The sequence below is a fragment of the Mycolicibacterium sp. XJ1819 genome, from assembly GCF_053483675.1.
The window spans coordinates 111,843-167,662 of sequence record NZ_JBEFST010000007.1; the positions used below are offsets into that span (position 1 = coordinate 111,843).

Genomic DNA, 55,820 nt, shown 5'->3' on the forward strand with positions numbered 1-55,820 from the left:
GTCGGTCAATGCTGACCGTCGACTTCGACCGGCTCGGCATCGGGCCGGGGTCCAAGGTCATCGACGTGGGCTGCGGTGCGGGCAGGCACACCTTCGAGGCGTATCGCCGCGGCGCCGATGTCATCGGCTTCGATCAGAACGCCGCCGACCTCAACGACGTCGACGAGATCCTGCAGGCGATGAAGAAGGAGGGCGAGGCGCCGGCCTCGGCGAAGGCCGAGGCGGTCAAGGGCGATGCACTCGAGCTGCCGTACGCCGACCACACCTTCGACTGCGTCATCGCCTCGGAGATCCTCGAGCATGTCCCGGAGGACGACCGCGCCATCTCGGAGTTGGTGCGCGTGCTCAAACCCGGTGGCTCGCTGGCGATCACGGTGCCACGGTGGCTACCCGAGAAGGTGTGCTGGATGCTCTCCGACGAGTATCACGCCAACGAGGGCGGTCACATCCGCATCTACAAGGCCGACGAGTTGCGCGCCAAGGTGCTCGCGCGTGGACTGCGGCTGACGCACACGCACCATGCGCATGCCCTGCACTCCCCGTACTGGTGGCTCAAATGCCTTGTCGGGACTGAAAATCCGGAACATCCGGCGGTCAAGGCCTACCACAAGTTGCTGGTCTGGGACATGATGAGCCGGCCGTGGGCCACGCGCACCGCGGAGTCCGCCCTCAATCCGCTGATCGGCAAGAGCGTTGCCCTCTACTTCAGGAAGCCGGAGGTGCCTGTTGCCGCGGGATGACCTGATCGACGTGCCCGGGGTGCCCGGTGTGCTGACGCCGGCGCAGTGCCGACAGACCGCACAGTCGATCGCCGCGACGCAGGAATCCTCCGGTGCCATCCCGTGGTTCGAAGGCGGCCACACCGATCCGTGGGACCACGTGGAGAACGCGATGGCGCTCACCGTCGCCGGGTTGTGGGAACCAGCCCGGGCCGCGTTCCAGTGGTGCCGCGACACGCAGCGCGACGACGGGTCGTGGCCCATCCAGTTCCGCCGGGGTGTCATCGAAGATGCCAACAGCGACAGCAACTTCTGTGCCTACATCGCCACCGGGGTCTGGCATCACGTGCTCGCCACCGGTGACCGGCGATTCGCCGAGGCGATGTGGCCGGTGGTCTCCAAGGCCGTCGACTTCGTGCTGGACATGCAACTCGAGCACGGCGAGATCGCCTGGGCCCGAAGCGACAACGGGCTGGAGCCCGATGCGCTGCTGACCGGTTGCGCAAGTGTGTACCACAGCATCCGGTGCGCGCTGGCGCTCGCCGATTACTTCGACGACCCGCAACCGGAGTGGGAGGTCGCGGTCGGTCGGCTCGGCCACGCGATCGCCGATCATCCGGAGAAGTTCGTCGTCAAGGACCGCTGGTCGATGGAGTGGTACTACCCGGTGCTCGGCGGCGCCCTGCGCGGTCATCGCGCGGCCGAACGCATCGACGAGCGCTGGGACGACTTCGTGGTGCCCGGACTCGGTATCCGCTGTGTGGACGACCGGCCGTGGGTGACCGGCGCCGAAACCTGTGAACTGGTCCTGGCGTTGGACGCGATCGGGGATACGGTGCGCGCCCGCGAACAGTTCGCGGCCATGCACCATCTGCGGGAAGAGGACGGCTCCTACTGGACCGGTCTGGTCTACGCCGACGGCAAGCGCTGGCCGGTGGAACGCACCACCTGGACCGGTGCGGCGATGATCCTGGCCGCCGACGCGCTGTCGCGGACCACCCCGGCCAGTGGCATCTTCCGGGGTGCGGACCTGCCGCGCGGGCTCGAGCGCGAGTACGAATGCGAGTGCGCCACCAGCGATCGCTGAGCCGCTACAGCGCCTCGCCGACCGTGCCGGAGGTCCGCTCCAGCACCCGCATCGAACCGGTGGCCGACACCTCCGCGAAGTCGCCGGTGTCCAGCGCGCGCCGGTAGACGTGATACGGCGCCTGCCCACCGTCGTCGGGGTTCGGGTAGACGTCGTGGATGACCAGCGCACCGCCGACGTCCACCCAGCGCGCCCACCCGTCGAAGTCGCGCTGTGCGGCCTCCTCGGTGTGGCCACCGTCGATGAACAACAACCGCAACGGCATTCGCCAACCGCGGGCGACCACCGGGGACTTACCGACGACGGCCACCACGTGGTCGTCGAGGCCCGCCGCGTCGAGCGTGTGGCGCAGTGTCGGCAACGTGTCGAACAGTCCGGTGACCGGGTCGACCATCGACGCGTCGTGGTACTCCCACCCCGGTTGGTGTTCCTCGGAGCCGTGATGGTGGTCGACGGTGTAGACCACCCCGCCGGTCTGCGCAGCGGCCGCCCCGAGCAGCACCGTGGATTTGCCGCAGTACGTGCCGATCTCGACGCCGACGCCGTCGCCGAGGTAGCGCGTCGCCGCGTCGTAGAGAGCGCGACCCTCGTCGGCGGGCATGAATCCGGTGACTTCGTCGGCGAGTGCGAACAGGCGCGCGGTCTGGCTCATGGGCGTCAACTTACCGTTGCTGGTGATAGGCGGTTGTAGTAGCGTCCGGACACGTGTCCGATCCGGCGCTCGAGTCCACTCGCCGCCGACTCACGGCCAAGCAGGCCGACACCGTGGACCGCCTGGGCAGGGCCGCGGTCGAGCTTCTCAACCGGGAGGGCTTCGCCGGGCTGACGGTGCGCCGGGTGGCCGCAGAGGCCGGGGTGGGCGCGGCCACCGCCTACACCTACTTCTCGTCCAAGGAACATCTGGTGGCCGAGGTGTTCTGGCGGCGGCTGGCCGCGTCACCGGCCGCCGCGCACGCCTCGGATGACCCGGCGGGCCGCGTCGTCGAGGTGCTGCGTCACATCGCGCTGTTGGTCGCCGACGAACCCGAGTTCGCCGGCGCGGTGACGAGCGCGCTGTTGGGCCGCGACCCCGACGTCGAGGTGCTGCGCCTGCGCATCGGCCGCGACATCCGCGACCGGTTGGCGGCCGCGCTGGAACCCGGTACCGACTCCGCCGTCGTTGACTCACTGGAGATGCTGTACTCCGGCGCGTTGGTGCGCGCCGGGATGGGATATGCGTCCTACACCGAGATCGCCGAGCGGCTGGAGAAGTCCGCGCGGCTGCTGTTGAGTTAGCCTCGCGCCCCGAGCATCGCGGTCCCCGCCGCGATCGCGGGCTCAACGATTCCCCGGATGTCGTCGCCGGCCTCGACGAAAAGCGCTGTCAGTTCCCGTAATCCACCGAGCAGGATGAGTGCGAGCGGGCGGGAGACCGGCGTCAGGCCGGCACGCCGGAAGCCGGGGCTGTCGGTGAGACCGACGACCATGTCGGTGAGATGGTCCATGGCCTGCCGGTGAAGCGGCAGGGCCACCGCGCCCAGCGCCGGCGCCTCGCGGATCCAGCTCAGCGTGATCGCGGGCCGCGACTCGATATGGCTGACGTAAGCGGCGACGGCCTGGCGGATCTGTTGCTGCCAGTCCGCCTCGGGGTCCACCCCGGCGCGGATGTTGGCCACCAAATCGTCGTTGTTCCGGCGCAGCAACTCGACGAAGCAGTCCTGCTTGCTGGAGAACCGGTCGTAGAAGGTGCGTTTGGAAGTGCGCGCGTGCCGGACGATGTCGGCGACCGTGGTGTCGCGGTAGCCCCGCTCCCCGATGGAGGCGGTCATGCCGTCGAGCAACCGGTCGCGGAAGCTGTCGTTTTCGTCGGGTGACTGTGGGTCGCGCGCCCCCTCGGGGCGGGCACCTTCGACTGCAGTGGTCATGCCGCCTCCCGAGAACCCTTGCGCCGCGTTGGTACGAACCGGTACCGTGCTATGGACACCTCCGGTACATGGTAGTACCGGAATACGGCTGGGAGTGATGTTCCTGTGACGAACGCGGCGATGGTCAAGGCTCCTTCGACTCCGGGCAAGCCGCCACCGGCAGTCCGCCTGCCAAAACCGGTGCAGATGGTCCTGATGGCGGGGTTTCGCCGCCGGTTTCTCAAGACCGCGGTGAACAAATACGGTCCCGTCTTCTCCATCAACGTACCGTTCTTCGGTCGCAGTGTCGTGGTCTCTGACCCGGCGTTGGCCCGCCGTGTCTTCCTGGCCAGCACCGACGACCTGATCAACGTGCAACCGAACCTCAGCCGGATCTTCGGGCCCGGTTCGGTGTTCGCGCTCGACGGCAAGGAACACCGCGCCCGGCGCAAGCTGTTGGCGCCGCCGTTCCACGGCCAGAGCATCAAGAACTACGAGAAGATCATCGAAGAGGAGACCCTGCGCGAGACGGCCACTTGGCCGCAGGGACGCGAGTTCGCGACGCTGGAACCGATGAACCGGATCACGCTGAACGTCATCCTGCGAACGGTTTTCGGCGCCGACGGCCTCGAACTGGACTACCTGCGCGAGATCATCCCGCCGTGGGCCAAGCTGGGTTCGCGGATGGCCACCCTGCCCGAACCGCCGTTTCGCACCGGCCGCTACAGCCCGTGGGGCCGGCTCGAGGAATTCCGGCGCAACTTCGACCGCACCGTCTTCGAGCTGATCGACAAGGCCGAGGCGGACCCGCGCCTCGAGGAGCGCACCGACATCCTGGCGTTGCTGCTGCGCAGCACCTACGAGGACGGCACCCCGATGTCGCGCCAGGACGTCTCCGACGAACTGCTGACGCTGCTCGGCGCCGGGCACGAGACCACCGCGTCGACGCTGGGCTGGGCCTTCGAGCGGCTACGCCGCCATCCGGACGTGCTGGCTCGACTGGTCGACGAGAACGAGGACGACGCCAGCGAGTTCCGCCAGGCCACCCTCAAGGAACTGCAGCGCAATCGGACGGTGATCGACTTCTCGGGTCGCCATGTGCTCGCGCCGCACTTCGACCTCGGGGACTGGCGGATACCGCACGGCTACACCGTGATGATCGCGATCGCCAACATCCACGACAACCCCGAGGTCTTCGAGAACCCCGAGCGCTTCGACCCCTACCGGTTCCTCGACGTCAGGACGCCCACGGCGTGGATACCGTTCGGCGGCGGAACCCGCCGCTGCATCGGGGCCGCGTTCGCCAACGTCGAGATGGACGTGGTGCTGCGAACGATCCTGCGGCACTTCGTGATCGAGACCGACAACGCCCCCGACGAGAAGGTGCACTTCCGCGGCATCGCGTTCACGCCGCGAAACGGCGGGCGCATCGTGGTGCGACGCCGCTAGATTGCGCCGAGCGTACGGTTGCTGACGGATCCCGGCCGATACGCGTCAGTAACCGTCCTCTCGGCGGCCGCCTAGCGTTGCTGGGCCTTTTCCCGCCTCGGCAACTTCCAGTCGGGGCGCGGGAAGTGGCACGTGTAGCCGTTCGGGTAGCGCTCCAGGTAGTCCTGGTGCTCCGGTTCGGCCTCCCAGAACTCGACGGCCGGGGAGACCTCGGTGACGACCTTGCCCGGCCACAGCCCGGAGGCGTTGACGTCGGCGATGGTGTCCAGCGCGACGCTCTTCTGTTCGTCGTCGACGTAGAAGATCTCCGACCGGTAGCTGGTGCCGACGTCGTTGCCCTGCCGGTTCTTGGTGGTCGGGTCGTGAATCTGGAAGAAGAACTCCAACAGCGCGCGGTAGTCGGTCTGCGCCGGGTCGTAGACGATCTCGATGGCCTCGGCGTGGCCCGGATGGTTGCGGTAGGTCGGGTTGGCGTTCTCGCCACCGGTGTAGCCGACCCTCGTCGACACCACGCCGGGCTGCTTGCGGATCAGATCCTGCATCCCCCAGAAGCAGCCGCCGGCCAGGATGGCCTTCTTGTGCTCACTCATGCGTCTTGTATACGCCGCCGGTGACGGGCGCGGCTACCGTCGAGGTATGCGCACATGCATCCTTGCCATCGCCGGTCTGGCCTTCGTCCTGAGCGGCGCACCGGCGGCGGCGCAGACCGTGCTGCCGGAGCGACCCGACGTCTCCGGTGTCGCGTTCACCGACCACCCCGCGCTCGTCGATGCGCATCCGATGCGGGCCGAGTCCTACAGCAAGCTCGGCCACGACGATCATGCGGTCGCGGTGCATTTCACCACCGGCACCCCGCACTGCTACGGCGTGCACGCCGAGGTGCAGGAGACCCCCGACACCGTCACCGTCGAACTGCACAGCGGCACGCTGCCCGAGGCCGTCGGCAGGGCCTGCATCGCGATCGCCGTGGTGGGCACCCTGGAGGTGCCCCTGCAGGCTCCGCTCGGTGAGCGGCGCGTCGTCAGCGTGTCCTGACCCTCGACAAAGCGGTTAGAACGTGTTCTAGTTTTGGGGTGGCGAGCAGTGATTTCACCCGAGCCGAACTGGCCGCGGCGTTCGAGGATTTCGAGGCGACGGTCGACCGCGCCGCCCAGACCCGCGACTGGGACCCCTGGGTCGCGCAGTACACCTCCGACGTCGAATACGTCGAACACGCCGCGGGCACGATGCGCGGCCGCGACCAGGTGCGCTCGTGGATCTGGAAGACGATGGAGTCCTTCCCCGGCAGTCACATGACGTCGTTCCCGTCGGTGTGGCACGTGATCGACGAGGCGACCGGCCGCATCATCTGCGAGTTGGACAACCCCATGCGCGACCCCGGCGACGGCTCGGTGATCAGCGCGACCAACATCTCGATCCTCACCTACGCCGGCGACGGCCTGTGGTGCCGGCAGGAGGACGTCTACAACCCGCTGCGGTTCGTCAAAGCCACGCTGAAGTGGTGCCGCAAGGCGCAGGAGTTCGGCACGCTGCCCGACGAGGCGGCCGTGTGGCTGGAGCAGTACGGAGGTGGTAGGTGAAGCCCAAACTCGTCATCGGGGCCAACGGCTTCCTGGGCTCGCACGTGACCAGGCTGCTGGTCGGCGACGGCCACGACGTGCGGATCATGGTGCGCCCCAACGCCAACACCGTCGGCATCGACGACCTCGACGTGACGCGGTTCGTCGGCGACATCTGGTCCGACGACACGTTGCGCGAGGCGATGGCCGGCGTCGACGACGTGTACTACTGCGTGGTCGACACCCGCGGTTGGCTGCGCGACCCCGCACCGTTGTTCCGCACCAACGTCGACGGCACCCGCAACGTGCTGGACATCGCGAAGGACGCGGGCCTGCGGCGGTTCGTCTACACCAGCAGCTACGCCACGGTGGGCCGGCGCCGCGGCCGCGTCGCCACCGAGGACGACATCGCCCCCGAACGCGGCCTGCCGCCGTATGTGCAGTCGCGGGTGCAGGCCGAGAAGCTCGTGCTGGGCTACGCCAGACAGCACGGCCTGCCCGCGGTCGCGATGTGTGTGTCCACCACCTACGGCGCGGGCGACTGGGGTCGCACCCCGCACGGCGCGATCATCGCGGGTGCGGCGTTCGGCAAGCTGCCGTTCGTGATGGACAAGATCGAACTGGAGGCGGTCGGGGTCACCGACGCGGCGCGGGCGATGATCCTGGCCGCCGAGCACGGCCGCATCGGCGAGCGCTACCTGATCTCGGAGAAGATGATCAGCAACGCCGAGGTGGTGCGCATCGCCGCGCAGGCCGCGGGCGTCCCGCCACCGGCCAGGACCATTCCGCTGCCGGTGTCGTACGCGCTGGCCGTGGCGGGCAGCATCAAGGCGCGGCTGCGCGGCACCGACGAGCAGCTGTCGATGAGCTCGCTGCGGCTGATGCGCGCCGAGGCCCCGGTGGATCACGGCAAGGCGGTTCGCGAACTGGGCTGGCAGCCTCGCCCCGTCGAGGAGTCCATCCGCGAGGCCGCGAGGTTCTGGGTCGAACTGCGCGAGGCGCGGCGCAGAAGTAAGTCGGCGGAGGGCGCCACCGGCTAGCCTCAGAGCGGCCCTTCAAGATCAGACGGCGGTGCGCATGGTGGACAACACATCCGCAACGTCCGCACAGCCGCTGCGCGGGCGAACCGACGAGTGCGCACGGCTGGACCAGTTGATCGCGGCCGCCCGCACCGGCGAGAGCCAGGTGCTCGTCGTGCACGGTGAGGCCGGCGTCGGCAAGACCGCGGTGATCGAGTACGCGATCGAGCGCGCCTCGGACTTCCGGATCGCGCGCGCCTCGGGGGTGGAGGCCGAGGTCGAACTCGCCTTCGCCGGGTTGCACCAGTTGTGCGCGCCGCTGCTGGATGGGCTCGAGCAGCTGCCCGAGCCCCAGCGCGACGCGTTGGCGACCGCGTTCGGGCGCAGCGCCGGGGCACCGCCGGACCGCTTCCTGGTCGGCCTGTCGGTGCTCAGCCTGTTGGCTGCCGCGGCCACCGAGGCCACCCCGCTGATGTGTGTGGTCGACGATGCGCAGTGGCTCGACCGGGTCTCGGCGCAGACCCTGGCCTTCGTCGCGCGCCGACTGCTGGCCGAACCGGTGGCGGTGGTCTTCGGCGTCCGCGACAGCCGCGACACCGAAGCCCGCGAGTTGGCGGGGCTGCCCGAGTTGGCGCTGCACGGGCTGTCCGACCACGACGCCCGAATCCTGCTGGAGTCGGTGATCCGGGGCCGCATGGACGAGCGGGTGCGCGACAGGATCATTGCCGAGGCGCGCGGTAACCCGTTGGCGCTGCTGGAGTTGCCCCGCGACCCGGCGGCGACCGAGGGCGGCTATGGGCGCCCGGAGTCGCGCCCCCCGGCCGGCCACATCGAGCACAGCTTCGTGCGGCGGGTGCAGTCGCTGCCGGTGCCGACCCGGCGGCTGCTGCTGGCCGCCGCGGCGGACCCCGTCGGCGACACCGCGCTGTTGAGCCGCGCCGTCGACCGGCTGGGAATCTCGGTCGACGTGGCCGCACCCGCCGAGGCCGCGGGGCTCATCGAGATCGGGGCGCGGGTGCGTTTCCGGCATCCGTTGATGCGCTCGGCGGCCTACCTGGCGGGCGACCTCGACGAACGCAGGCAGGTGCACCGCGCGCTCGCCGAGGTCACCGACCCACAGGCCGACCCGGACCGGCGCGCCTGGCACGGGGCCAACGCCACCACCGGCACCGACGACGCGGTGGCCGCCGAACTGGAGCGTTCCGCGGACCGCGCGCAGGCCAGGGGCGGGGTGGCCGCCGCGGCGGCGTTCCTGGAGCGCGCCGCCGAACTGACCGCCGACCCGGTGCGCCGCGGGGCCAGGGCGCTGGCCGCCGCGCAGGCCAAGTACGCCGCGACCTCCCCCGACTCCGCACGCGAGCTGCTGGCGATGGCGGAGATGACGCCGCTGGACCGACACCAGCGCGCCCAGGCGGCGCGGCTGCGCGCCGAGATCGCGTTCGTGCAGAGCCGCGGGGGCGACGACACCGCACCCACGGTCGCCGAGGCCGCCCTGGGACTGCTCGACTCCGCGCGGGGGCTGGAGGACCTCGACGCCGCCCAGGCCCGCGAGACCTACCTGGAGGCGCTTGGGGCAGCGATGTACGGCGGCCGGTTGTGTCCCTACGGCGGCGCGGTGGTGGTGGCCGAACCGGCGCGTCGGGCGCCGCCGGGGCCGACCCCCGCCCGGCCCCACGATCTGATGCTCGACGGGCTGGCGCGGCGGATCATCGACGGCCCGGCCCCCGGGCTGCCGACCCTGCGCGACGCGCTGACCCGGATCGTCGACGCGGCCCAGTCGACCGCGGGTGACGTCATGGGCTGGTTCTGGCAGGCGTTCCCCATCGCGCAGGAATCGGTGGCCGGCGAACTGTGGGACGACGAGCTCTACCACCGGCTGGCCACCGCGGCGGTCCGGTTGGCACGCGACACCGGGGCGTTGGCGGTGCTGCCGCTGGCGCTGGTGACCCGCGCGGGCGTGCACGTGTTCGCCGGCGAGTTGGACGCCGCGTCGGCGTTGATCGAGGAAGCCGACGCGATCACCGCCGCGACCGGCTACGTCCCGCTGCGCTATCACGCTGTGTCGGTGGCGGCCTGGCGCGGCGTCGAAGCCGAGGCGGTCGGGCTGATCGCGGCGTCTGCCGAGCGCGCGGCCGCGCGCGGCGAGGGCCGGGTCATCGGCCTGACCGGGTATGTCACCGCGGTGCTCAACAACGGTCTGGGCCACTACCGGCAGGCGCTCACCGCGGCTCAACAAGCCTGCGAACACGAGGATCTGGGCTTCTTCGGCTGGACTTTGACCGAGCTCGTCGAGGCCGCCGCGCGATGCGGTGAACGGACGCTCGCGGCCGACGCGCTGGCCCGGCTCGCCGCGTTGACCGAACCGGCGGGCACGGACTGGGCACTCGGTGTGCTGGCCCGCTCCCGCGCGCTGCTCGAGGACCAGGACGCCGGCCGGGACGCCGACACCGCCGAGGCCCACTACCGTGAGGCCATCGACCGGCTCGGGCGCACCCGGATCGTGGTACACCTCGCGCGCGCCCGCCTGGTGTACGGGGAGTGGCTGCGGCGCGCGCACCGGCGGGTGGACGCCCGCGAACAGTTGGGCATCGCGCACGAGATGTTCACCCAGATGGGGGCGGAGGCGTTCGCCGAACGGGCCCGGCGCGAGCTGCTGGCCACCGGTGAGAAAACCCGCAAACGCCCCATCTCCCGGGGTGACGGGCTGACCGCACAGGAGGCCCAGATCGCCCAACTGGCCGGGTCGGGGCTGACCAATCAGGAGATCGGCGCGCAGTTGTTCATCAGCACCCACACCGTGGAATGGCATCTGCGCAAGGTGTTCGCCAAGCTCGGCATCAAATCGCGCAGACAACTGCGCGGCCGGACAGACACCGCATAACCACCACCGGACTACGGGTTTCCAAGGGTCCCATCACCTACCGCACCGGACAGTCTGGGTGCATGGAACTGAGCGAGCACACCGCCCTGATCACCGGGGGCACCGCCGGCATCGGCTGGGAGGCTGCACGTTTGATGGCCGCCGAAGGTGCCGAGGTCGTCATCTCGGGCCGGAACCGCCGGCGCGGTGAGCAGGCGGCCGCGACCATCGGCGGCAAGACCCGCTTTTTGCAGTCCGATCTTTCGGATCTGGATTCGGTGCAGGCGCTGGTGGCGCAGTGCGGCAGCGTCGACATCGTCGTCAACAACGCCGCGAGCTTTCCCGGCGGGTTCACCGTCGACCAGGACGTGGCGTCCTTCGACTCGATCTTCGACACCAATGTCCGCGGCGCCTACTTTCTGGTCGCGGGCCTGGTGCCGGGGATGTTGGAACGCGGCCGCGGCAGCATCGTCAACGTCACCTCGCTGGTCGCGTTCAAAGGCGTTCCCGGGGCGGCCGGATACAGCGCGTCCAAGGCGGCGCTGGAGTCGTTGACCCGAACCTGGGCCGCCGAGTTCGGCCAGTACGGCGTGCGGGTCAACAGCGTGGCGCCGGGGCCGACGCGCACCGAGGGGGTGGCGGCGGAGTGGGGCGAGACCAACGAGGAACTCGGCAGGGCGTTGCCACTGGGCCGGACGGCGTACGCGGCGGAGATCGCCGAGGCGGTGTTGTTTCTCGCCTCGCCGCGGGCCAGTTTCATCACGGGGTCGACCTTGCACGCCGACGGTGGCGGCATCGCCGTCTGAAGCCCGATGTCACCCAGTTCGCTCGACCATGCCGCCACGACGTTCCTTGCCGTGCGTCATCGCCTGTTCGGCATCGCCTTTCGGATGCTGAACAACTACGCCGAGGCCGAAGACATCGTGCAGGACACCTGGCTGCGCTGGCAGTCCTGCGATCGTGCGGCGGTACTCGATCCGGCCGCGTTTCTGGCCACCACCACCAAACGGCTGTGCATCAACGCGATGCAGTCGGCGCGGGCGCGACGCGAAACACCGTCGGGCTCATGGCTTCCCGAGCGGGCCGACCCGGGCGCGGATCCACAGGCGGGGGTGGAACGCGCAGTGACCTTGGAAACCACGGTGCACACGCTGCTCGAGCGGCTCTCACCGCGAGAACGCACCGCCTACGTGCTGCGTGAGGCCTTCGATTTCCCGCACGCCGACATCGCCGCGATCGTCTGTGTCAGCGAGACGAACGCGCGCCAACTCGTCAGCCGCGCCCGACGGCAGCTGGCCGCGCGCGGCTAGCCTCGGATGTCGTGACGGCGAAACTGCGCGTCGACCTGTCGGGCGCGCCGCAGACCATGCTGGCGAGCCTCTACGCCAAGGCACTCGACGCGGATCTGGACAAACCCGTCCTCTCCGACCGGTGGGCGAAACAGGCCCAGTACCACCGCTACGCGTTCTAACTGACCTTCAGTTCGGCGATCATCTCGGCGTACAGCCGCGCCTTGATCGCGCCGAACACCGGACCCGCCTTCGCGGCACGCTCCTCCGCGAGGGCGACGGCGGCCCCGAGCAGCTCGCCCTCGGCGGCGGTGGCGGCGACGATGCCCGCCGCCAAGGCGTCCTGCCCGCCGTATCGCCGCGCGGTCGTCATCGCCTCGTGAGCCGTGCCGATCGGCAACCGGCCGCGGATCAGCGCGTTCATTCCGGCGGTGAACGGTATCCCGAGATCGACCTCCGGCAGGCAGAAGTAGCCACGGTCGGCGCGCATCACGATCAGGTCGTGAGCCAGCGCCAGCATGGCCCCGGCGGCGAACGCGTGGCCCTGCACCGCGGCGACGACCGGGGCCGGGAACGCCAACACCCGCGCGAACAGGGCGTGCACGTCGGCGAGGTTCGCCTCGGCCGCGGCGGGGTTGGCCGCCATGTAGTCCAGGTCAAGGCCGTTGGAATAGAACTTCCCGCCGCCTGTGGTCACGACGGCCTTGGGCGCCTCGGCCGCCTCCACCTCGTCGAGTGCGGTGTTGATGGCCGCCAGGTTGTCCGGATGGAATCTGTTCTCGTCGTCACCGAATGTCAACACGAATACCGCGCCGCGGCGCTCGAGGTCGGCCATCAGCCGATTACACCACCGCAGGCACTGCCGGAATCGGAAAGTGCCCGCAGCAGGACCGGTCAACGGCAAAGTCTCCGGATGGTTCACCGCCGCACCGGCCCCGCGCCCGCCCCTGACCGGTGACTGCGATGCCGACGTCTGCATCGTCGGCGCCGGATACACCGGGTTGTGGACGGCCTACTACCTCAAGCGCGCCGACCCGTCGCTGCGGATCATTGTGTTGGAGGCGCGCTTCGCGGGCTTCGGCGCGTCGGGCCGCAACGGCGGCTGGCTGTCCGGGCTGGTGCCCGGTGACCGCGACCGGATGGCGAGGCGCCACGGTCGCGATCGCGTGCTGGCATGGCAGCGGGCCCTCAACGACGCGGTCGACGAGGTCATCGAGGTGGCCGGCCGCGAGGGTATCGACGCGGGCATCGTCAAGGGCGGCAACGGGTTTGGGCGGTGCCGGGGGATACGTCGGCCACGGGGTGACCGCCGCCAACCTGGCCGGGCGCACACTGGCCGATCTGGTGCTGGATCGCCGGACACCGCCGACCGAGCTGCCGTGGGTGCAGCACCGGTCACGCGACTGGGAACCCGAACCGCTGCGTTGGCTGGGTGTGCGCGGCATGTATCTGGCGTACAAGGCCGCCGACTGGCACGAGTCGCGGTTCGCGCGGTCGACGACCTCACCGATCGCGGTCGTCGCCGATCGGATCGCGGGCCGGCCCTAACCGGCCTCGGCGCGCTGCTTGAGCCGTTGCAGCGTGAGCGTGATGTGCTCGGTGTTGGCCGCATCGCGGTCCTTCACGCCGGTCGCCCAGCCCGCCGGTATCCGAAACCAGCCCGGCCGCCGATCCCAGGTGCTCTCGGTGACCCGGCATGTCGCGTCGCCGGTCGAGACGATGTCATAGCGCCAGTGCGCGACGGGGATCATCGCGCTGCGCACGTCGAACGCGAAGGTCCTGCCCGGTTCGGCGGCGGTGACGGTGCACGTCGTGGTCCACGTCCGCGACCCGCTGCGGTTGTGGCCCCGAAATACCGCGCCCGGTTCGGCGGTGTCACCCTTGCGCCATTCCATTGCGTGCGCCTCTTCGGCGAATGAGGCCAGCGTGGGCAGGTCGGTGATGAGCCGGTACACCGTGTCGGCGTCGGCGTCGACGGTGACTTCCGCACTCGCGGATGCCGGAGCTTGATCAGTCATCCGCCGATCGTAGCGACGTAGTCTGAGGCGATGCACCGCTCGGTCAGCGTCGTGTTCACCGGGCCCGCCAGCCCGAGCCTGACGCTGTCGCCGCTGCGCCGCGGGCGCGGCGATCCGTGCTATCACGACGCCCCCGACGGAGCGATCTGGCGCACCAGCCTGATGCGCAGCGGACCGGTCACCGCGCGGATCACCAAGTCGGCGCCCGACACCGTCGACTGCGAGGCGTGGGGCCGGGGCGCGGCCGAGTTCACCGAAACCCTGCCCGCACAGCTGGGGGTCGACGACGACGTGTCGGGTTTCGATCCGGACGAACCGACCGTCGCCGCCGCGCACCGACGCGTGCCGCATCTGCGGCTGGGCCGCACCGAACGCGTGCTGGAGGCCCTCGTGCCCGCGGTGCTCGAGCAGCGGGTGTACGGCACCGACGCCCGTCGAGCCTGGCGGATCCTGGTGACCAGGTTCGGGTCGCCGGCCCCGGGACCGGCCCCGCCGCACATGCGGGTGCCGCCGCCCGGTGAGGTGTGGCGGCGGGTGCCGTCGTGGGAGTTCCACCGCGCCAACGTCGACCCGGGCCGCGCCCGCACCGTCGTCGGATGCGCGCAGCGGGCCGACTCGCTCGAACGGCTGGCCAGCTGGCCCGCCGACCGGGCGCGCGCCGCGCTGATGTCGCTGCCCGGTGTCGGCGAGTGGACCGCCGCGGAGACGGCCCAGCGGGCCCTCGGTGACGCCGATGCGTTGTCGGTGGGCGACTTTCATCTCGCGAAGGCGGTCGGGTGGCGGCTGCTCGGCGGGCCGATCGACGACGCGGCGATGGTGGCGCTGCTCGGGCCGCTGCGTCCGCACCGGCATCGCGCGGTGCGGCTGCTGGAGGCCACCGGCCCCATGCTTCCGGACCGCCGGGCGCCACGGCAGGCGATACCGAACCTGCGCGCGATCTGACCGACGCCCGCGGTTATCCACCTCGGTGCGTGGGTACCCGTCGCGGGACGTCAGACGAACGCGAAGGAGCTTTCCCATGTCCCGATCCGGATACACGGTGCCCGGTATGTCGACCGCCGACGGCAACAAGGTCGCCGGCCTGCTGCAGAAGCAGTTGAGCACGTACAACGATCTGCACCTCACGCTCAAGCATGTGCACTGGAACGTGATCGGCCCCAACTTCATCGGCGTGCACGAGATGATCGACCCGCAGGTGATGCTGGTCCGCGGTTACGCCGACGAGGTCGCCGAGCGCATCGCGACCCTGGGCGGGTCACCGCTGGGCACGCCGGGTGCGATCATCAAGGACCGCACGTGGGACGACTACTCGGTCGAGCGGGACACCGTGCAGGCGCACCTGGCGGCCCTGGATCTGGTGTACACCGGCGTCATCGAGGACACCCGCGAGTGCATCGAAACCCTTGAGGACCTCGATCTGGTGTCTCAGGACATGCTCATCGCGCACACCGCTGAACTGGAGAAGTTCCAGTGGTTCGTGCGCGCCCACCTGGAGAACTCCGGCGGTGAGCTGGCCAACGCGGGGGCCAAGACCGAGAAGGCGGCCGCCAGCCGGGCGAAGAAGAAGTAGGACGTCAGCCGACGGGGGACTGCTCGAGCGCATCGTCGCGGACGGGGCGCTCGGCGAGTTCCTCATCCCTGCCGAACAGGACCGGGTAGGCGATTCCGGCGACCGCCGCACCGACCAGAGGGGCCAGCCAGAACACCCACAGTTGCATCGGTGCGCCGTCGCCGTTGAAGAACGCGACCCCGGTCGAGCGCGCCGGGTTGACCGAGGTGTTCGAGATCGGGATCGAGATCAGGTGAATCAACGTCAGGCTCAACCCGATTGACAAGCCCGCGAAGCCTTTCGGGGAGCGGTCGTCGGTGGAGCCCAAAATCACCAGCAGGAAGATGCCGGTGAGGACGACCTCGGTGATGATCACCGCCCACATCGAGAAGCCGCCGGGAGAGTTGTCGCCGAAGCCGTTGGCGGCCATGTTTCCGGTGGCCGTCCAGCCGTCCCGGCCGCTGGCGATGACGTAGATGACCGCGCCCGCGGCCAGGCCGCCGACGACCTGGATGATCCAGTAGCCCGGCACGGCCTTCCATTCGACGCGCCGGGCCAGCGCCGCCCCGAGGGTGACGGCCGGGTTGAAATGCCCGCCGGAGATCGTGCCGAACGCGTACACGCCGGTGAGCACCGTCAGACCGAAGGCCAGCGCGACGCCGAGGAACCCGATTCCCAGCGAGGTGCCGTCCGAGGTGAACTTCGCTGCGAACACCGCGCTGCCGCAGCCGCCGAGCACCAGCCAGAAGGTTCCGATGAATTCCGCTGCCAGTCGGTGCAGCATCGTCGGCTCGCGCATGCGTGGCTCCTTCGTTGGACCTGACGCCCGGTGCAACGAGCGTCGCATGCGCACCGCCGTTCGCTCAGCGCCGTATCCGAATCGTGGTGCGACCGAAATATGCGAAGGACAAAACAGAAGCGGCCGGGACGAAATCGTCCCGGCCGCTGTCTGTCTACCTAGCGGTCAGTCACCGTCGGAGCCGGGGCTGCTGCTGCCGCCGCCGGCCGCGGCACCGCCGGTGCCGCCGGTGCCCGATCCGCCGTTGAGCCCCGGGTTACCGCCGTCGCCGCCGTCACCGCCGGTCGCGTCGTCGCCCGCCAACGCGGCCCCGCCGTTGCCGCCGTCGCCGCCGCCGTCGCCGAAGCCGACGAGCCCGCTGCCTGCGCCGTCGCCGCCGTCGCCGCCGTCGGCGTCCACGCCGCCGATCGCGATACCGCCGTCGCCGCCGTTACCGCCTTCACCGCTGACGATGCTGCCGGGGCCGCCGTCGCCGCCGTTACCGCCAGTCGCGTCGCCCGCACTGAGCGCTCCGCCGCCGTCGCCGCCGTCGCCGCCGTCACTGACGCCACCGATCAGGATGGGATGGCCGCCGTCGCCGCCGTCGCCGCCATAGGCGTCGTTCTCGACGTCGGTTCCGAACACGCTGCCGTCGCCGCCGTCGCCGCCGTTGCCGGATTCGCTGATGACGCCGGTGTTGCCGCCGGCGCCGCCGTCGCCGCCGGTCGCGTCGCCGTTGCCCGCGGTGACCGCGTCGCCGCCGTCGCCGCCGTCGTCACCGCCACCGAGGACCAGGCCGCCGTGGCCGCCGTCGCCGCCATTGCCTGCGGTGCTGTCGCCGTCACCGAACACCGTGGCGTCGCCGCCTTCGCCGCCTGCGCCGCCGGGGCCGACCAGGATGGTGTCGCCGCCGTCGCCGCCGCTACCGCCGGTCGCGTCCTGGCCGCCGCCGGTGTTCGCCGCGTCGCCACCGGCGCCGCCGTCACCGGCGGTGCCGATCAGCAGTGAACCCTGGCCGCCGTCGCCGCCGTTGCCGCCGGTCGCGTCGTCGTTTCCGGCGATCGCGCCGCCGCCGGCGCCACCATTGCCGGCGATGCCGATCAGCAGGCCGCCGTTGCCGCCGTCGCCGCCGTCACCGCCGGTCGCCTCTCCGCCGAGTAGAGCGGCCGCGGCGCCGCCGGCACCGCCGCTGCCCCCGTTGCCGAGCAGGCCGGCGCTGCCGCCGTTTCCGCCGTCCTGGCCGGTGTTGAGGTCGTTGGCACCCGCGGCGCCGTTACCGCCGTCGCCGAGCACCAGGCCGCCGCTTCCGCCGCTCTGGCCTGCGGCCGTGGCGTCCGCACCGTTGCCGATCAGCAGGCCGCCGTTGCCGCCGGTACCCGCCTCAGCGTCGCTGATCAACGGGGTGACGACCGGATCCAGCACCGGCACCGCGGTGGTCACGCTCTTGGTGACGGTGGTGAGCACCTTGGTGAGGCTTCCGAACAGGCCCACCAGTTGCACGTCGTCCTGCTGCTGGACGATCAACGGGTTCGGCTTGGCCACCGGGGCTGTCGCCGGTTCGATGACATACGCGGCCGCGCCCGCCACTGCCAACGCGCCCATCGCTAATGTCGCGGTCGCTACTTTCTTTTGCTTGGCAACCTTCATTGCCGGGTCCTTTCTCAGTGGAGGCCGCCCCACGGCCTCTTAGCTGGCCCACAACACACACGGGTGTGACAAATATATTTAGCACACAACGGCAACGATGAATAGCTAATTGTTAGATCTAATTCTTATTTACCGTCGTGACAATAACTTGGCGCGATATACCGCGGGAACTCGGCAGATACCAATTCGAATAAACTTAGATCGGCAAACTCTGCAAACACCGGCACTTTTGTTCAGCAATCTTCGCGTGCGTCAATTCACGATTGGCTTTTTGAGAAGCTGACGGCTATGGGGCGGGCGTCGGGGCTGTTGGAAAGAGCAAACGGAACTACTCGGTACCACGGCGCTCGGCCGCCGCGGTTTCGCGGTTGAGTCGCTGGGCCGAGTAGATCGAAATGTCGGATCGAATGATCAGCAGGTAGGCGATCCCGACAGCCACCATGGCGCACGGAAGCACCGCGAAGGATCCGGTCATCTCGGCCACCATGATCATCACCGCCAGCGGCGCATGCGCGACGCTGCCGAAGCACGCCATCATGCCGACGACCACGAAGACCGCGGGTCCGTCGGGGATTCCGGGCAGGCCCAGATCGTGCGCCAATCGCCAGATCGCTGCGCCGGCGAATGCGCCGACCACGACACCTGGTCCGAAGATTCCGCCCGAACCGCCCGTTCCGATGGACAGCGACGTCGCGACGATCTTGGCCAGCGGCAGTATCAGCACAATCCACAGCGGGATGGCCATCAGCGATTCGGTGGCGCCCGCCTTCTGCGCCCAGCCGTAACCGCTGGCCAGGATCTGCGGTATCACCAGCGCCAGCAGGCCGACGGCCAGCCCGCCCACCGCGGGCTTGATCACCTTGTTGCCGGGCAGCTTCGCGGTCAACGCGACGGTGCCGTAGAACATTCGCGCGTACAGATATCCGAAGAAGGCCGCGACGATGCCGAGCACCACGAACCACGTCAGGTCCAGCGGATGGTCGAACCGGTAGTCGGCGGCCATGAAGCCGAACAATGGCTCGAAGCCCAGGATCGAGCCAAGCACCGCGTAGGCGGTGGCCGAGGTGATGAATCCCGGTATCAGCGCTTTGTACTCGAAATCTTCGCGGTAGACGATCGAGGCGGCCAGTACCGCACCGCCCAGCGGGGCCCCGAAGATCGCACCGATACCCGAACCGATTCCGAGCGCGACCGCAATGCGCCCGTCCTCGTCGGACAGGTCGAGCCGACGGGACATGATCGACCCGAAGCCGGCCGAGATCTGGGCCGCCGGACCTTCGCGTCCACCCGAGCCGCCCGATCCGATGGTCAACGCGCTGGCGATCGTCTTGACCACGATGGCCCGGGTGCGGATGGAGCGCGGGTCGGTGTGCACCGCCTCGATCGCACTGTCGGTGCCGTGTCCCTCGGCCTCGGGGGCGAACGTGGCGACCAGGAGCGCGGAGACCAGCGCGCCGCCGAAGGCCACCAACGGAATTGCCCACGGCCGGTCGAATCCGGTCGAGCCCGGGTTGCCGCCGTCGCCGATCGGCTTGGGGATGTCGTAGCCGGCGAGATAACCGAGTAGGAATTGGCCCGCGTAATCGAGAGCCAGGTAGAACACCACCGCGCCGAGACCGGCGATGATGCCGATCGCGATGCCGAGAATCAACCACTTGCGCAGATATCCCGAGCGCTTGATGAATCCGCCTATCCCGCCGCCGGTCACGGGGGTTTCTGGCATGGTGGCTGATGCTATCGCGAAACGGCGCCGTAGGCGGTGAGTCGGGCGATGACGGCCGCCTCGCCGTCCGGGCCGACGGCCTGTGCCTCGCCGATTCCGCTGCCGCGTCCGGCGCGTAAAGTTGTTCCGGCATAACGGGATTCGCGGCTGCTGCGGAACGGCCGAATGAAATTCACCCGAAGGGACGCGGTGTGCAGCGGCGAACCGTCGCGGTCGGCGTTGACCGCCGCTGACGCGACCATCTCCAGCGCCATAGCCGAGACGCCGCCGTGCACGATGCCCATGAGGTTGTTGAGCACCGGATCTTCGAGCTGCATCAGCACTTTCGACGACCCGCCGCTTTCGGCCACCCGAACCGCCATCCGGTCGGCCAGCGAACCCGGTGGCGGAGGACCGCTCGGACCGTCGGGAAACGGGGCCAGCGCATCGGGCGCGCCGATGTAGAACGAGCGCACGGTGGCCGTGGCCAGCGGGGTGTCGCGATGGGTGAACTCGCAGACCCCCAGCGCCGCCGAACCCTTCGGACCGAACGGGCGGGCGGTCGCGACCACCGGCACCTCAGGCGCGGCGGCGATCACTTCCAGCGCGCCGAGGCCGACCTCCAGCGACAGCTCACTGGTCACCGTCCACTCCTGCGGGGCGCGGCGGTGGTGGTTGACCAGACCGCCCGCATGGTCGGCCAGCATCGCCAGCGGCGCGATGGTCGGTGCGCCGGTCAGCGGATTGGCCATGTCGCCGGCCGGAATGGAGGCCACGCAGCGCTCGGGGCCGTCCTCGGACGTCACGATGCCGAATCGGCCGAGCGGGGTGTTCAGGGGATGGGACATCGCGCTCCAGCCTGAGCCAAAGCCGCCCCGCATATACCCCATAGGGGTATGGTTGGCCGATGGCTCACACCGAGCACACTGCGCACCAGGCCGCCGCCGAACACGGGCAGCACGGGGACCACTCCGGCCACGTGGCCATGTTCCGGCGCCTGTTCTGGATCATGCTCGCGCTCGCCGTCCCGACCGTGGCGATGTCGAGCATGTTCGCGATGATCCTGGGCTACTCGGTACCCGACATTCCCGCCGCGCGCTGGATCTCACCGGTGTTGGGCACCGTGATGTATCTCTGGGGCGGCCGGCCGTTCTTGACCGGAGCGATCAGCGAAATACGTTCCCGCGCACCGGGAATGATGCTGCTGGTCGGCCTGGCGCTGACGGTGGCGTTCATCTCGTCGTGGGGCGCGAATCTGGGCCTGCTGCACCACGAACTGGAGTTCTGGTGGGAATTGGCGCTGCTGGTGGTGATCATGCTGCTCGGTCACTGGATCGAGATGCGGTCACTGGCGCAGACCACTTCGGCACTGGACTCGCTTGCCGCGCTGCTGCCCGACCGGGCCGAGCGGGTGGTCGGCGACGGCACCGAGTCGGTGGCGCCCGCGGACCTACGCGTGGGCGACGTGGTCCTGGTGCGTCCGGGCGGTGCCGTGCCCGCCGACGGGCAGGTCGTCGACGGCACCGCGGATCTCGACGAGTCGATGGTGACCGGTGAGTCCCGCCCGGTGCGCCGAACCGTCGGCGACCACGTCGTCGCGGGCACCGTCGCCACCGACTCCGGACTGCGCGTGGCGGTCACCGCCGTCGGCGATCAGACCGCCCTGGCCGGCATCGCGCGGTTGGTGGCCGACGCGCAGAACTCGTCCTCGCGGGCGCAACGGTTGGCGGACATGGCCGCGGGCTGGCTGTTCTGGTTCGCCCTGGGCGCCGCGGTCGTCACCGCGGTGGTGTGGGGCTTTCTCGGACTGCCCCAGGACGCCGTCATCCGCACCATCACGGTGTTGGTGATCGCCTGCCCGCACGCCCTCGGCCTGGCGATACCGCTGGTGGTCTCGATCGCGACCGAGCGCGCGGCCAGAGGCGGGGTGCTGATCAAGGACCGGTTGGCGCTGGAGAGCATGCGCACCGTCGATGCGGTGCTGTTCGACAAGACCGGCACGTTGACCAGGGGCGAGCCGACCGTGACCGCGGTCGTGGCCGGTCCGGCCCCGGGCGGGCCGCCCGACGCGGCCGGCGTGCTGGCCATGGCCGCCGCGGCCGAATCCGACTCCGAGCACCCGCTGGCCAGGGCCATCGTCGAGGCCGCAGACAGGCGCGGGGTCTCGATCCCGTCGTCGGCGGACTTCAGCTCGTCGCCGGCCGTCGGGGTCAGCGCCGTCGTCAACGGCCGCCGGGTGCGTGTCGGCGGACCGCGGATGCTGGAAGAGGCGGGACGTGCGGAGCTGGCCGCCGTCGGTCCCTGGCACGACGAGGGCGCGATCGTGCTGCACGTCCTCGTCGACGGTGAGGTGGCCGGCGCGTTGAAGCTGGCCGACGAGGTGCGGCCGGAATCGCGGTCGGCGGTCGACGCACTGCACAAACTGGGCATCGAGGTGGTCATGGTCACCGGCGACGCGCGACCGGTGGCCAGGGCGGTGGCCGACGATCTGGGGATCGACCGGGTCTTCGCCGGGGTGCGGCCCGAAGACAAGGCGGGCAAGGTCGCCGACCTGAAGCGGGAGGGGCGCAAGGTGGCGTTCGTCGGCGACGGCGTCAACGACGCGCCCGCACTGGCTCAGGCCGACGTCGGCATTGCGATCGGGGCCGGCACCGACGTCGCGATCGCCTCGGCCGGGGTGGTGCTGGCCAGTTCGGACCCGCGCTCGGTGCTCTCGGTCCTGGTGCTGTCCCGCAGCACCTACCGCAAGATGCAGCAAAACCTCTGGTGGGCAGCGGGATACAACCTGATCTCGGTGCCGTTGGCCGCCGGCGTGCTGGCGCCGGTGGGCTTCGTGATGCCGATGTCGGTGGGTGCGATCCTGATGTCGGTGTCGACGGTGGTGGTCGCGCTCAACGCCCAACTGCTGCGCCGACTGGACCTGCGGCCCGTTATCAGCGTGCGCAGCGTTCTCTAAGAATCTGACTAGGCTTTGCGCAAACATGTGTGATCAAGTCCACGCTGGGTAACACTGTGAGCTGGAAGTCACAGCAAACATCGACGGGAAACGGAGGCGAACTGTGACCCATCCCTCAGTGCGTCCAGTGCCGGCGTCCTAAACCGAAAATGTCACTGCGGCAACGTTATTCGACTGTTACCGGCCCACGGACCGGCGTCGGCCCGCGCCGGCCGGGACCGTACGATTAGGTGCGGCTAAGTTGGCATGTCAGGCGGGGTTTGTCATATCGTTTTCACCACTCGTGGTGAGTGGGTCAGCGCCGTCGTTCGACGCAGCACGGAGGCACCCCATCGCCGGGCCGGCTAAGCCGCCGTTGACGTCGGCAAGCATCACACGCTTTGCAAAAGGGATAGGAAAGAATGGCGCCCAGCCGTCGAGGTAGAACCCACTCCTCACGTCCGCAGGGGCTCTACAACCCTGCGTTCGAACACGACGCCTGCGGTGTCGCGATGGTGGCGGACATGCATGGCCGCCGCAGCCGCGACATCGTCGACAAGGCGATCACCGCGCTGCTGAACCTCGAGCACCGCGGCGCCCAGGGCGCCGAACCCCACACCGGCGACGGCGCCGGCATCCTGATCCAGGTTCCCGACGAATTCCTGCGCGCGGTGGTGGCCGAGCAGGGCGGCTTCGAACTGCCCGAGTACGGCAGCTACGCCACCGGTATCGCATTCCTGCCGCAGTCGTCCAAAGACGCCGCCACGGCGTGTGAGGCGGTCGAGAAGATCGCCGAGGCCGAGGGCCTGCACGTCCTCGGCTGGCGCGAGGTGCCCACCGACGACTCCTCACTGGGCGCCCTGGCACGCGACGCGATGCCGGCGTTGCGCCAGCTGTTCCTGGCCGGCGCCTCCGGCATGGAACTGGAGCGGCGCGCGTATGTCGTGCGCAAGCGCGCCGAGCACGAACTGGGCACCCGGGGTCCGGGCCAGGACGGCCCGGGCCGCGAAACCGTGTACTTCCCGAGCCTTTCGGGTCAGACATTCGTCTACAAGGGCATGCTGACCACGCCGCAGCTCAAGGCGTTCTACCTCGACCTGCAGGACGCCCGGCTGACCAGTGCGCTCGGCATCGTGCACTCCCGGTTCTCCACCAACACCTTCCCGTCCTGGCCGCTGGCCCACCCGTTCCGGCGGATCGCCCACAACGGTGAGATCAACACCGTCACCGGCAACGAGAACTGGATGCGCGCCCGTGAGGCGCTGATCCGCACCGAGGCGTTCGGCGGCCAGGACCTGGAGAAGGTCACGCCGATCTGCACCCCCGGGGCCTCGGACACCGCCCGCTTCGACGAGGTGCTCGAACTGCTGCACCTCGGCGGCCGCAGTCTGCCGCACGCCGTGCTGATGATGATCCCGGAGGCCTGGGAACAGCACGAGAGCATGGACGAGGCGCGCAGGGCGTTCTACGAGTTCCACGACTCGCTGATGGAGCCGTGGGACGGCCCGGCGTCGGTGTGCTTCACCGACGGAACCGTGATCGGCGCGGTGCTGGACCGCAACGGCCTTCGCCCATCGCGAATCTGGGTCACCCGGGACGGTCTGGTGGTGATGGCCTCGGAGGCCGGCGTGCTCGACCTGGATCCGTCCACCGTGGTCAAGCGGATGCGGTTGCAGCCCGGCCGGATGTTCCTGGTCGACACCGCGCAGGGCCGCATCGTCTCCGACGAGGAGATCAAGGCCGAGTTGGCCGCGGAGCACCCGTACGCGGAGTGGCTCGAGCAGGGCCTGTTCCGCCTCGACGAGCTGCCGCAGGGCGATTATGTGCGGATGCCGCACCACCGGGTGGTGTTGCGCCAGCAGGCCTTCGGCTACACCTACGAGGAACTCAACGTGCTGGTGGCGCCGATGGCCCGCACGGGCGCCGAGCCGATCGGCTCGATGGGCACCGACACCCCCGTCGCGGTGCTCTCACAGCGTCCCCGGATGCTCTACGACTACTTCCAGCAGCTGTTCGCCCAGGTCACCAACCCGCCGCTGGACGCGATCCGCGAAGAGGTCGTCACCAGCCTGCAGGGCGCGATGGGACCGGAGGGCGATCTGCTCAACCCGGGGCCGGAGTCGTGTCGGCAGATCGTGTTGTCCCAGCCGATCCTGCGCAACCACGAACTGGCCAAGCTGGTCAACCTCGACCCCGAGCATGAGATCCGCGGCCGCAAGCACGGGATGCGTGCCGCGGTGGTGCGCTGCCTGTATCCGGTGAACCGCGGCGGGCAGGGCCTGCAGGAGGCGCTGGACAACGTGCGCGCCAAGGTGTCGGCGGCCATCAGGGACGGCGCCCGCATCATCGTGCTCTCCGACCGCGAGTCCAACGAGCAGCTGGCGCCGATCCCGTCGCTGCTGGCGGTGTCGGCCGTGCACCACCACCTGGTCCGCGAGCGCACCCGCACCCAGGTCGGCCTGGTCGTCGAGACCGGCGACGCGCGCGAGGTACACCACATGGCGTGTCTGGTCGGGTTCGGCGCCGCGGCGATCAACCCCTATATGGCGTTCGAGTCGATCGAGGACATGCTCGACCGAGGGGCGATCACCGGCCTGGACCGGGAGAAGGCGCTGCAGAACTACGTCAAGGCCGCGGGCAAGGGCGTGCTGAAGGTGATGTCCAAGATGGGCATCTCCACGCTGGCGTCCTACACCGGCGCGCAGTTGTTCCAGGCGGTCGGCATCAGCCAGCAGGTCCTCGACGAGTACTTCACCGGGCTGACGTGTCCGGTCGGCGGCATCGACCTCGACGACATCGCCGCCGACGTGGCCGCTCGTCACCGGCTGGCCTACCTCGACCGGCCCGCGCAGTGGGCGCACCGCGAACTCGAGGTCGGCGGGGAGTACCAGTGGCGCCGCGAGGGTGAGTACCACCTGTTCAACCCGGACACGGTGTTCAAACTGCAGCACTCGACGCGCACCGGTCAGTACTCGATCTTCAAGGAGTACACCAAACTGGTCGACGACCAGACCGAGCGGATGGCGTCGCTACGCGGCCTGCTGAAGTTCAAAGACGGTGTGCGCACACCGGTTCCGCTGGAAGAGGTGGAGCCGGCAAGCGAGATCGTCAAGCGGTTCTCCACCGGGGCGATGAGCTACGGGTCGATCTCGGCCGAGGCTCACGAGACGCTGGCGATCGCGATGAACCGCCTTGGCGGACGGTCGAACTCGGGTGAGGGCGGCGAGCACGTCGGGCGTTTCGACCCCGACGAGAACGGCGAGTGGCGGCGCAGCGCCATCAAGCAGGTGGCCTCCGGGCGCTTCGGTGTGACCAGCCACTATCTGAGCAACTGCACCGACATCCAGATCAAGATGGCCCAGGGCGCCAAACCCGGTGAAGGCGGCCAGCTTCCGGGCAATAAGGTCTATCCGTGGGTGGCCGAGGTGCGGCACTCGACGCCGGGCGTGGGGCTGATCTCCCCGCCTCCGCACCACGACATCTACTCCATCGAGGACCTCGCGCAGCTGATCCACGACCTGAAGAACGCCAACCCGCAGGCGCGGGTGCACGTCAAGCTGGTCTCCGAGAACGGCGTCGGGACGGTGGCCGCGGGCGTTTCCAAGGCACACGCCGACGTGGTACTGATCTCCGGTCACGACGGCGGCACCGGCGCCACTCCGTTGACGTCGATGAAACACGCGGGCGCGCCATGGGAACTGGGCCTGGCCGAAACGCAGCAGACGTTGCTGCTCAACGGTCTTCGCGACCGCATCGTGGTCCAGGTCGACGGTCAGCTCAAGACCGGTCGCGACGTGGTGGTCGCCGCGCTGCTGGGCGCCGAGGAGTTCGGGTTCGCCACCGCACCGCTGGTGGTCTCCGGCTGCATCATGATGCGGGTGTGTCACCTCGACACCTGTCCGGTCGGCGTGGCCACTCAGAACCCGGTGCTGCGGCAGCGGTTCAACGGCAAGCCCGAATTCGTCGAGAACTTCTTCATGTTCATCGCCGAAGAAGTGCGGGAACTGATGGCGCAGCTGGGCTTCCGGACCGTCAACGAGATGGTCGGCCAGGTCGGCTCGCTGGACACCACCGAGGCCGCCGAGCACTGGAAGGCCCACAAGCTGGACCTGACCCCGGTGCTGCACGAGCCCGAGTCGGCGTTCATGAACCAGGACCTGTACTGCAGTTCGCGTCAGGACCACGGGCTGGACAAGGCGCTCGACCAGCAGCTGATCGTGATGTGCCGCGAGGCGCTGGACTCCGGCACGCCCGTGCGTTTCTCGACGACGATCGCCAACGTCAACCGCACCGTGGGCACCATGCTCGGCCACGAGGTGACCAAAGCCTATGGCGGCCAGGGCCTTGCCGACGGCACCATCGACATCACCTTCGACGGCTCGGCGGGCAACAGCTTCGGCGCGTTCGTCCCGAAGGGCATCACGTTGCGGGTGTACGGCGACGCCAACGACTATGTCGGCAAGGGTCTGTCCGGCGGGCGGATCGTGATCAGGCCTTCGGACAACGCGCCCGCCGACTATGTGGCCGAGGACAACATCATCGCGGGCAACGTGATCCTGTTCGGGGCGGTCAGCGGTGAGGCGTACATCCGGGGCCAGGTCGGTGAACGGTTCGCGGTGCGCAACTCCGGCGCGCACGCGGTCGTCGAGGGCGTCGGCGACCACGGTTGCGAGTACATGACCGGTGGGCGGGTGGTCGTGCTCGGACCGACCGGACGCAACTTCGCCGCGGGCATGTCCGGCGGCATCGCCTACGTCTACGACCCGGACGGGAAGTTGCCGGGCCACCTCAACGCCGAGATGGTCGACCTCGAGAGCCTCGACGACGAGGACATCGAACTGCTGCACGGAATGATCCAGGCCCACGTCGACGCAACTGATTCGGCTGTCGGACAACGGATCCTGACTGACTGGACCACCAACTTGACGCACTTCACCAAGGTGATGCCCCGTGATTTCAAGCGGGTGCTCAAGGCCATCGCCGACGCTGAGGCCGCAGGCGCGACCGGCACCGCGATCGACGAAGCGATCATGGCGGCCGCCGGTGGCTGATCCACGCGGCTTCCTCAAGCACACCCGTCGCGAGTTGCCGCCGCGACGGCCGGTCCCGCTGCGCCTGCTCGACTGGAAAGAGGTCTACGAGGACTTCTCCCACGACACTCTGCGGGAGCAGGCGACGCGCTGCATGGACTGCGGTATCCCGTTCTGCCACAACGGATGCCCGCTGGGAAATCTGATCCCCGAGTGGAACGACCTGGTGCGCACCGACCGCTGGCACGACGCGATCGAGCGGCTGCACGCCACCAACAACTTCCCGGAGTTCACCGGGCGGCTGTGCCCAGCGCCGTGTGAAGGCTCCTGCGTGCTGGGTATCAACCAGGACCCGGTGACCATCAAGCAGGTCGAGGTGGAGATCATCGACAAGGCCTTCGATGCGGGCTGGGTGGTACCGCTACCGCCGACGGTGCAAACCGGCAAGACCGTGGCCGTCGTGGGCTCCGGGCCCGCCGGGCTGGCCGCCGCCCAGCAGCTGACCCGCGCGGGCCACACCGTGACGGTGTTCGAGCGCGACGACCGCATCGGCGGGCTGCTGCGTTACGGCATCCCGGAATTCAAGATGGAGAAGCGCCACATCGACCGGCGGCTGGTGCAGATGGAGGCCGAAGGCACCCAGTTCCGCGCCGGGGTCAACGTCGGGGTGGATCTCACGGCACATCAGCTGCGCAAGGAGTTCGACGCGGTGGTGCTGGCCGGTGGTGCCACGGCCTGGCGCGACCTGCCGATCCCGGGGCGCGACCTGGACGGCATCCACCAGGCGATGGAGTTCCTGCCGTGGGCCAACCGCGTGCAGCAGGGCGATCCGGTGGTCGACGACGAGGGCCTTCCGCCGCTGCACGCCAAGGGCAAGAAGGTCATCATCATCGGCGGCGGTGACACCGGCGCGGACTGCCTGGGCACCGTGCACCGGCAGGGCGCGACCAGCGTGCACCAGTTCGAGATCATGCCGCGCCCGCCGGAGACCAGGGCCGAATCCACCCCGTGGCCCGTCTACCCGCTGATGTACCGGGTGTCCTCGGCGCACGAGGAGGGCGGCGAGCGGGTGTACTCGGTCAACACCGAGGAGTTCGTCGGCAGCGACGGGCACGTGACCGGCCTGCGCGGGCACGAGGTGCGGATGGAGGGCGGCAAGTTCGTCAAGGTCGAGGGCACCGACTTCGAGATGGCCGCCGACCTGGTGCTGCTGGCCATGGGTTTCGTCGGTCCGCAGCGTGAGGGTCTGCTGACCGATCTCGGGGTGGAGCTGACCGACCGGGGCAACGTGGCACGCGACGCCGATTTCGCGACCTCGGTACCCGGCGTGTACGTGGCCGGCGACATGGGTCGCGGACAGTCGCTGATCGTCTGGGCGATCGCCGAGGGCCGCGCCGCGGCCGCCGGGGCGGACCGTTACCTGATGGGCGAGACCGCGCTTCCGGCACCGATCAAACCCACCGCCGTGCCCCAGCGTTAGCGCCGAACGGCCAAAACCCCGCGACACGCCGCGCAATGAGACGCTTTTGCTGCGGCTCGCGGGACAGTAGTGGCGATGTCTGGCCGCTACCGTTTGCCGGGCGCCGGGTCCGAGCTGAACCGGCGCCACTTCCTGGCCGCGCTGTCGGTGGCGAGCCTGGGCGCGATCGGGTTGAGCCGGTGCAGTCTGGGCGGCCAGCCGCAGGTGGCCGGCGTGGCCGCCGAGGCGGCCGCACCGCCGGTGGCGCCGTCCGCCCCCGCCGTGCTACCCCCGCCCCCGCGATCGGCGCGGCTCCCGTCACCGGGCGGCGTGCTCACCATGCTGCCGGGTGAGGGGGACCTGCTGGCGCTGACGCTCGACGACGGGGTCAGCAGCGAGGTGGTCCGGGCCTACACCCAGTTCGCCAGGGACACCGGCGTGCGCCTGACGTACTTCGTCAACGGCGTCTACAGGTCGTGGACCGAGCACGCGGACCTGCTGCGACCGTTGGTCGACGACGGGCAGATCCAGCTCGCGAACCACACCTGGCTGCACCCGAATCTGACCAAACTCCCATTGGTCGGCGTGGCAGAGGAGTTGCGGCACAACCACGACTTCTTGTGGAAGACCTACGGTGTCGATGTGCGGCCGTACTTCCGGCCGCCCTATGGGGCGCATAACGCACACGTCGACAAGGTGGCCGCCGACCTCGGCTACACGGTCAACACGTTGTGGTCCGGCGATCTGAAGGACCACGTCGAGATACCCGAGGCCGAGATCGTGAAGATGGCGCACACGTGGTTCAACCCGCAGACGATCGTCATCGGCCACCTCAACCACCTGCCGGTCACCCACGTCTACGGGCAACTGGTTGACGTCATCCGAGCCCGCAAGCTACGCACGGTCACCCTCGACGATGTCTTCCTGCGCCCGTGACCGCCTCGGCCCGGTATTCACTTCAGTCACTTTAGAAACAGGAGCAACATTTGTCGGCGCGCCTCAACCAGTTTGCCGCGACGTCAGTATCTAATGACTTCATGAGGGCGTTGCGGTAGGGTGAGGCCCACGATCAGCTATCGGTATCGACGCAGGAGTAAGCACTGTGTACCTCAACCCGCTATCTCGGTCACGGGTGAGTCGAATCGCCTGGTCACTGTTCCGGCATCCACTGAAGAGCCGTGAGTTCCCCGCGAAGGCCGAACGTCTGGTCACCGCCGACGAGCTCCGTCTGTACGGCGTCTAGCGAACATCGCGGCGACAGTTACGCCGCAATCCCGGCGGTTTAAAACCTCGTTTGCCGAATCGTTATATTTTCGTTACCGTCACCGAAATTTGCTGACGGCCGGTCCAGGCTCATTCCAGATGCCGGCTCCGGTCGTCTATTCGGCTTCGCCGTATTCGTCGAACCAGTGCGCGAGCTTGCCCCGCCGACTCACCGCGCGCAGCCTGCGCTCGGTGGCCGCGCGGGTCTTCGAGGTGGTGACGATGAGCAACTCGTCGCCGATCGCGATGCGGGTGTCGGGTTGCGGCACGAAGGTGTGGCCGTCGCGGATGATCAGCGTGATCACGCTCGGGTCCGGTAGCCGAAGCTCGAGCACAGTGACGTTGTGCAACTGCGAGGGCGCGTGCACGGTCATGGTCAGCAACTCGGCCTCCAGCACGTCCAGCGGGGCCGCCTCGACCTGGATCTCGCGGGTCGCCTCCTTCGGTATCAGCCCCAGTCGGTGGGCCAGCGCGCGCAGGCTCGGCCCCTGCACCAGCGTGTAGACCACGACCAGGATGAACACGATGTTGAGCACCCGAAGGCTGTCGGGCACGCCGCCGACGATCGGGAAGGTGGCCAGCACGATCGGCACGGCGCCGCGCAAACCGGCCCAGGACACGAAAACTTGTTCACGCCAAGGGATCCGGAACCCGGCGAGGGACACCATCACCGACAGCGGCCGTGCGATCAACAGCAGAACGAGCCCGATGGTGATCGCGGGCACCACCTCGGCGGCCAACTCACCGGGGTCCACGAGCAGGCCGAGCAACACGAACAGGCCGATCTGCGCGAGCCAGGCCAGGCCCTCGGCGAAGGACCGGGTCGCCGAGCGGTGCGGCAGCCCGGAGTTGGCCAGCACCAGCCCGGACACGTACGCGGCGAGGAACCCGCTGGCATGGGCGGCGCCCGCCGCGGAGAACGCCACCATGCCCAGCCCGAACGCGGCGAGCGGATACAACCCCGAGGCCGGAAGTGCGACGCGGCGCATGCCGATCGCCCCGATGAACCCGACGCCCACCCCGATCGCCGCGCCCGCCGCCAGCTCGTAGACCACCTCGACGAGCGTGTGCACCGGCGAGAGTTCCAGCGGGGTCACACTGAACAGCAGCACCAGGATCACGGCAGGGGCGTCGTTGAAACCGGATTCGGCCTCGAGCAGACCCGCGACGCGGCGCGGCAGCGGCACCACGCGCAGCACCGAGAACACTGCTGCGGCGTCGGTGGAGGACACCACCGCGCCGAGCAGCAGCGCCAGTTGCCAGTCCATCCCGAGCAGCAGATGTGCACCCGCGGCGGTGACGGCCATGCTCACCCCGACGCCGACGGTGGCCAGCACCCCGGCGGGCGCCAACACGTTGCGCACGTTGGAGAACTGTGTGGTCAGCCCGCCCTCGATGAGGATGATGGCCAGCGCCACCGTGCCGAGGTGATCGGCGAGCAGGTAGTTGTCGAACTGCAGACCCAGCCCGTCCTCGCCGACGATGACACCGACGGCCAGAAACAGCAGCAGACTGGGCAGGCCGATGCGGCTGGCGGCCCGGGTCGCGACGATGCTGGCCAACAGCACCAGCCCGCCCGCGAGCAGCATCAGATAAAGCTGCTGCAGGGTCATCGCGTTCCCGTCCGGACCGTGTGGTTGGTGCGAAGTGCAGTAAACACCTACCACCCGTGGCCGATCGGGTCACTATGAATTCATGCTCCGCGCCAAGAAGCGGCCCGCCGACGAACCGAACCGCGCCGACGAGCACCGCCGCGCGATGCGCATCGGTATCGCCGGCGCGGGCGCGGTCGGCCGCTCGGTCGCTGCGGAACTGCTCGACTACGGCCACAAGATCCTGCTGATCGAGCACAGCGTGCGCCACTACGAACCGCACACGGTGCCCGGCGCGGACTGGCTGCTCGCCGACGCCTGCGAGTTGGCGTCGCTGGAGGAGGCGGGCATGCAGACATGCGATGTGGTGATCGCCGCGACCGGTGACGACAAGGTGAACCTGACCTCGTCACTGCTGGCCAAGTCCGAGTTCGGGGTGGACCGGGTGGTCGCGCGCGTCAACGACATGCGCAACGCGTGGTTGTTCACCGAGGCGTGGGGCGTCGACGTCGCGGTGTCGGCACCCGCGGCGCTGGTCGCCGCGATCGAGGGCGCCATCGACATCGGTCACGTGGTGCGGTTGATGGAACTGCGGCAGGGCCAGGTCAGCCTGGCCAAACTCACACTGCCAGAAGGGGACCCGTTGGTAGGCAGGCGCATGCGCGATCTGCCGTTGCCACAGAACACCGCGCTGGCGATCGTCATCCGCGAGAGCGGGATCGTGCTGCCGCAACCCGACGATGTGCTCGAGGCCGGCGACGAGATGCTGTTCTTCGCCGGCGGCAGCGCCGACAACCAGGTGCGGGGGCTGGTCCGCGGCGCGATCAATCGCACCGATTAGAAAATCGGTTTAACGTTTGATAACTTCTTCATTTGAAGAATCGAACGAATCAGTATTCCTTCAGGAGAGCCGTGGAGTCGCAGCCGCTGTACAAGCTCAAGGGGGACTTCTTCAAGACCCTCGGGCACCCGGCCCGCGTCCGGATCCTGGAACTGCTGGCCGACCGCGATCGCGCCGTGGGGGAGCTGCTGCCCGAGGTCGGCCTCGAATCGTCGAACCTGTCCCAACAGCTCGGTGTGCTGCGGCGCGCGGGGGTCGTCAGCGCCCGCAAGGACGGCAACACTGTCATCTATTCGATCGCTTCCCCAGATATCGCCGAACTGCTCGCGGTGGCACGTAAGGTGCTCGCCACGGTGCTGAACGACCGCGTCGCCATGCTCGCCGACCTTCGCGGGGAAGGGGAGAAATGAGCTGGATTCGCAAGATATTCCGGGTCGGGCGGATCGTCGAGCCGCCGGGCCCTGCGCCCGAGCCGGCGGTCGAACCGGTGGCGGGGGTGCGCGGCTCGGTCCAGATCCGCCACGTCGACGCCGGCTCGTGCAACGGCTGCGAGGTCGAGATCGGCGGCGCGTTCGGCCCTGTCTACGACGCCGAACAATACGGGGCGCGCCTGGTCGCCTCGCCCCGGCACGCCGACGCCCTGCTGGTCACCGGCGTGGTCACCCAGAACATGGCCGAACCCCTGCGCAACACCGTCGCGGCCACCCCCAAACCGCGGGCGGTGATCGCATGCGGCGACTGCGCGCTGAACCGCGGTGTTTTCGCGGAGGCCTACGGGGTGGTCGGCGCGGTGGGTGAGGTGGTGCCCGTCGACGTCGAGGTGCCGGGCTGTCCGCCCACCCCCGAGCAGATCGTGGCCGCGTTGCGTTCGGTGACCGGCAAGTGACCGCGACCCTGGCCGCTGCGCCACAGCGCGAGCGAAAACCGTTGACGCACCGTGGCTTCGGTGTCGCAGCCGGGCTGTCGACCTCGGGTGTGGGCATCGTCGGGGTGTGGCTGGGCCTGGTCGGCCTGTTCGGCAACCCGCGCCCTGTGCACATCGGGTGGTTGCTGCCGCTGTCCGGGGTGCAGCTCGAACTCGATCCGCTCGGCGGGTTGTTCATCGCGTTCATCGGGGCGGTTGCCGTGCCGGTGGGTGTCTACGCGATCGGATACGCCGATCACCTGAGCCGGACCACCATGGTGGTGCTGCCGCTGTTCGTGGCCTCGATGCTGGTGGTGCCCGCGGCGGCGTCGGTGACGACGTTCCTGCTCGCATGGGAACTGATGGCGATCGCGTCGTTGGTCCTGGTGCTCGCCGACCACAGCCGGCCGGACGTGCGCTCGGCCGCGCTGGTCTACGCGGCGATGACCCAACTCGGCTTCGTCGCGATCCTGGTGGGCCTGATGGTGTTGTCGGCCGCCGGCGGCGCCGACCGCTTCGCCGACATGGCCGCCGTGCCAGCGGGCGTGCGCACCGTGGTGTTCGTGCTGACGTTGGTGGGCTTCGGCTCCAAGGCCGGTCTGGTGCCGCTGCACGCGTGGTTGCCGCGGGCCCACCCGGAGGCGCCCAGCCCGGTGTCGGCACTGATGAGTGCGGCGATGGTGAGCCTCGGTGTCTACGGCATCCTGCGCATCGACCTGCAGTTGCTCGGTCCGGGTCCGCGCTGGTGGGCGCTGACGCTGATGGTCGTCGGCGCGGGTTCGGCGCTGTACGGGGTGCTGCAGGCCTCGGTGGCCACCGACCTCAAACGGCTGTTCGCCTACTCGACGACCGAGAACATGGGGCTGATCACGCTGGCCCTCGGCGCGGCGACGATGTTCGCCGATGTCGGGGCCGCCGCGCCCGCCACCATCGCGATGGCCGCGGCGCTGCTGCATCTGGTGGGGCACGCGGCGTTCAAGTGCCTGGGGTTCATGGCGGCCGGGTCGGTGCTGGCCGCCACCGGACTGCGTGACCTCGACCGGTTGGGCGGCCTGGCGCGGCGGATGCCCGCAACCACGGCGCTGTTCGGGGTCGCGGCGCTGGGCGCGGCAGGCGTGCCGCTGGGTGCGGGTTTCGTCAGCGAGTGGCTGCTGATCCAGTCGCTGATCCGCTCCTCCGGACACGACGCGGTGGTGTCGCTGGTGGGGCCGCTGGCGATCGGCGCGGTCGCGCTGACGGCCGGCCTCGGGGTGGCCGCGATGGTCAAGGCATTCGGCATCGGCTTTTTGGCCCGGCCGCGGTCCGCGCCGGCCGCCGAGGCCACGGAGTCACCGCGGTCGATGGTCGCGGGCATGACGATCGCCGCCGTCGCCTGCGCGCTGCTCGGGGTGCTGCCGGGCCTGATCGCTCCCGCGCTGCGCCGGGTGCTCGACACGCTGCCCGCCGCCCAGACCGTCGGATTCACCGAGTTCGGCACCGTGATCCGGCTACCCGGGCTGTCCGGGTCGATCGCGCCCGCGGTCATCGCGGCGACCCTGGTGATCGCCATCCTCGCCGTGGTGCTGGCCAGCCAGTGGCGTCGCCACCGCCGCCCCGCCCCCGAGACGCTTCCACTGTGGGCTTGTGGCGCAGGTGACCTGACGGCCCGGATGCAGTACACCGCAACGTCGTTCGCCGAACCCCTGCAGCGGGTGTTCGACGATGTTCTTCGGCCCGACACCGACGTCGAGGTCACCCCCGCTGCTGAATCGCGGTACATGGCCGACCGGGTCACCTACCGGAACAGGATCGGCGATGCGATCGAGGAACGGCTCTACACGCCGGTGGTGCGCGCGCTCGCGGCCGCCGCCGAGGTGATGCGCCGCGCCCACACCGGCAGCGTGCATCTCTACCTGGCCTACGGCGCGCTGGGTGTGTTGATCATCCTGGTGGTGGCCAAATGACCCTGATGTCCTACCTCACCGGGGTGGCCCAGATCGCCACGGTCACCCTCGGGGCGCCGTTGGTGGTCGGGTTGATGCGGCAGGTGCGGGCGAGGTGGGAGGGCCGCCAAGGCGCCGGCGTCCTGCAGCCCTGGCGCGATCTACGCAAACAGCTTGGCAAACAACAGATCACACCGGAGGGCACCACGATCCTGTTCGCCGCGGCGCCCGCGGTGCTCGCCGGTTCCACGCTGCTGATCGCCGCGATCGCGCCGGTGGTCGCGACCGGGTCGCCGCTGGACTCCAGTGCCGACCTGGTGGCCGTGGTCGGGCTGTTGTTCCTGGGCACCGTCGCGCTCACGCTCGCCGGCATCGACACCGGCACCTCGTTCGGCGGAATGGGCGCCAGCCGCGAGATCACCATCGCCGCCCTGGTCGAGCCGACGATCCTGATGGCGGTCTTCGCGTTGTCGATCCCGGCCGGCTCGGCCAATCTCGGTGCGCTGGTGGCCAATACGCTGGAGAATCCCGCGCAGGTGGTGTCTGTGGCCGGGGTGCTGGCGTTCGCCGCGCTGGTGATCGTGATCATCGCCGAAACCGGTCGGGTCCCGGTGGACAGCCCCACCACCCATCTCGAACTGACGATGATCCACGAGGCGATGGTGCTCGAATACGCCGGTCCGAAGCTGGCCCTGGTGGAGTGGGCGTCGGCGATGCGGATGACGGTGCTGCTGGCGCTGCTGGCGAATCTGTTCCTGCCGTGGGGCATCGCGGGCGGCGACCCCACCCCGACGGCCGTCCTCGTCGGCGTGGTCGCCGTGGCCGTGAAGGTCGCGGTGCTGGCGGTGTTGCTGGCCAGCGTGGAGGTGTTCATCGCCAAGCTGCGACTGTTCCGGGTGCCCGAACTGTTGGCGGGCTCGTTCCTGCTCGCGCTGCTCGCCGTGACGGCGGCCAACTTCTTCACGGTGTCGGGGCCGGCATGATCGACATCGGCTTCAACACCCTGATCGGGTTCGCCGCGGGCGGCCTGACGCTGGCCGCGGTACTCATCGTGTGGCGGCGTGACCTGCGTGCCATCGTTCGCCTGCTGGCCTGGCAGGGCGCGGCGCTGGCCGCGATCCCGATCGTCGGGGGTCTGCACGACGGCGACGGCGAGTTGGTGGCCGTCGGCGTCGCGGTCCTGGTGCTGCGCGCCGGGCTGTTGCCGTGGGTGCTGGCCAGGGCGCTGGCCGCCGAACCGCAGGCCCAGCGCGAGGCCACCCCGCTGGTTAACACCGCGACCTCGCTGCTGATCACCGGGGTGCTGACCATCGTCGCGTTCGCCATCACCCGGCCCCTGGTGGACCTGCAGCCCGACCCGGTCGTCAACGCGGTCCCCGCCGCGTTCGCGGTGATCCTGATCGCGATGTTCGTGATGGCCACCCGGCGCCACGCCGTATCGCAGGCGGCCGGATTCCTGATGCTGGACAACGGGATCACCGCGGCGGCCTTCCTGTTGACCGCGGGCGTGCCGCTGATCGTCGAACTGGGCGCCTCACTGGACGTGCTGTTCGTGGTGCTGATCATCGGGGTGCTGACCGGACGGCTGCGCCGGGCGTTCGGCGGTGCCGACCTGGATCGGCTGCAGGAGTTGCGCGACTGATGACCACACTGCTCCTCGTCCCCGTCCTGGTGCCCGCACTGGCTGCGCTGGTGACTCTCGTCGGCGGCTGGCGGCGTTGGACGGCGACGCTGTCGGTGCTCTCCGCGGTGGCCGTGCTGGCGTGCGGAATCGTCGTGGCGACACGGGTCGGATCCGGACCGCAGGTGGAACTGAGCGGTCTGCTGCGCGCCGACGCGCTCTCGGCGACGATGCTGATCGTCATCGGGGTGGTGGCTACGCTGACGACGTGGGCAGGCGTCGGTTACATCGGCGCCGAACTCGAGCACGGCCACACCGACGCCCGCGGCGCGCGGCTCTACGGCGTGCTGACTCCGGCGTTCGTCGCCGCGATGGCACTGGCGGTGAGCGCCAACAACATCGGCGTCATCTGGGTGGCGGTCGAGGCCACCACGATCGTCACCGCGTTCCTGGTCGGGCACCGTCGCACCCGCGGCGCCCTCGAAGCGACCTGGAAGTACGTGGTGATCTGTTCGGTGGGCATCGCGGTGGCGCTGCTGGGCACCTTCCTGATGTACTTCGCCGCCCAGCACGCCGGGGCGCCCGATGCGCACGCGCTGAACCTCGATGTGCTGATCGCCTACGCCGCCAACCTCGACCCCGGCGTGGCGCGACTGGCCGGCGGCCTGCTGCTGATCGGCTACGGCGCCAAGGTCGGCCTGTTCCCGTTCCACACCTGGCTGGCCGACGCCCACAGCCAGGCCCCTGCGCCGGTGTCGGCGTTGATGAGCGGGGTGCTGCTGGCCGTGGCGTTCTCGGTGCTGCTACGCATCAAACCGATCATCGACGCGGCCGCGGGGCCGGCGTTCCTGCGCACCGGGCTGATCGTGCTGGGCCTGGCGACGCTGCTCATCGCGGCCCTGATGCTGACGGTCACCGGCGACGTCAAGCGGATGCTCGCCTACTCCTCGATGGAGAACATGGGTCTGTTGGCGATCGCCGCCGCGGTCGGCACACCGCTGGCGATCGCGGGTCTGCTGCTCCACGTGTTCGCGCACGGGGTCGGCAAGACCGTGCTGTTCCTCGCGGGCGGCCAGATGCAGGTCGCGCACGACTCCACCGAGATCGGCGACATCACCGGTGTGGTACGCCGCTCGGTGTTGGTCGGCGGGTCTTTCGCGGTCGGCATGGTGGTGCTGCTCGGGCTGCCGCCGTTCGCGATGTTCGCCAGCGAGATCGCCATCGCGCGTGCGCTGGCCGACGCCCAGATGGCGTGGCTGCTGGCGGCGGCCCTGCTGCTGGTGGCGGTCGCGTTCGTCGCGCTGGCGCGCAACTCGGGCCGCATGCTGCTGGGGGCGGCCCCCGCGGGCGCACCGGCGATCACCGCGCCCATCTCGGTGGCGGCGGCCCTGGTGATCGGCGTGGCCGGCTCGGTGGCGCTCGGCATCACCGCGGGACCGTTGACCGATCTGTTCACCACCGCCGGCGTCCACCTCGGGGTGCGGCCATGAACGAATTTGTCCGCCAACGCATTTCCCGTGACCAGCTCACGGACAAGGCCGAAGAGCTGTTCGGGGCGGGGTTTCGGCTGGCGTTGGTGGCCGCCCACGATGACGGAGGCCCGCTGCGGGTGGTGTACCTGTTCCTGGCGGGCCGTCCCGACCGGCGGGTGGAAGTCGAAATCGTGCTGCCGCCCGACGACCTCACGGTGCCGTCGCTGGCCTATCTGTCGTTTCCTGCCAGCAGGTTCGAGCGCGAGATGGCCGACCTGTACGGGATCCGCCCGGCCGGCCATCCCCGCCCGCGCAGGCTGGTCCGCCACGCCCACTGGCCCGAGGACTGGCACCCGATGCGCAAAGACGCAGGCCCCCCACCGGAATTCGAGCCTCGGCGCCGGTTCCCGTTCGTCACCGTCGAGGGCACCGGCGTCTACGAGATTCCGGTCGGCCCCGTGCACGCGGGGCTGATCGAGCCGGGCCACTTCCGGTTCTCCGTCGTCGGCGAGACCGTGCTGCGGCTCAAGGCACGGCTGTGGTTCGTGCACCGCGGCGTGGAGAAGCTGTTCGAGGGCCGGGCGGCGACCGGGGCCGTGGAGTTGGCCGAACGCATCAGCGGCGACACCTCGGCAGGACACGCGCTGGCGCACAGCCTCGCCGTCGAGGACGCCGTCGGCGTGCGGGTGCCCGACGAGGTGCACCGGCTGCGGGCCCTGGTCGTCGAGATCGAGCGGCTCTACAACCACGTCACCGACCTCGGGGCGCTGGCCAACGACGTCGCCTTCGGCATCGCCAACGTCCATGCGCAGCGGATCAGGGAACGGCTGCTGCGGCTGAACGCGACGCTGACCGGTCACCGGTTGCTGCGCGGGGCGATCCGCCCGGGCGGCGTCGTGCTGCGGGAGCTGCCCGACCCCGCCGTGCTGCGTGAGATCGCCGCCGACGTGGCCGAGGTGGCCGACCTGACGCTGGGCAACAACCTGGTCTACGACCGGTTCGTCGGCACCTCAGTGCTGACCGAGGACGACGCGAGGGCGCTGGGCTGTCTCGGCTACGTCGCCCGGGCCAGCGGAATGACCACCGACGCCCGCCTCGACCATCCGACCGCCGCGTTGCCGGTGACCGAGGCAGGTGCCGACGCAGGTGATGTGCTCGCCCGCTACACGGTGCGCCGCGACGAGTTCGCCGCGTCGGTCGAGCTGGCCTGCGCCCTGCTCGAAGCGCACACCGGTCCGATCGAGCACCAGGTCCAGATGGCGCACAGCGCAGGCACGGTCAGCGGTGTCGGCATCGCGGAGGGCTGGCGCGGCACCATCGTGCACCGCGTCGAGGTGGACGGCGACGGGCTCCTGACGCGGGCCAAGGTCGTCGACCCGTCGTGGTTCAACTGGCCCGCGCTGCCGGTCGCGATGGCCGACACGATCGTCCCGGACTTCCCGCTGACCAACAAGAGCTTCAACCTGTCCTACGCGGGCAACGATCTCTGACCCACGATCGCCCATGAGTTTCGGCCGCCGTGACGGTCGGTATCGGCGCGATCGACCTGACACCGGCGCGTCGACGCACCGCCGCTGGACCGGATCGTCGCGCTGACCGGACGCGACCCGGCATAGCGCGCGCCCTGACCGGGCACACTCGAGGTATGGACCCGGTTGCCGCCCTGCGCCAGATCGCCTACTACAAGGACCGCGCGCGCGAAGATCCGCGTCGGGTGATGGCGTACCGCAACGCCGCCGACACCGTGGAAGCGCTGGCGCAGGCCGAGCGTGAGCGCCACGGCGCCACCAACTCCTGGCAGTCGCTGCCGGGCATCGGCCCGAAGACGGCGAAGGTGATCGCGCAGGCCTGGGCCGGCCGTGAACCCGAGGCACTGGTCGAATTGCGCGCCGGTGCACAGGATCTCGGGGGCGGCGATATCCGCACCGCCCTGCGCGGTGACCTGCACGTGCATTCGAACTGGTCCGACGGTTCGGCCCCGATCGAGGAGATGATGCTGGCCGCACGTGAGTTGGGCCACGAGTACTGCGCGTTGACCGACCACTCACCGCGGCTGCGGATCGCCAACGGGCTGACATCTGAGCGACTGCGCAAGCAACTCGACATCATCGACGAGCTGCGGGAGACGGTCGCCCCGATGCGGATCCTCACCGGCATCGAGGTCGACATCCTCGAGGACGGCTCCCTCGATCAGGACGAGGACCTGCTCGAGCGCCTCGACGTGGTGGTGGCCAGCGTGCACTCCAAGCTGGCGATGGACGCCGCGGCGATGACCAGGCGCATGCTCAAGGCGGTGGCCAACCCGCACACCGATGTGCTCGGGCACTGCACGGGCCGCCTGGTCAGCGGCAATCGCGGGATTCGGGCGGAGTCGAAGTTCGACGCCGAGAAGGTGTTCGCGGCCTGCCACCACAATGGCGTCGCCGTCGAGATCAACTCCCGGCCCGAACGACGAGACCCGCCCACCCGGCTGCTCAACCTCGCGCTGGAGATCGGCTGTCTGTTCGCCGTCGACACCGACTCGCACGCGCCCGGCCAGCTCGAGTTCCTTGGCTACGGCGCACAGCGGGCGCTGGACGCCGGGGTGCCGGTCGAGCGGATCGTCAACACCTGGCCCGCCGACACGCTTCTGGATTGGGCGGCCGCCTAGATCGGCAGCTGCGGCATCTCCAGCCCGGGGTCCCGGCCCACCAGCACGCCGCGGGTCACCGCCGCATTGCCGAACCGTCGGCGCACCCGGTCGACGGCGTCGTCGATCGCGGTGGTGTCGTGGGTCTCCTCGAACGGCAGCTCGAGCTGCTGGGCGCCGTCGCGGTCGATGTTGCACACCGCGAACCCGACGAGGGTCAGCCCACGCTCGGCGATCAGCGGTGCGGCCGCACCGACCAGCGCACGGGCGGCGGCAAGGATCGCGTCGGTGGAGGCCGTCGCCCGCGGCATCGTGTGCGAGCGGGTGGCCCGCCCGAAGTCGTCGAAGCGCAGGCGCAACACCACGGTTCGCCCGGTGCGGCCCGCGCGACGCATCCGGCGGGTGATCCGGTCGACGAGATTGACGACGACGACGTCCACCTCGGCGGGCGACATCGTGTTGCCGGCCCGGCCCAGTGCGCGTTGCGCCCCGACCGAGCGGCGGCGCACACCCGTGGTCACCCGACGCCGATCGATGTTGCGGGACAACGCGTACAGCCGGTAGCCCATCGCGCCGCCGACCAGCGAGGCCAGCGTCGACTCGGACAGCTCCGCCACATCGGCGACTGTCTCGATACCGTGCGCGCGCAGCTTCTCGGCCGTCTTGGCGCCCACGCCCCACAACCGGCGCACCGGCAGCGGATGAAGGAACGCCAGCTCGCGGTCCGGCGGGACGAGCAGCAGTCCGTCGGGTTTGGCCTCCTGACTGGCGACCTTGGCGAGGAACTTGGTGCGGGCGATGCCGACGGTGATGGGTAGGCCGACGTGTTCGCGCACCCGGGTGCGGAGCCGGTCGGCGATCTGCACCGGTGTGCCCGACACCCGCCGCAGCCCCGACACGTCGAGGAAGGCCTCGTCGACGCTCAGCGGTTCGACGACGGGAGAGGTGTCGGCAAAGACCTCGAACACGGCGTCGCTGGCCGCCGAATAGGCCGACATCCGCGGCGGCACCACGATGGCGTGCGGGCACAGCGCCCGGGCCTGGCGCCCACCCATCGCGGTGCGCACCCCGTAGGCCTTGGCCTCGTAGCTGGCGGCCAGCACCACACCGCCGCCGACGATGACGGGCCGGCCGCGCAGCGCCGGATCGTCGCGCTGCTCGACCGAGGCGTAGAACGAATCGAGGTCAGCGTGCAGGATCCCGGCCTCATGCGACACGAACATATGTTCGCATCGGGGTGTGACTACTGCGGCGGTTGGCCGTACACCGCGGCCATCCAGATGTGCACGAGGTTGTCGAGCACCCGATCGTCGGGCAGTGCGGGCTTCTGCCCGGCGAACGACGCCGTCATCACACCCTCGTTGAGCAGGTTCAGCGCCGTGGACAACTCGTGTGCGGGCATGTTGTCGGCAAGCTCGCCGCGCTCGCGAAGGGTCTGGATCACCCGGGTGGTGTGCGCGATCGAGCGCTGCATGAACGCCGACCACAACTCGCGGGCCTCGGCGTTGGTGTACCGGGCGGCGGCCATCGACGGGGCCAGGCCGCGGTGCGCGCGGAAGGTCGAGTAGAAGACGCCGATGCCCGCGCGCCAGAACTCGTTGCGGTCGGCCGGCGGGTTCTCCATCAGCGCCTGAAGCGCTGCGTCGGCCTCACCCATCACGCGTTCCATCAGCGCGAGCAGCACCGCGTCCTTGGACGGGAAATAGAAGTAGAACGTGGGCCGGGAGATGCCTGCGCCGCGGGCCAGGTCGTCGACCGAGATGTCGGCGAGCGGGCGGTCTTCGAGCAGCCGTTCGGCGGTCTCCAGAATCGCCTGTTCACGCTCGTCGCCCGAGGGTCGGGTGGAGCGGCGGGCGCGGGGGGTGCGGGTCTGGCCGACGGCTGTCACAGGCCGTTACTTTACACGACGTCGAGTTTCTCGACAGACCGTTGACTTGCTCGACACACCGTTGATACGCTCCCGCACCATGAGCGAACACCTCGACGTCGTCATCGTGGGAGCGGGCATCTCCGGCATCAGCGCCGCCTGGCATCTGCAGGACCGCTGCCCGTCCAAGAGCTATGCGGTACTGGAGCGTCGCGAGAACCTCGGCGGCACCTGGGACCTGTTCAAATACCCGGGCATCCGCTCGGACTCCGACATGTTCACCCTCGGGTTCAGGTTCAAGCCGTGGACGTCGGAGAAGGCCATCGCCGACGGGCCGTCGATCATGGCGTACCTGAAGGAGACGGTCGCCGAGTTCGGCATCGACGAGCACATCCGCTACGACCACAAGGTCATCGCCGCGGACTGGTCCGACGAGGACAACCGGTGGACCCTGCGCGTCGACCGCGGCGGCGAGGAAGCCGAGCTCACCGCGTCGTTCCTGTTCGCCGCGAGCGGCTATTACAACTACGACCAGGGCTATACGCCGGAGTTCGCCGGCGCCGAGGACTTCGCCGGCACGATCATCCATCCCCAGCACTGGCCCGAGGACCTGGACTACACCGGGAAGAAGATCGTCGTCATCGGCAGCGGCGCCACCGCGGTCACCCTGATTCCGGCACTCGTGGATTCGGGCGCCGGGCATGTGACGATGCTGCAGCGGTCGCCGACCTACATCGGCGCGTTGCCGGATGTGGATCCGTTCACCGTCCGGATGAACAAGACGCTGCCGGAGAAGGCCGCCTATGTGGTGAACCGGTGGAAGAGCATCCTGTTCCAGTCCGCGCAGTACCGCATCAGCCGACGGTTCCCGAAGTTCATGCGCAAGACGCTGATGACGATGGCGCAGCGCCGGTTGCCCGAGGGCTACGACGTCGAGAAGCACTTCGGGCCGCGGTACAACCCGTGGGACGAGCGACTGTGCCTGGCGCCCAACGGCGACCTGTTCAAGACGATCCGCAGCGGCAAGGCCGACGTGGTCACCGACACCATCGACCGGTTCACCGAGACCGGAATCAAACTGACCTCCGGTCAGGTGCTCGAGGCCGACATCATCGTCACCGCGACGGGTTTGAACCTGCAGCTGTTCGGCGGCGCGGTGATCTCCCGCAACGGTGAGCCGATCAACCTGCACGACACCATGGCCTACAAGGGCATGATGTTGACGCACATGCCGAACATGGCGTTCACCGTCGGCTACACGAACGCGTCCTGGACGCTGAAGGCCGACCTGGTGTCCGAGTTCTTCTGCCGGGTGCTCAATTACATGGATGCCAACGGCTTCGACACCGTCGAACCGCAGCATCCCGGCAACCGAGTCGACGAGCGTCCGCTGATGGACTTCACGCCCGGCTACGTGTTGCGGGCGCTGGACTATCTACCCAAGGCCGGAGACGTCGCGCCGTGGCGGCTCAAGCAGAACTATCTGCTCGACCTGCGACTGATCCGGCGCGGCAAGGTCAACGACGAAGCGCTGAAGTTCGCCAAGCACCCCGCCCGCGTGGGCGCCTCGGCTTGATCTAGGGAGCGACCACCACGATGCCGTCGTCGTCGCTGTAGGCGATGTCACCGGGCGTGAACACCACCCCGCCGAACCCGACCGCGATATCACGCTGTCCCGCACCGGTTTTGGTGCTCTTGCGGGGGTTGGTGCCCAGCGCCTTGACGCCGATGTCGAGTGTGCGCAGGGTCGCTGAGTCACGCACGGCGCCGTTGATGATCAGGCCGGCCCAGCCGTTCTCGACGCCGAGCCCGGCGATGACGTCGCCGACGAGCGCGGCGTGCAGCGAACCGCCGCCGTCGATGACCAGAACCCCGCCGTCGCCGGGCTCGGACAGCACGGACTTCAACAGGGCGTTGTCTCCGATGCACTTCACCGTGGTGATCGGGCCGGCGAATTCGGCGCGACCGCCGAACTGGCGCAGTTGCAGATCGCAGCTTCGGACTGCGGGGCCGATGTCGTCGACGAGGTCAGCGGTGGGGCGGGGCTCGATGCTCACCGCTCGATGCTAGCCACCACGACGTCGGGCACGTCCTGGCCAGCCCGGGTTCCACGTCGTCGTGGTAGCGGGTGCTCAGTCGTCGTGGGATCCGCGCCGCACGAGCAGCACGACGATGAGCGCGAGCACACCGGCCGCGATGGCCGCGGCCACCGGGAGTCGGGACGGCTCAGGTCCGACCAAGGGCGCGGGCGCGGGCCCGGCCACCGGGTTGGGTGCACTCGCCACCGCCGACTTCGCCTGCGCCGCGGTTTCCTTCGCGGCCGACGCGATATCGCCGTTGGTTTCGGCGAGCTTCTTGGCGGGGGTTTTCTTGGCGGGGGACTTCTTGGCGGCCTTCTTCGCCGGAGCCGCCTTCTTGGCGGGGGCGGCCTTCTTCGCGGCTTTCTTGGCCGGAGTCTTCTTGGCCGGAGTCTTCTTCGCCGCCTTGGCGGGTTCCTTCTTCGCAGGCGGCGGGGGCACCGGGGGCGCCGGTGGCACCGACTCGCCGGGCGGCGGCGTGGCCTTCGGCCCTTCGTCGGGACGGTCCTGCTCTGCCATCGGGCTGCTCCTTTGCAGTGTGTCGTCTGGGCCTGTTCGGCGAGCGTGGGTAACCGGCAGTGGTCCCCATCATGCCAGGTGGCTGTGGCGCTAACCCGTGACGGCCAGTCCGGCGGCCAAAGCCAGCGCCACGGCCATCCCAGCCAACTCGGTCAACGACCGCGATCGCGACACCACGGCGGTGGCGCGGTGCGTTCGCGCGGCCGGCAGCCAGATCGTGCGATTGCGCCACCCGAACACCACCAGGGCCACGGTCACCACGATCTTGGCCGTCAGCACCCGGCCGTATCCGGTGGTGAGGAGCGCGGCGGGGGAGCCCAGGCCGACGATTCCGGCCGTCGCGCCCGCGATCAGCAACGCCAGCACGCAGCCGAGTGACAGCTGGGAGAACCGCGGGAGCACGCGGGCCCACTGCCCGCGATATCCGACCGTCAGCACCAGGCCGGCCAGCGCGCCGCACCACAGCGCCGCGGCCAGCGTGTGGATCGCCACCGCCGCGCCGGCGACGGCATCATGCGCGAAGTGGCCGGTGAGCGCGCGCGCCGCCACACCGGCCGCGGCCGCGCCGATGACCACCACGCCGGTCGACGCGCTGCGGGGCACCAGCGTAAAAATCCCCACCACGGCCGCCGCGGCCACGCCGATCAACCCCGCGCGGCCGGCCGAGGTGTACACCGCGAACTCCATCGCGGTGTTCAACCCGAGCCGCTGCACTGGGACCCCGGCGACCGCGGCGGCGGTCACGATCAGCCGGGCCAGTTCGGCCACCAGCCAGGCCTCCGCGGCGGCGGTCAGCGGTCGGCCTGCCCGCCGCCGCAGTTCGTCGCGGTGACGGGCGTCGTCGAGCACCGGCACCACGGCCAGCCCCAGCGTGACGACCGCCGCGCAGTCCGCGAACGCGCGCACCAGCGTCGCGCCGAGCGCACCCTGCGGATGGGCCAGTGCCCACGCCGTCACGGACGCGACCACCACGACCAGCGCGCCGCCGGCCATCGCGCGCCGGGTCGTCACGTGCGGCGCCGCACCGCCCACAACGCGCCACCGGCGACGATCACCGCCGCGCCGGCCGCGAACGGCCACACCGGAACTGCTCCACCCGACGACTCGTCGGCCGCGTCGGGTGTGGTCACCGACGGGCCCGGCGTGCCCGTGCCCGCCACGGTCAGCTCGAACGACCACGAGCCGGAGACCACGTGCCCGTCGGCAGAGGTGGCCCGGTAATTCACCGTGTAGGTGCCTGCGGGGCCGAGCGGACGCACGCCGACACTGATCACCGCCCCCTCGACCGTGGCATCGCCCTGTGACCACAGGTTGCCGTCGGGGCCGACGACCGTCATCGCCGCGAACTGTGGCTGCATCTCCTCGTTGAACGTCGCGCTGACCCGCTCCGGCGACTGGCTCAGCTCGGCCTTGTCGGCAGGGTCGGTCGCGATGCGGACCGCGTGTGCCGCCGCGGGCCCCGCCCCGGCGAGGGTGACGAGCGCAAACCCGATGGTCACCACCACGAGGGTGAACAGACGTCTCATGAGCGCCTCCTGGACAGTAGTGCGGTCACCGCGGCGCTCGCGGCGAGAATCAGCGCGCCGCCGGCGAGCCAGCGCGCCGTGGTGTCGGCCGAGGACCCGGCGCCGACCTGATCCTCCGGCGAGTCCATCGCCAGCACCGGGGCCGGAAACTGAGGTTCACCGCCGTCGGGCAGCGGGGGCTGATCCCAGTGCACCACCGTCCCGTCGGAGTAGGTCTGCGTCACCGGGAAGCTGACGGATTGTTGGTCGGGCATCTTCACCGAGACACGGAACAGCGCGAACTGATCCGAGGAGATGCCGGTGCCCGGCTGTGCGCTCCAGGTGACCGATCGCACGGTGCCCGCCGTCCTGTCGCGGTCCAGGCTGGACGCCCAACCGGGTACGACCTCCGCGCGGGCGGACGCCACGTCGGGCAGCGTCACGCTCAGTTGCGTTGTCAACGCGCCCGTTTCGGACTCTCCGGGCACGCGGAAGGTCAGCAGCGCGGTTTCTCCCGGGGTGGCGTGGTCGGCGTCGACGTGGACGTGCGCCGACGCGGTCGCGGTCCCGGCCACCAGGCCGATGGTGATGGCGGCGCCGGCGGCGGCCAGCGCCGGGAGGGCGCGCGAGGGCGCCCGCATTCGGTATCTCATTGTCTTGGGTGGAACTTTCTTCTAGGTCGGGTCGGATGCGGCAGCGAGCGGGACAGCCCAGCGGTTACGCCGAGATCCCGCACGCATGCGCAGGCGGCGGACCGCGGTGCGACATCGAAGCGGCCAGAAGAAGCGCCGATCGCAGCGGCTGGTCGGCGCGGCGGACGGTGACGACGGGCGTCGCCGACACCGGTCGCGACCCCACGCACACGGCCACGCGCACCGCACGCGACACCGCGTGGCACAACCGGTCCCCGGCGGCGATGAGAACAGCGCCGGCGACGACGGCCAGCGCGTGAGCGGCCAGCATCACCGCGGCGGGCGGACCCGTCGACACCGAGTGTTGGTGTCCGGCCGCGTCGAGCATCAGGTGACCGAAAAGCTGACCGCCCGCCAGCAGCGCCACCAGCATCTGGGTGTCGGCGGCGCGGGGATGGCTGGCCGCCAGCGCGCCGATCGTGGCCGCCAGCACCACCAACTGCATGGTCGCCGCGCCCGTCGGCGGGGCCCCGCCGCCCACGCCGTGCGCGGCCACGGTCAGCGCGGCGGTCAACAGGCCCGCGGCCAGACCGCGCAACCGCGCTGTCGGTGCGGGCGAGGACATGGCGCGCCTCAGGCGACGCCGAGCCTGGCCATCAGGTCGGCGTCGATGTCGTCGAGTTGTCTGGCGATCGCCTCGTGCGCGGAGCGGCGCCGGGCCGCGGGCATGTTCTCAGCGGCGGTGACCGCGGCGGACAGGTCGCCGAGCCGCTCGGTCATCGCGGCGACGAACTGCTTGGTCTCGGCGTCCTTGGGCTTCTTCTCGGCCACCTGGCGCAGCGAGTGCTCGGCCCCCGCGATCCGTGCCGACAGCCCCGCGCCGGCGCCGGAGAACTGGCCGAGTTGGCTCAGCGGGACCCCCAGTTGGTCGGCGCGGCGCTCGTCGAGATATCCGCGCACGGCGATCGAAGCGCGGTAGACCAGCGGCACAACCACCGGCGCGAGCAGCCGAGTCACCGTGAGCATCCGGCGGATCCGGCTGGGGGAGAACAGCTTTCCCTCGCGGGCGGCCTTGAGCTGCGCCTCGGCGGCCTTGAGCGCGGCCCGGTCACTTTCCCGCTGCGCCCGCAGTTGCGCTTTCAGGGCGTTGGTCTCGGCTTTACGGTCCGCCTTGATGCGGCGCGCCTCGTTCTTCGCGGCGAGCTTGGCTTCGAGTTTGGCCTTGGCCTTGATGGCGCGCGCCTCGGCCCTGCGGGTAGCGCGGGTCTTGCGCTTGAACGGGCTCATCCCGGCTGCCTCCCGATGTCTTCGTCGCCTCGTGAAAGCGTCGCTGTGCTGGTGACGGACGCAGCACAACACTATCGTCCGGCGTCATTTCGGCGCGGGCACGTCCGCCGCCGGCCTTGGCACGGCCTGGGCTCGGGGGGCATGCTGGTAGGGACCGGCGCGTACGCACCGCAGCGGCAAGATGAGTGAACTGACAGGAACTGCCCGCCCCATCGGTGCGCACGGCGCATAGTGGACTGGTCGAAAAGGGGTTCTTATGGCTGCCAGCCGCCGCGTCACCCGCGCAGTGGGTGAGGTACTCGATCTCGCTCCCAGGCACGGCGAGGTGTCGCTGACCCGCCTGTTGGAGGCCGTCGGTGAGGACCGGAACCGACGGATCGACCTGAAGATGGCCGAACTGCCGCCCGGGGTGTGCGGACAGTGGCGTCAGTACGCCGACCACGACGTCTTCCTGATCCAGAAGGGCCTGCCCGCATGGGACCGCACCCTGGCCCACGAGCTGGGACATCTGGTGCTGGGCCACGAGGGCATCCCGGTGGTGCAGGCGGCCCGGGAGAACACCGAGATGGCCAGCTCCGATCTGATCGGCTACATGCTCAACCAGCGGACCGGGTGCATGGGGCCCAGCGGTGAGGACGCCGAGCAGGAGGCCGAGGATTTCGCCGCTCTGCTGCTCTACCGGCTGGGTCGGTTGCCCTCCGATCGCTCCTCCATCGTGCAGGTTCGGCTCGGAGAGGCGTTTGGTTGATCGTTTGGGTGATCGCCGGCCTGCTCGGGTTGGCCACCGGCCTGCGTATCGGGTGGGCCCTGGTCAACAAGCAATCCCTGGTGAGCACCGCGATGATCGTCGCGCTGGGCAGCCTGGGGGCGGTCGCCGCCCTGAACTGGCAGCCGTTGACGGTGCTGATCGACACCGGGCTGCGGTGGCCGAACATCTCGATGGGTCTCGCGCAGGTGGCGCTGGTCGGGTGTGCGGCCGGCAGCTGCGTGATGATCACGACCGTCTCCTCGGTCCGTAAGCCCGCGACCATCCGCAAGATCGCCATCGGCCAGTATCTGGTCGCCGCGGTCATCGCGGCAATCAGCCTGGTGGCCTTCTTCGCCGCCGGGAAGCAACCGCAGATGGCGCCGCAGGACTACCTGCGGCACAGCCTCAACTCCGGCGGTAACAACCTGCCGTGGTTGCTGCCGCTGCTGTACGTGCTGCTGGCATTGACGCTGGTGTCGTGGGCGGGACTGCGGTATTCGAACCGCAGCCGCCGCGGACGTGCGTTGTTCGTGTTCACGATCGGGATCGTGCTCATCGTGCTGGCGTCGGCGTTCATCGTGCTGCGCGCGGTCAGCTCGACGAGGCTGGTCGGAATCGGCACGGCGGCCACCCTGCTGGGCTGCGCGATGCTGGTGGTCGCCGCGGGCTCGTTGCTGCCGAGCATGGAGGATTGGTTCGGGGCCCGCCGCGAACTGGGGGTCATCGAGCCGTTATCGGCCGAACTCGGACGTCGGCATCCCGACGTCGGCATCGGCGTGCGGCCGCGGGGTCCGCTGGTGTTCCGGGTGGCCGAACGGATGTCGTTGATCTCCGATGCCCTGTTCCTGGAGGCCTCGGCCGCAGACAGCGCACGTAAGCGCCGGGTCGAAGCCGGGGCGCTGCCCCGTCGTGATGACGAGGACCTCCGTCGTGGGGATGACGACATCGACCTGGAAGTTCCCGGCGTCTCACCGCAGGAGCAGGCCCGCGCGATCGCGCAATGGCTCTACGCCGGACGCGAGCCCGACAACGGGACCCCGCGCGCAGCCCGACAGCAGGCCGACGCCGAGTTCCCCGGGTTGGGGTGGCTGCGCCAGCCGCCGACCTACTCCGATCGCGAATGGATCCTGGAGATCGCCGCGCAATATCGCGCGCTGGCCCGCAACGACGGTGCCTGACTTCGCCGGCCGCCGCGCAGCGGCGACCAGCGGCTAATCGTCCAGGTGCTCCCGGCGACGCAGTTCGTCGACCTTCTCGACGACGTCCTGCTGGGCCTCGGGGGACAGGCCGACCGAGCGCGCCGCAATACGACGAACGCCCTCGTCACGCATGCTCGCGAGCCAGGTCAGTTCCTTGTCGAGCTTCTCGTAGTATTCGTCGTCGGTGAAGTAGGCCGGCTTGATACGGAAGAAGTTGGCAAGTGCGGCCATGGTCGCCGCCGAGGGGTTGGTGCGGTTGCCTGAGCGGAGCTGAGACAGGTAAGGCGCCGACATCGTGATGCCTTCGGCCTTCAGTGCGGCAATGACTTCAGCCGACGTGTGCGGGCCCCGGCCGGGCGGGTAAACCGTGTCGAACAGGCGGTTTAGCCGGGCAGCGAACGTCTTGCTCATCGGTGGTTACCTCCACGTGCGTAGGGAGCGGACTATAAGCGGCGTATTTGCTGATCATGCTAGCGACAAGTACGCCCAAACCCAAGTGCAAACCGCATAAAAGTTGATTCGCCGGATGAATTCATGATGTCGGCGGCCGCGGCGCGACACGCCCGCCGGCAAGCGCGAACCGGGCCGGTAGCCTGCGACCAGGCAAATACTGACGGATCCGTCGAATAGCACTTGCCACGGGTTTGTCCACGTCGCGTCACAGAAATCGCAACCCTCCCACTGGCAACGCCCACGACAGGGAAGTAAGCGGAGTGCTTCGTTTGCTGTTTGCAAAGGAAAGCGAGCCGTTCCGGCCGGGTGTGACCGCGCCCACCGCACGTGAGCGGGGTTGGCGGGGCCACATTCGGATTTTCGGGTCGCGGTCGGCGCGACGGTAGCCAGCCCGTCGGGCGCGGATGTTGATCACTGATTCAGCGAGGGTAGCGCCACAGCGCGATTCGCGGCGGCCCTGCGCGTCGCCGCGGTGATCGCCCTGACCAGCGCCACGGTGACCGCGATCAATGCCACCGACGCGGTGACGGCCACGGCGGCCGGTCGCAGCCCCAGCGCGCCGTCCAGCAGCATCCAGAGCCCGAACAACAGGAACAGCACACTGGCCAGGCGGTGCAGGAAGCGCTCGGGAAGCTGCTTGTGCATGACGGCTCCGACCCCGATCGCCACCCCGTCGGCCAGCACCATGCCCGCGGTGGCGCCGATCCAGACGCCGGCCCAGTGGTAATCGCTGGCCAGCGCGACGGTGGCGAGCATGGTCTTGTCGCCCAGTTCGGCGAGCAGGAACGACGAGATCACCGCGAACAGCACGAACCGCGGTTCGGCGACCTTGACCGGGTTGTCGGCCTCGGCGCTCCGGCCTTCCCGCCATGTCCACACCGCGAACGCGAAGAAGGCGATCGCCGCGGCGAACGCGATGGGTCGCTCCGGCAATGTCAAACCGAGGAAGTGGCCGATCGTCACCGACAGCCCGTGCACCAGAACAGAAGCCACGGCGACACCGGAGAGCACCACCCACCATCGGTGGCGCAGGGCGTAGGTCATCGTGATCAGTTGGGACTTGTCGCCGAGTTCGGCGACGAAGACCACCGACAGACTGATCAGAATCGCGGTGAGCATGGGCAACCTTTCGACGCGCCGCCGACGGGGTCAGAGCACATGCCCCGTCGAACTACGGTCGAAGGTCTCGCCCACCGCTGCGCGGTTCGCCGGCCGGGCCTTGCGCGATCGTGGAACTCGAGTGCGCGCAGCCAGTATGTCGACACGACGATTGGGGGCTACTCCCCTTCGCTGGCGACCTCGACCATAGCGGCATCATGGCGGGCGCGCCACCGTCCCCGTGGTTTCGGGTGCCCGAAACAAGCGTTCAGGGCGTCGAATCAAAAGCTTCGAAAACCCTTATGCCGCAAGCAGCATCGCGAGGATCGCGGTATCGGGATGGGTGATCGGGTCGACGCCGACGCGGCTCACCATCGACGTCACGGTGCCGTCCGCCTCGGCTTCCACCCAGGCCGCCCGATGCTCGAGGCCGAGATGCGGAAGGCCGGGCAGCAGCACGCATCCCGACGCGGCGCCCGAGCACTCCGGAAGTGACGGTGTGGTCTCCGACGGGGGGTGCAGCATGAGCAGGGCGGGGGGCTGCCGTTGCGCGAAATGGCCTGGAGGCACCGCCGATTCACCCAACACCGGTCCCTCCGCGACGACCAGGCCGATGGTGTCGGGTTGCGGATCGTCGGGCAGCTCCTCGCGTACCCCGAAAATAGTTGTGGTGGGCAGAAATCCGGGTAGCGAGGCGACCCGCACGGTGGCCATCAGCACTTGGGCCCACTCCTTGGTGGACTCGGGCCAGCGGCCGGAAATGACGAAGCCCTTGAGCGTTCCGCGGGAATGAAAGGGGGCGATCTCGATCGCCCGACCGGAGCCTGTGTCCATTTCGCCTCCGTGTCACCGACGTTCGGGCCGGCTGAGCCGGCTAGGTCGAACCACCAGCTCGACACCGCGTTGGGTCGATTTGCTCAGCATGCGGTAGACAGCGGCTGGCACACAAGCGGATACGAGTGCTAACCACCGCGATCGGACCGACGCGGCCACACGACGCGGTAGGAGCCGGCCACCGCAATCCAGCCGAACTCGTGGGAATCCACCGCGCCGGCCGCACCGGGATTGTCCGAGCGGGCCTCGAATATCGCTGCAGGGCCCTCGCCGTATACGTCGCCGACGCGCTTGATCAACCACCGTGTGGACAGCCGCGGGTCACGGAACACCCGCAGTTGGCCGCGCTTGATCCGTCCGCCCCGCAGGGCCACCAGCACCTCTCCGGGATCGAGCGCGGGCCGCATCGAGTCTTCGACGACCCGGAACACCCGAAGCGGCCAGTGCCGCGGTGGATGGTTTCTCGCCACCATCGGAGGGTAAGTTAGGCGGCATGCTGCATCGAATGTTCGCCAACGCCACCCCTGCCCACGCCCACTGCGACCTCTACTGCGGCGTCTACGACCCCGCGCAGGCCAAGATCGAAGCGCTGTCCTGTCTGAAGACCCTGCAGAAGTATCACGACTCAGACGACGAGCACTTCCGCACCCGCTGCGTCATCATCAAGGAGCGGCAGGCCGAAGAGGTCAAGCATCACCTGATGGTGTTGTGGGCCGACTTCTTCGCCAAGGAGCACTTCGAACAGTTCCCGAACCTGCACCAACTGTTCTGGGACGGAATTCACGGTGCGGGTGATGTCAAGAAGTCGACCGACATCGCCGTGGCCGAGAAGCTGCTCAAGACGATCGACGAGATCGCCGACATCTTCTGGCAGACCGAGAAGGCCAAGAGCATGGGTGTCTACCCGCCCTCCTGACCTCAGTCGACCAAACACATCGGGCCTGCGCGACGTTCGCGCAGGCCCGAATTGTCTTGGGTCAGAACAGCACGATCAGGGCGAGAACACCCAGCAGCACCAGGGCGATCACCGCGGCCCGTAGGCAGGCCATCAACTGGGAGCGCGCATACACGTGCGTAGACGAGTGCCATTCCGCCGACGACGCGGCGGAGCCGGGGCCCATCGGGTGCGACGTCATCCAACGCTCCTGACCTGCACGATCGGTAACCTCCCAGTGAGATCTGTCACAACATCGTGGCTGTGACGCCGATCATAACCCCTCACCCGGGCGGTGGAAAAACCGGCCGCTCGCACCCGTTTCACCCGCATAGGCGGTGGGTATCCGACCACTCGACACCGTCCCGGCCGAGGCCACCAGTTAGCCTGTCGAGCTATTTCGCTCCGGGTGCGTTCGAGCCTGTTGATCGTTGTGCGTCCGGGGCCCAAGTTATCCACAGCAGACTCCTGCGAACGCGATCCATCCGCATTGGACCTGTGGATAGATCTGTGGAAACTGTGGATAGGCCGACATTGCTGGGCGCCCGCAGCCGAGGCGGTCCGCCGCGGAACTCGGTTACTCGGAGCTAGGCTGAGCGAGATGATTCAGGTGTGTTCCTCGTGCGGGACGCGGTGGAACGTGCGCGACCGGCGACGGGTGTGGTGTCCGCGCTGTAACGGCACGCTGCTGGCTCCGTCGTCCGAAGCCCCGGACTCCCCTTGGCGCGCTGGTGCGCCCGCCACTGCGGGCCGGACCCCGGCGAGATTGCCACCCGGATATCGCTGGATCGCGGTGCGGCCGGGCGCGCCCCCTCCGCCGCGGCGAGTCGCTCGGCCGCTCGGCCCGACCCCGCGCTACCCGGTGATCCCGCGGTGGGGACTGTCCGAGCACTTCGACGACGAGGAGCAGCAGCAGGAGTCGCGCACGGGCCCATCGCACGTGATGGTGCACGCGACCCTGGTCGCGACGATGGCCGCGCTGGGCGCCGCGGGCCTGGTCCACGTCGTGCGCTACGCGCTGCTGATCATCAACCGCAGTGTGCTGCTGAACCCGTGGGTGGCCGGTGCCGCGACATGGTTCGGGGTCGCGCTCAGCGTGCTGGCCATGTTCATGGTGCTCGCCAGCGCGGTCGTGCTGAGCAATTGGCTCATCGGGCGCCGCGCTGCGGCGTACGCGCATCGGGGCCAGCCCGACCCGCGGCCGCCGTGGGCGATCCGAGCGGGTTGCCTGATCCCTCTGGTGAACCTGGCGTGGGCGCCGGTGTTCGTCATCGAACTCGCCGGCGTCGAGGACCGGCTCAGTTGGCTGCGCAGGCCGATCGTGGCGTGGTGGGCGGCGTGGGTCGCCAGCACCGCGGTGTCGATCTTCTCGATCGCCACCAGCTTCGCGACCGACGCCCAGGGCATCGCCAACAACACGGTCACCACCGCGATTGCGT

The 55,820-nt window shown here is 69.3% G+C and carries 55 protein-coding genes and 2 pseudogenes (2 of these 57 cut by a window edge); 33 read left to right on the top strand and 24 right to left on the bottom strand.

Going from position 1 to position 55,820, the window contains the following annotated elements:
* The 3 genes in view from ABQE89_RS09435 to ABQE89_RS09445 are tightly spaced (at most 1 nt apart) and all read left to right on the top strand, a layout consistent with a single transcriptional unit that may run on beyond the window.
* On the top strand, window positions 1-15 hold the end of the coding sequence (locus ABQE89_RS09435) for an MMP alpha-(1->4)-mannosyltransferase (RefSeq protein WP_448416058.1). 1,221 nt of this gene lie to the left of the window's left edge; only the last 15 of its 1,236 coding nucleotides appear in the window; its start codon lies off the left edge, out of view; it ends in the stop codon at window positions 13-15.
* On the top strand, window positions 9-740 hold the full coding sequence (locus ABQE89_RS09440; RefSeq protein WP_448416059.1) for a class I SAM-dependent methyltransferase: 732 nt from the start codon (window positions 9-11) through the stop codon (window positions 738-740). The genes ABQE89_RS09435 and ABQE89_RS09440 overlap by 7 nt, the downstream gene beginning before the upstream one ends.
* A 1-nt stretch (window position 741) precedes the next feature.
* The gene (locus tag ABQE89_RS09445; protein WP_448416165.1) at window positions 742-1,806 is read left to right on the top strand and encodes an MMP endo-(1,4)-3-O-methyl-alpha-D-mannosidase; all 1,065 of its coding nucleotides are present in this window, start codon (window positions 742-744) and stop codon (window positions 1,804-1,806) included.
* 4 nt (window positions 1,807-1,810) lie between these two features.
* Here the strand turns inward: ABQE89_RS09445 and ABQE89_RS09450 are convergent, their stop codons facing one another.
* Window positions 1,811-2,458, bottom strand: coding sequence for a class I SAM-dependent methyltransferase (locus ABQE89_RS09450; RefSeq protein ID WP_448416060.1), 648 nt, complete (start codon window positions 2,456-2,458; stop codon window positions 1,811-1,813).
* A gap of 53 nt (window positions 2,459-2,511) precedes the next feature.
* On the opposite strand from ABQE89_RS09450, the gene ABQE89_RS09455 reads away from it, so the two are divergent.
* Window positions 2,512-3,081, top strand: coding sequence for a TetR/AcrR family transcriptional regulator (locus ABQE89_RS09455; RefSeq protein WP_448416061.1), 570 nt, complete (start codon window positions 2,512-2,514; stop codon window positions 3,079-3,081).
* On the opposite strand, the gene ABQE89_RS09460 is transcribed toward ABQE89_RS09455, so the two are convergent.
* On the bottom strand, window positions 3,078-3,710 hold the full coding sequence (locus ABQE89_RS09460) for a TetR/AcrR family transcriptional regulator (protein WP_448416062.1): 633 nt from the start codon (window positions 3,708-3,710) through the stop codon (window positions 3,078-3,080). The two genes, ABQE89_RS09455 and ABQE89_RS09460, sit on opposite strands and share 4 nt — an antisense overlap.
* Before the next feature lie 120 nt (window positions 3,711-3,830).
* Here ABQE89_RS09460 and ABQE89_RS09465 point away from each other — a divergent pair, with 120 nt between their 5' ends.
* Window positions 3,831-5,138 (top strand): cytochrome P450, encoded by a 1,308-nt coding sequence (locus tag ABQE89_RS09465; RefSeq protein ID WP_448416166.1) that lies wholly within the window; start codon window positions 3,831-3,833, stop codon window positions 5,136-5,138.
* Window positions 5,139-5,209: 71 nt separating this feature from the next.
* On the opposite strand, the gene msrA is transcribed toward ABQE89_RS09465, so the two are convergent.
* A complete protein-coding gene (gene msrA, locus ABQE89_RS09470; protein WP_448416063.1) occupies window positions 5,210-5,728 on the bottom strand; it encodes a peptide-methionine (S)-S-oxide reductase MsrA in 519 nt (172 codons plus the stop codon).
* A 46-nt stretch (window positions 5,729-5,774) separates the two neighbouring features.
* On the opposite strand from msrA, the gene ABQE89_RS09475 reads away from it, so the two are divergent.
* The 7 genes and pseudogenes from ABQE89_RS09475 to ABQE89_RS09505 all read left to right on the top strand — a co-directional run.
* The gene (locus tag ABQE89_RS09475; RefSeq protein ID WP_448416064.1) at window positions 5,775-6,173 is read left to right on the top strand and encodes a hypothetical protein; all 399 of its coding nucleotides are present in this window, start codon (window positions 5,775-5,777) and stop codon (window positions 6,171-6,173) included.
* A 38-nt stretch (window positions 6,174-6,211) separates the two neighbouring features.
* The gene (locus ABQE89_RS09480) at window positions 6,212-6,718 is read left to right on the top strand and encodes a nuclear transport factor 2 family protein (RefSeq protein WP_448416065.1); all 507 of its coding nucleotides are present in this window, start codon (window positions 6,212-6,214) and stop codon (window positions 6,716-6,718) included.
* The gene (locus ABQE89_RS09485; protein WP_448416066.1) at window positions 6,715-7,737 is read left to right on the top strand and encodes an NAD-dependent epimerase/dehydratase family protein; all 1,023 of its coding nucleotides are present in this window, start codon (window positions 6,715-6,717) and stop codon (window positions 7,735-7,737) included. The genes ABQE89_RS09480 and ABQE89_RS09485 overlap by 4 nt, the downstream gene beginning before the upstream one ends.
* A gap of 37 nt (window positions 7,738-7,774) precedes the next feature.
* Complete coding sequence (locus ABQE89_RS09490; RefSeq protein WP_448416067.1) at window positions 7,775-10,597, top strand: AAA family ATPase; 2,823 nt, start codon at window positions 7,775-7,777, stop codon at window positions 10,595-10,597.
* Window positions 10,598-10,659: 62 nt separating this feature from the next.
* Complete coding sequence (locus tag ABQE89_RS09495) at window positions 10,660-11,382, top strand: SDR family NAD(P)-dependent oxidoreductase (protein ID WP_448416068.1); 723 nt, start codon at window positions 10,660-10,662, stop codon at window positions 11,380-11,382.
* Between the two features lie 6 nt (window positions 11,383-11,388).
* Entirely contained in the window at window positions 11,389-11,886 is a 498-nt protein-coding gene (locus tag ABQE89_RS09500) for a sigma-70 family RNA polymerase sigma factor (protein WP_448416069.1), read from the top strand.
* A 23-nt stretch (window positions 11,887-11,909) separates the two neighbouring features.
* Window positions 11,910-12,020 (top strand): annotated as a pseudogene (locus ABQE89_RS09505) (class I SAM-dependent methyltransferase); the annotation flags it as partial.
* A 23-nt stretch (window positions 12,021-12,043) separates the two neighbouring features.
* On the opposite strand, the gene ABQE89_RS09510 reads toward ABQE89_RS09505, so the two are convergent.
* Complete coding sequence (locus tag ABQE89_RS09510; RefSeq protein ID WP_448416070.1) at window positions 12,044-12,700, bottom strand: enoyl-CoA hydratase-related protein; 657 nt, start codon at window positions 12,698-12,700, stop codon at window positions 12,044-12,046.
* 40 nt (window positions 12,701-12,740) lie between these two features.
* On the opposite strand from ABQE89_RS09510, the pseudogene ABQE89_RS09515 reads away from it, so the two are divergent.
* Window positions 12,741-13,413, top strand: a pseudogene (locus ABQE89_RS09515) (NAD(P)/FAD-dependent oxidoreductase).
* Here the strand turns inward: ABQE89_RS09515 and ABQE89_RS09520 are convergent.
* The gene (locus ABQE89_RS09520) at window positions 13,410-13,883 is read right to left on the bottom strand and encodes an SRPBCC family protein (protein ID WP_448416071.1); all 474 of its coding nucleotides are present in this window, start codon (window positions 13,881-13,883) and stop codon (window positions 13,410-13,412) included. The pseudogene ABQE89_RS09515 and the gene ABQE89_RS09520 overlap by 4 nt on opposite strands.
* A 30-nt stretch (window positions 13,884-13,913) precedes the next feature.
* Between ABQE89_RS09520 and ABQE89_RS09525 the strand changes: the two genes are divergently transcribed.
* Both ABQE89_RS09525 and ABQE89_RS09530 read left to right on the top strand, forming a co-directional pair.
* Complete coding sequence (locus tag ABQE89_RS09525; RefSeq protein WP_448416072.1) at window positions 13,914-14,825, top strand: DNA-3-methyladenine glycosylase family protein; 912 nt, start codon at window positions 13,914-13,916, stop codon at window positions 14,823-14,825.
* A gap of 76 nt (window positions 14,826-14,901) precedes the next feature.
* Entirely contained in the window at window positions 14,902-15,453 is a 552-nt protein-coding gene (locus ABQE89_RS09530; protein ID WP_448416073.1) for a Dps family protein, read from the top strand.
* Window positions 15,454-15,457: 4 nt separating this feature from the next.
* On the opposite strand, the gene aqpZ is transcribed toward ABQE89_RS09530, so the two are convergent.
* The 4 genes from aqpZ to ABQE89_RS09550 form a co-directional block, all read right to left on the bottom strand.
* Complete coding sequence (gene aqpZ, locus ABQE89_RS09535) at window positions 15,458-16,231, bottom strand: aquaporin Z (RefSeq protein WP_448416074.1); 774 nt, start codon at window positions 16,229-16,231, stop codon at window positions 15,458-15,460.
* Window positions 16,232-16,396: 165 nt separating this feature from the next.
* Entirely contained in the window at window positions 16,397-17,857 is a 1,461-nt protein-coding gene (locus ABQE89_RS09540; RefSeq protein ID WP_448416075.1) for a hypothetical protein, read from the bottom strand.
* A 328-nt stretch (window positions 17,858-18,185) separates the two neighbouring features.
* Entirely contained in the window at window positions 18,186-19,580 is a 1,395-nt protein-coding gene (locus tag ABQE89_RS09545) for a chloride channel protein (protein WP_448416076.1), read from the bottom strand.
* 11 nt (window positions 19,581-19,591) lie between these two features.
* Entirely contained in the window at window positions 19,592-20,407 is an 816-nt protein-coding gene (locus ABQE89_RS09550) for a PaaI family thioesterase (RefSeq protein WP_448416077.1), read from the bottom strand.
* Window positions 20,408-20,466: 59 nt separating this feature from the next.
* Here ABQE89_RS09550 and ABQE89_RS09555 point away from each other — a divergent pair, with 59 nt between their 5' ends.
* From ABQE89_RS09555 to ABQE89_RS09570, 4 genes are all read left to right on the top strand, one after another.
* Window positions 20,467-22,515 (top strand): heavy metal translocating P-type ATPase, encoded by a 2,049-nt coding sequence (locus ABQE89_RS09555; protein ID WP_448416078.1) that lies wholly within the window; start codon window positions 20,467-20,469, stop codon window positions 22,513-22,515.
* 401 nt (window positions 22,516-22,916) lie between these two features.
* Complete coding sequence (gltB, locus tag ABQE89_RS09560) at window positions 22,917-27,545, top strand: glutamate synthase large subunit (protein ID WP_448416079.1); 4,629 nt, start codon at window positions 22,917-22,919, stop codon at window positions 27,543-27,545.
* On the top strand, window positions 27,538-29,004 hold the full coding sequence (locus ABQE89_RS09565) for a glutamate synthase subunit beta (protein WP_448416080.1): 1,467 nt from the start codon (window positions 27,538-27,540) through the stop codon (window positions 29,002-29,004). The genes gltB and ABQE89_RS09565 overlap by 8 nt, the downstream gene beginning before the upstream one ends.
* 114 nt (window positions 29,005-29,118) lie before the next feature.
* Window positions 29,119-29,919, top strand: a complete 801-nt coding sequence (locus ABQE89_RS09570; protein ID WP_448416167.1) for a polysaccharide deacetylase family protein — start codon at window positions 29,119-29,121, stop codon at window positions 29,917-29,919.
* Between the two features lie 443 nt (window positions 29,920-30,362).
* On the opposite strand, the gene ABQE89_RS09575 is transcribed toward ABQE89_RS09570, so the two are convergent.
* A complete protein-coding gene (locus tag ABQE89_RS09575) occupies window positions 30,363-31,859 on the bottom strand; it encodes a potassium/proton antiporter (protein ID WP_448416081.1) in 1,497 nt (498 codons plus the stop codon).
* A gap of 145 nt (window positions 31,860-32,004) precedes the next feature.
* Between ABQE89_RS09575 and ABQE89_RS09580 the strand changes: the two genes are divergently transcribed.
* The 9 genes from ABQE89_RS09580 (at window position 32,005) to ABQE89_RS09620 (ending at window position 41,248) form a co-directional block, all read left to right on the top strand.
* Window positions 32,005-32,679: a potassium channel family protein gene (locus ABQE89_RS09580; RefSeq protein ID WP_448416168.1), complete on the top strand. Its 675-nt coding sequence runs from the start codon at window positions 32,005-32,007 to the stop codon at window positions 32,677-32,679.
* Between the two features lie 71 nt (window positions 32,680-32,750).
* Window positions 32,751-33,089, top strand: a complete 339-nt coding sequence (locus ABQE89_RS09585; RefSeq protein WP_448416082.1) for a lsr2/espR transcriptional regulator — start codon at window positions 32,751-32,753, stop codon at window positions 33,087-33,089.
* Window positions 33,086-33,565 (top strand): NADH-quinone oxidoreductase subunit B family protein, encoded by a 480-nt coding sequence (locus ABQE89_RS09590; protein WP_448416083.1) that lies wholly within the window; start codon window positions 33,086-33,088, stop codon window positions 33,563-33,565. The genes ABQE89_RS09585 and ABQE89_RS09590 overlap by 4 nt, the downstream gene beginning before the upstream one ends.
* 41 nt (window positions 33,566-33,606) lie before the next feature.
* Window positions 33,607-35,526 (top strand): proton-conducting transporter transmembrane domain-containing protein, encoded by a 1,920-nt coding sequence (locus tag ABQE89_RS09595; protein ID WP_448416169.1) that lies wholly within the window; start codon window positions 33,607-33,609, stop codon window positions 35,524-35,526.
* A 5-nt stretch (window positions 35,527-35,531) separates the two neighbouring features.
* Window positions 35,532-36,488 (top strand): respiratory chain complex I subunit 1 family protein, encoded by a 957-nt coding sequence (locus ABQE89_RS09600; RefSeq protein ID WP_448416170.1) that lies wholly within the window; start codon window positions 35,532-35,534, stop codon window positions 36,486-36,488.
* Entirely contained in the window at window positions 36,485-37,147 is a 663-nt protein-coding gene (locus ABQE89_RS09605) for a hypothetical protein (RefSeq protein WP_448416084.1), read from the top strand. Before ABQE89_RS09600 ends, ABQE89_RS09605 begins: the two co-directional genes overlap by 4 nt.
* Window positions 37,147-38,616, top strand: a complete 1,470-nt coding sequence (locus ABQE89_RS09610) for a proton-conducting transporter transmembrane domain-containing protein (RefSeq protein WP_448416085.1) — start codon at window positions 37,147-37,149, stop codon at window positions 38,614-38,616. The genes ABQE89_RS09605 and ABQE89_RS09610 overlap by 1 nt, the downstream gene beginning before the upstream one ends.
* On the top strand, window positions 38,613-40,088 hold the full coding sequence (locus ABQE89_RS09615; RefSeq protein ID WP_448416086.1) for a hydrogenase large subunit: 1,476 nt from the start codon (window positions 38,613-38,615) through the stop codon (window positions 40,086-40,088). Before ABQE89_RS09610 ends, ABQE89_RS09615 begins: the two co-directional genes overlap by 4 nt.
* Window positions 40,089-40,243: 155 nt before the next feature.
* Window positions 40,244-41,248, top strand: coding sequence for a PHP domain-containing protein (locus ABQE89_RS09620; protein WP_448416087.1), 1,005 nt, complete (start codon window positions 40,244-40,246; stop codon window positions 41,246-41,248).
* Here ABQE89_RS09620 and dinB read toward each other — a convergent pair.
* Both dinB and ABQE89_RS09630 read right to left on the bottom strand, forming a co-directional pair.
* Window positions 41,245-42,450 carry a DNA polymerase IV gene (dinB, locus tag ABQE89_RS09625; RefSeq protein ID WP_448416088.1) on the bottom strand — a complete coding sequence of 402 codons (1,206 nt, stop codon included), beginning with the start codon at window positions 42,448-42,450 and terminating at the stop codon, window positions 41,245-41,247. The genes ABQE89_RS09620 and dinB overlap by 4 nt on opposite strands.
* A gap of 20 nt (window positions 42,451-42,470) precedes the next feature.
* Window positions 42,471-43,115, bottom strand: a complete 645-nt coding sequence (locus ABQE89_RS09630) for a TetR/AcrR family transcriptional regulator (protein ID WP_448416089.1) — start codon at window positions 43,113-43,115, stop codon at window positions 42,471-42,473.
* Between the two features lie 79 nt (window positions 43,116-43,194).
* Here ABQE89_RS09630 and ABQE89_RS09635 point away from each other — a divergent pair, with 79 nt between their 5' ends.
* Window positions 43,195-44,670 carry a flavin-containing monooxygenase gene (locus ABQE89_RS09635; protein WP_448416090.1) on the top strand — a complete coding sequence of 492 codons (1,476 nt, stop codon included), beginning with the start codon at window positions 43,195-43,197 and terminating at the stop codon, window positions 44,668-44,670.
* A gap of 1 nt (window position 44,671) precedes the next feature.
* Here ABQE89_RS09635 and rraA read toward each other — a convergent pair whose 3' ends face one another.
* From rraA to ABQE89_RS09670, 7 genes are all read right to left on the bottom strand, one after another.
* Window positions 44,672-45,151, bottom strand: coding sequence for a ribonuclease E activity regulator RraA (rraA, locus tag ABQE89_RS09640; protein ID WP_448416091.1), 480 nt, complete (start codon window positions 45,149-45,151; stop codon window positions 44,672-44,674).
* Between the two features lie 75 nt (window positions 45,152-45,226).
* The gene (locus ABQE89_RS09645; RefSeq protein ID WP_448416092.1) at window positions 45,227-45,691 is read right to left on the bottom strand and encodes a hypothetical protein; all 465 of its coding nucleotides are present in this window, start codon (window positions 45,689-45,691) and stop codon (window positions 45,227-45,229) included.
* Window positions 45,692-45,781: 90 nt separating this feature from the next.
* Window positions 45,782-46,684, bottom strand: a complete 903-nt coding sequence (locus ABQE89_RS09650; protein ID WP_448416171.1) for a CopD family protein — start codon at window positions 46,682-46,684, stop codon at window positions 45,782-45,784.
* A 14-nt stretch (window positions 46,685-46,698) separates the two neighbouring features.
* Window positions 46,699-47,217, bottom strand: a complete 519-nt coding sequence (locus ABQE89_RS09655; protein ID WP_448416093.1) for a copper resistance CopC family protein — start codon at window positions 47,215-47,217, stop codon at window positions 46,699-46,701.
* Window positions 47,214-47,837, bottom strand: a complete 624-nt coding sequence (locus tag ABQE89_RS09660; RefSeq protein WP_448416094.1) for a YcnI family copper-binding membrane protein — start codon at window positions 47,835-47,837, stop codon at window positions 47,214-47,216. The genes ABQE89_RS09655 and ABQE89_RS09660 overlap by 4 nt, the downstream gene beginning before the upstream one ends.
* A gap of 76 nt (window positions 47,838-47,913) precedes the next feature.
* Window positions 47,914-48,453 carry a hypothetical protein gene (locus ABQE89_RS09665; protein WP_448416095.1) on the bottom strand — a complete coding sequence of 180 codons (540 nt, stop codon included), beginning with the start codon at window positions 48,451-48,453 and terminating at the stop codon, window positions 47,914-47,916.
* An 8-nt stretch (window positions 48,454-48,461) separates the two neighbouring features.
* Window positions 48,462-49,115: a DUF6474 family protein gene (locus tag ABQE89_RS09670; protein WP_448416096.1), complete on the bottom strand. Its 654-nt coding sequence runs from the start codon at window positions 49,113-49,115 to the stop codon at window positions 48,462-48,464.
* Window positions 49,116-49,371: 256 nt separating this feature from the next.
* Here ABQE89_RS09670 and ABQE89_RS09675 point away from each other — a divergent pair, with 256 nt between their 5' ends.
* Window positions 49,372-49,863 carry an ImmA/IrrE family metallo-endopeptidase gene (locus ABQE89_RS09675; RefSeq protein WP_448416097.1) on the top strand — a complete coding sequence of 164 codons (492 nt, stop codon included), beginning with the start codon at window positions 49,372-49,374 and terminating at the stop codon, window positions 49,861-49,863.
* Window positions 49,860-51,041, top strand: a complete 1,182-nt coding sequence (locus ABQE89_RS09680) for a hypothetical protein (RefSeq protein WP_448416098.1) — start codon at window positions 49,860-49,862, stop codon at window positions 51,039-51,041. The genes ABQE89_RS09675 and ABQE89_RS09680 overlap by 4 nt, the downstream gene beginning before the upstream one ends.
* A 33-nt stretch (window positions 51,042-51,074) precedes the next feature.
* Here ABQE89_RS09680 and ABQE89_RS09685 read toward each other — a convergent pair whose 3' ends face one another.
* The 4 genes from ABQE89_RS09685 to ABQE89_RS09700 all read right to left on the bottom strand — a co-directional run bounded on the left by ABQE89_RS09685 (window position 51,075) and on the right by ABQE89_RS09700 (window position 53,920).
* A complete protein-coding gene (locus tag ABQE89_RS09685) occupies window positions 51,075-51,473 on the bottom strand; it encodes a transcriptional regulator (RefSeq protein ID WP_448416099.1) in 399 nt (132 codons plus the stop codon).
* Window positions 51,474-51,926: 453 nt separating this feature from the next.
* A complete protein-coding gene (locus ABQE89_RS09690) occupies window positions 51,927-52,634 on the bottom strand; it encodes a TMEM165/GDT1 family protein (protein WP_448416100.1) in 708 nt (235 codons plus the stop codon).
* A 279-nt stretch (window positions 52,635-52,913) separates the two neighbouring features.
* Complete coding sequence (locus tag ABQE89_RS09695; RefSeq protein WP_448416101.1) at window positions 52,914-53,447, bottom strand: peptidase; 534 nt, start codon at window positions 53,445-53,447, stop codon at window positions 52,914-52,916.
* 128 nt (window positions 53,448-53,575) lie between these two features.
* Window positions 53,576-53,920: a S26 family signal peptidase gene (locus ABQE89_RS09700; protein WP_448416102.1), complete on the bottom strand. Its 345-nt coding sequence runs from the start codon at window positions 53,918-53,920 to the stop codon at window positions 53,576-53,578.
* Window positions 53,921-53,940: 20 nt separating this feature from the next.
* Between ABQE89_RS09700 and sodN the strand changes: the two genes are divergently transcribed.
* Window positions 53,941-54,363: a superoxide dismutase, Ni gene (sodN, locus tag ABQE89_RS09705; protein WP_448416103.1), complete on the top strand. Its 423-nt coding sequence runs from the start codon at window positions 53,941-53,943 to the stop codon at window positions 54,361-54,363.
* A 61-nt stretch (window positions 54,364-54,424) separates the two neighbouring features.
* Here the strand turns inward: sodN and ABQE89_RS09710 are convergent, their stop codons facing one another.
* Complete coding sequence (locus ABQE89_RS09710) at window positions 54,425-54,583, bottom strand: hypothetical protein (protein WP_448416104.1); 159 nt, start codon at window positions 54,581-54,583, stop codon at window positions 54,425-54,427.
* 399 nt (window positions 54,584-54,982) lie between these two features.
* On the opposite strand from ABQE89_RS09710, the gene ABQE89_RS09715 reads away from it, so the two are divergent.
* Window positions 54,983-55,820 carry the 5' portion of a DUF4328 domain-containing protein gene (locus tag ABQE89_RS09715; RefSeq protein WP_448416105.1) on the top strand. The gene runs 185 nt beyond the window's last position, so 838 of the gene's 1,023 nt are visible here — the first part of the coding sequence; its start codon is at window positions 54,983-54,985; the stop codon falls past the right edge of the window.

Bases quoted from the DNA above. Each gene is read 5' to 3' on its own strand.
- ABQE89_RS09685 (WP_448416099.1), bottom strand. From the start codon at position 51,473: ATGAGCAAGACGTTCGCTGCCCGGCTAAACCGCCTGTTCGACACGGTT.
- ABQE89_RS09580 (WP_448416168.1), top strand. From the start codon at position 32,005: ATGCGCATCGGTATCGCCGGCGCGGGCGCGGTCGGCCGCTCGGTCGCT.
- ABQE89_RS09555 (WP_448416078.1), top strand. From the start codon at position 20,467: ATGGCTCACACCGAGCACACTGCGCACCAGGCCGCCGCCGAACACGGG.
- ABQE89_RS09550 (WP_448416077.1), bottom strand. From the start codon at position 20,407: ATGTCCCATCCCCTGAACACCCCGCTCGGCCGATTCGGCATCGTGACG.
- aqpZ (WP_448416074.1), bottom strand. From the start codon at position 16,231: ATGCGCGAGCCGACGATGCTGCACCGACTGGCAGCGGAATTCATCGGA.
- ABQE89_RS09490 (WP_448416067.1), top strand. From the start codon at position 7,775: ATGGTGGACAACACATCCGCAACGTCCGCACAGCCGCTGCGCGGGCGA.
- ABQE89_RS09590 (WP_448416083.1), top strand. From the start codon at position 33,086: ATGAGCTGGATTCGCAAGATATTCCGGGTCGGGCGGATCGTCGAGCCG.
- ABQE89_RS09660 (WP_448416094.1), bottom strand. From the start codon at position 47,837: ATGCGGGCGCCCTCGCGCGCCCTCCCGGCGCTGGCCGCCGCCGGCGCC.
- ABQE89_RS09650 (WP_448416171.1), bottom strand. From the start codon at position 46,684: ATGGCCGGCGGCGCGCTGGTCGTGGTGGTCGCGTCCGTGACGGCGTGG.
- ABQE89_RS09665 (WP_448416095.1), bottom strand. From the start codon at position 48,453: ATGTCCTCGCCCGCACCGACAGCGCGGTTGCGCGGTCTGGCCGCGGGC.
- ABQE89_RS09695 (WP_448416101.1), bottom strand. From the start codon at position 53,447: ATGGACACAGGCTCCGGTCGGGCGATCGAGATCGCCCCCTTTCATTCC.
- gltB (WP_448416079.1), top strand. From the start codon at position 22,917: ATGGCGCCCAGCCGTCGAGGTAGAACCCACTCCTCACGTCCGCAGGGG.
- ABQE89_RS09520 (WP_448416071.1), bottom strand. From the start codon at position 13,883: ATGACTGATCAAGCTCCGGCATCCGCGAGTGCGGAAGTCACCGTCGAC.
- ABQE89_RS09450 (WP_448416060.1), bottom strand. From the start codon at position 2,458: ATGAGCCAGACCGCGCGCCTGTTCGCACTCGCCGACGAAGTCACCGGA.
- ABQE89_RS09460 (WP_448416062.1), bottom strand. From the start codon at position 3,710: ATGACCACTGCAGTCGAAGGTGCCCGCCCCGAGGGGGCGCGCGACCCA.
- ABQE89_RS09500 (WP_448416069.1), top strand. From the start codon at position 11,389: ATGTCACCCAGTTCGCTCGACCATGCCGCCACGACGTTCCTTGCCGTG.
- ABQE89_RS09600 (WP_448416170.1), top strand. From the start codon at position 35,532: ATGTCCTACCTCACCGGGGTGGCCCAGATCGCCACGGTCACCCTCGGG.
- ABQE89_RS09530 (WP_448416073.1), top strand. From the start codon at position 14,902: ATGTCCCGATCCGGATACACGGTGCCCGGTATGTCGACCGCCGACGGC.
- ABQE89_RS09700 (WP_448416102.1), bottom strand. From the start codon at position 53,920: ATGGTGGCGAGAAACCATCCACCGCGGCACTGGCCGCTTCGGGTGTTC.
- ABQE89_RS09690 (WP_448416100.1), bottom strand. From the start codon at position 52,634: ATGCTCACCGCGATTCTGATCAGTCTGTCGGTGGTCTTCGTCGCCGAA.
- ABQE89_RS09475 (WP_448416064.1), top strand. From the start codon at position 5,775: ATGCGCACATGCATCCTTGCCATCGCCGGTCTGGCCTTCGTCCTGAGC.
- msrA (WP_448416063.1), bottom strand. From the start codon at position 5,728: ATGAGTGAGCACAAGAAGGCCATCCTGGCCGGCGGCTGCTTCTGGGGG.
- sodN (WP_448416103.1), top strand. From the start codon at position 53,941: ATGCTGCATCGAATGTTCGCCAACGCCACCCCTGCCCACGCCCACTGC.
- ABQE89_RS09610 (WP_448416085.1), top strand. From the start codon at position 37,147: ATGACCACACTGCTCCTCGTCCCCGTCCTGGTGCCCGCACTGGCTGCG.
- ABQE89_RS09465 (WP_448416166.1), top strand. From the start codon at position 3,831: ATGGTCAAGGCTCCTTCGACTCCGGGCAAGCCGCCACCGGCAGTCCGC.
- ABQE89_RS09605 (WP_448416084.1), top strand. From the start codon at position 36,485: ATGATCGACATCGGCTTCAACACCCTGATCGGGTTCGCCGCGGGCGGC.
- ABQE89_RS09440 (WP_448416059.1), top strand. From the start codon at position 9: ATGCTGACCGTCGACTTCGACCGGCTCGGCATCGGGCCGGGGTCCAAG.
- ABQE89_RS09670 (WP_448416096.1), bottom strand. From the start codon at position 49,115: ATGAGCCCGTTCAAGCGCAAGACCCGCGCTACCCGCAGGGCCGAGGCG.
- ABQE89_RS09710 (WP_448416104.1), bottom strand. From the start codon at position 54,583: ATGACGTCGCACCCGATGGGCCCCGGCTCCGCCGCGTCGTCGGCGGAA.
- ABQE89_RS09540 (WP_448416075.1), bottom strand. From the start codon at position 17,857: ATGAAGGTTGCCAAGCAAAAGAAAGTAGCGACCGCGACATTAGCGATG.
- ABQE89_RS09655 (WP_448416093.1), bottom strand. From the start codon at position 47,217: ATGAGACGTCTGTTCACCCTCGTGGTGGTGACCATCGGGTTTGCGCTC.
- ABQE89_RS09495 (WP_448416068.1), top strand. From the start codon at position 10,660: ATGGAACTGAGCGAGCACACCGCCCTGATCACCGGGGGCACCGCCGGC.
- ABQE89_RS09620 (WP_448416087.1), top strand. From the start codon at position 40,244: ATGGACCCGGTTGCCGCCCTGCGCCAGATCGCCTACTACAAGGACCGC.
- ABQE89_RS09645 (WP_448416092.1), bottom strand. From the start codon at position 45,691: ATGGCAGAGCAGGACCGTCCCGACGAAGGGCCGAAGGCCACGCCGCCG.
- ABQE89_RS09615 (WP_448416086.1), top strand. From the start codon at position 38,613: ATGAACGAATTTGTCCGCCAACGCATTTCCCGTGACCAGCTCACGGAC.
- dinB (WP_448416088.1), bottom strand. From the start codon at position 42,450: ATGTTCGTGTCGCATGAGGCCGGGATCCTGCACGCTGACCTCGATTCG.
- ABQE89_RS09635 (WP_448416090.1), top strand. From the start codon at position 43,195: ATGAGCGAACACCTCGACGTCGTCATCGTGGGAGCGGGCATCTCCGGC.
- ABQE89_RS09545 (WP_448416076.1), bottom strand. From the start codon at position 19,580: ATGCCAGAAACCCCCGTGACCGGCGGCGGGATAGGCGGATTCATCAAG.
- ABQE89_RS09575 (WP_448416081.1), bottom strand. From the start codon at position 31,859: ATGACCCTGCAGCAGCTTTATCTGATGCTGCTCGCGGGCGGGCTGGTG.
- ABQE89_RS09525 (WP_448416072.1), top strand. From the start codon at position 13,914: ATGCACCGCTCGGTCAGCGTCGTGTTCACCGGGCCCGCCAGCCCGAGC.
- ABQE89_RS09510 (WP_448416070.1), bottom strand. From the start codon at position 12,700: ATGGCCGACCTCGAGCGCCGCGGCGCGGTATTCGTGTTGACATTCGGT.
- ABQE89_RS09675 (WP_448416097.1), top strand. From the start codon at position 49,372: ATGGCTGCCAGCCGCCGCGTCACCCGCGCAGTGGGTGAGGTACTCGAT.